General features: G+C 37.4%; 51 protein-coding genes, 1 pseudogene and 1 riboswitch. Of the genes and pseudogenes, 16 read left to right on the top strand and 36 right to left on the bottom strand.

Going from position 1 to position 53,216, the window contains the following annotated elements:
* The 5 genes from CHI06_RS02785 to CHI06_RS02765 form a co-directional block, all read left to right on the top strand.
* A partial coding sequence (locus CHI06_RS02785; protein ID WP_218833084.1) for a sensor histidine kinase occupies nucleotides 1-628 on the top strand: 628 nt, incomplete at its 5' end.
* Between the two features lie 106 nt (nucleotides 629-734).
* A complete protein-coding gene (locus CHI06_RS02780; protein ID WP_095246898.1) occupies nucleotides 735-1,148 on the top strand; it encodes a CoA-binding protein in 414 nt (137 codons plus the stop codon).
* A 278-nt stretch (nucleotides 1,149-1,426) separates the two neighbouring features.
* Complete coding sequence (gene parE / locus CHI06_RS02775) at nucleotides 1,427-3,406, top strand: DNA topoisomerase IV subunit B (RefSeq protein WP_095246897.1); 1,980 nt, start codon at nucleotides 1,427-1,429, stop codon at nucleotides 3,404-3,406.
* Nucleotides 3,403-5,841 carry a DNA topoisomerase IV subunit A gene (parC, locus tag CHI06_RS02770; protein ID WP_095246896.1) on the top strand — a complete coding sequence of 813 codons (2,439 nt, stop codon included), beginning with the start codon at nucleotides 3,403-3,405 and terminating at the stop codon, nucleotides 5,839-5,841. Before parE ends, parC begins: the two co-directional genes overlap by 4 nt.
* 97 nt (nucleotides 5,842-5,938) lie before the next feature.
* Complete coding sequence (locus tag CHI06_RS02765; protein ID WP_095246895.1) at nucleotides 5,939-6,724, top strand: hypothetical protein; 786 nt, start codon at nucleotides 5,939-5,941, stop codon at nucleotides 6,722-6,724.
* Nucleotides 6,725-6,999: 275 nt separating this feature from the next.
* Here CHI06_RS02765 and xerS read toward each other — a convergent pair whose 3' ends face one another.
* Entirely contained in the window at nucleotides 7,000-8,085 is a 1,086-nt protein-coding gene (xerS, locus tag CHI06_RS02760) for a tyrosine recombinase XerS (protein WP_095246894.1), read from the bottom strand.
* 218 nt (nucleotides 8,086-8,303) lie between these two features.
* Between xerS and CHI06_RS02755 the strand changes: the two genes are divergently transcribed.
* The gene (locus CHI06_RS02755) at nucleotides 8,304-8,600 is read left to right on the top strand and encodes a hypothetical protein (protein ID WP_095246893.1); all 297 of its coding nucleotides are present in this window, start codon (nucleotides 8,304-8,306) and stop codon (nucleotides 8,598-8,600) included.
* Between the two features lie 64 nt (nucleotides 8,601-8,664).
* Here the strand turns inward: CHI06_RS02755 and CHI06_RS02750 are convergent, their stop codons facing one another.
* Both CHI06_RS02750 and CHI06_RS02745 read right to left on the bottom strand, forming a co-directional pair.
* A complete protein-coding gene (locus CHI06_RS02750) occupies nucleotides 8,665-9,660 on the bottom strand; it encodes an LLM class flavin-dependent oxidoreductase (protein WP_095246892.1) in 996 nt (331 codons plus the stop codon).
* Nucleotides 9,661-9,680: 20 nt separating this feature from the next.
* Nucleotides 9,681-9,965: a DUF3219 family protein gene (locus CHI06_RS02745; protein WP_095246891.1), complete on the bottom strand. Its 285-nt coding sequence runs from the start codon at nucleotides 9,963-9,965 to the stop codon at nucleotides 9,681-9,683.
* Nucleotides 9,966-10,087: 122 nt separating this feature from the next.
* Between CHI06_RS02745 and CHI06_RS02740 the strand changes: the two genes are divergently transcribed.
* A complete protein-coding gene (locus CHI06_RS02740; RefSeq protein WP_095246890.1) occupies nucleotides 10,088-10,348 on the top strand; it encodes a DUF2533 family protein in 261 nt (86 codons plus the stop codon).
* A gap of 36 nt (nucleotides 10,349-10,384) precedes the next feature.
* On the opposite strand, the gene CHI06_RS02735 is transcribed toward CHI06_RS02740, so the two are convergent.
* The 3 genes from CHI06_RS02735 to CHI06_RS02725 are packed head-to-tail and all read right to left on the bottom strand — an operon-like array spanning nucleotide 10,385 to nucleotide 14,003.
* Nucleotides 10,385-11,473, bottom strand: coding sequence for a Ger(x)C family spore germination protein (locus CHI06_RS02735; protein WP_095246889.1), 1,089 nt, complete (start codon nucleotides 11,471-11,473; stop codon nucleotides 10,385-10,387).
* On the bottom strand, nucleotides 11,466-12,551 hold the full coding sequence (locus tag CHI06_RS02730; protein ID WP_095246888.1) for a GerAB/ArcD/ProY family transporter: 1,086 nt from the start codon (nucleotides 12,549-12,551) through the stop codon (nucleotides 11,466-11,468). Before CHI06_RS02730 ends, CHI06_RS02735 begins: the two co-directional genes overlap by 8 nt.
* Nucleotides 12,552-12,566: 15 nt before the next feature.
* Nucleotides 12,567-14,003, bottom strand: coding sequence for a spore germination protein (locus CHI06_RS02725; protein WP_179292516.1), 1,437 nt, complete (start codon nucleotides 14,001-14,003; stop codon nucleotides 12,567-12,569).
* A gap of 119 nt (nucleotides 14,004-14,122) precedes the next feature.
* Here CHI06_RS02725 and CHI06_RS02720 point away from each other — a divergent pair, with 119 nt between their 5' ends.
* Together CHI06_RS02720 and CHI06_RS02715 are read left to right on the top strand one after the other, a co-directional pair.
* On the top strand, nucleotides 14,123-14,962 hold the full coding sequence (locus CHI06_RS02720; protein WP_095246886.1) for a DUF2935 domain-containing protein: 840 nt from the start codon (nucleotides 14,123-14,125) through the stop codon (nucleotides 14,960-14,962).
* Between the two features lie 75 nt (nucleotides 14,963-15,037).
* Nucleotides 15,038-15,403, top strand: a complete 366-nt coding sequence (locus tag CHI06_RS02715; RefSeq protein ID WP_095246885.1) for a carboxymuconolactone decarboxylase family protein — start codon at nucleotides 15,038-15,040, stop codon at nucleotides 15,401-15,403.
* A gap of 49 nt (nucleotides 15,404-15,452) precedes the next feature.
* Here the strand turns inward: CHI06_RS02715 and CHI06_RS02710 are convergent, their stop codons facing one another.
* The 6 genes from CHI06_RS02710 to CHI06_RS02690 form a co-directional block, all read right to left on the bottom strand.
* A complete protein-coding gene (locus CHI06_RS02710) occupies nucleotides 15,453-16,637 on the bottom strand; it encodes a DHH family phosphoesterase (protein ID WP_095246884.1) in 1,185 nt (394 codons plus the stop codon).
* 120 nt (nucleotides 16,638-16,757) lie between these two features.
* Nucleotides 16,758-17,663, bottom strand: coding sequence for a CBASS cGAMP-activated phospholipase (locus CHI06_RS02705; protein ID WP_095246883.1), 906 nt, complete (start codon nucleotides 17,661-17,663; stop codon nucleotides 16,758-16,760).
* The gene (locus CHI06_RS29605; RefSeq protein WP_179292515.1) at nucleotides 17,663-17,833 is read right to left on the bottom strand and encodes a hypothetical protein; all 171 of its coding nucleotides are present in this window, start codon (nucleotides 17,831-17,833) and stop codon (nucleotides 17,663-17,665) included. Before CHI06_RS29605 ends, CHI06_RS02705 begins: the two co-directional genes overlap by 1 nt.
* A 72-nt stretch (nucleotides 17,834-17,905) precedes the next feature.
* Nucleotides 17,906-19,633 carry an aromatic amino acid hydroxylase gene (locus CHI06_RS02700; protein ID WP_095246882.1) on the bottom strand — a complete coding sequence of 576 codons (1,728 nt, stop codon included), beginning with the start codon at nucleotides 19,631-19,633 and terminating at the stop codon, nucleotides 17,906-17,908.
* Between the two features lie 27 nt (nucleotides 19,634-19,660).
* Nucleotides 19,661-19,957, bottom strand: a complete 297-nt coding sequence (locus CHI06_RS02695) for a 4a-hydroxytetrahydrobiopterin dehydratase (RefSeq protein ID WP_095246881.1) — start codon at nucleotides 19,955-19,957, stop codon at nucleotides 19,661-19,663.
* Nucleotides 19,958-20,123: 166 nt separating this feature from the next.
* Entirely contained in the window at nucleotides 20,124-21,032 is a 909-nt protein-coding gene (locus CHI06_RS02690) for a metallophosphoesterase (protein WP_257009145.1), read from the bottom strand.
* Between the two features lie 369 nt (nucleotides 21,033-21,401).
* On the opposite strand from CHI06_RS02690, the gene CHI06_RS02685 reads away from it, so the two are divergent.
* Entirely contained in the window at nucleotides 21,402-22,553 is a 1,152-nt protein-coding gene (locus tag CHI06_RS02685; RefSeq protein WP_095246879.1) for a glycoside hydrolase family 18 protein, read from the top strand.
* Nucleotides 22,554-22,595: 42 nt separating this feature from the next.
* Here CHI06_RS02685 and trhO read toward each other — a convergent pair whose 3' ends face one another.
* The 4 genes from trhO to CHI06_RS02665 all read right to left on the bottom strand — a co-directional run bounded on the left by trhO (nucleotide 22,596) and on the right by CHI06_RS02665 (nucleotide 25,579).
* Nucleotides 22,596-23,543 (bottom strand): oxygen-dependent tRNA uridine(34) hydroxylase TrhO, encoded by a 948-nt coding sequence (trhO, locus tag CHI06_RS02680; protein ID WP_095246878.1) that lies wholly within the window; start codon nucleotides 23,541-23,543, stop codon nucleotides 22,596-22,598.
* A 146-nt stretch (nucleotides 23,544-23,689) separates the two neighbouring features.
* On the bottom strand, nucleotides 23,690-24,469 hold the full coding sequence (locus CHI06_RS02675) for a DODA-type extradiol aromatic ring-opening family dioxygenase (protein ID WP_095246877.1): 780 nt from the start codon (nucleotides 24,467-24,469) through the stop codon (nucleotides 23,690-23,692).
* A 19-nt stretch (nucleotides 24,470-24,488) separates the two neighbouring features.
* Nucleotides 24,489-24,911, bottom strand: coding sequence for a DoxX family protein (locus CHI06_RS02670; RefSeq protein ID WP_095246876.1), 423 nt, complete (start codon nucleotides 24,909-24,911; stop codon nucleotides 24,489-24,491).
* A 23-nt stretch (nucleotides 24,912-24,934) separates the two neighbouring features.
* On the bottom strand, nucleotides 24,935-25,579 hold the full coding sequence (locus CHI06_RS02665) for an alpha/beta hydrolase (RefSeq protein WP_095246875.1): 645 nt from the start codon (nucleotides 25,577-25,579) through the stop codon (nucleotides 24,935-24,937).
* A gap of 196 nt (nucleotides 25,580-25,775) precedes the next feature.
* On the opposite strand from CHI06_RS02665, the gene CHI06_RS02660 reads away from it, so the two are divergent.
* On the top strand, nucleotides 25,776-26,309 hold the full coding sequence (locus tag CHI06_RS02660; protein WP_095246903.1) for a helix-turn-helix domain-containing protein: 534 nt from the start codon (nucleotides 25,776-25,778) through the stop codon (nucleotides 26,307-26,309).
* 92 nt (nucleotides 26,310-26,401) lie between these two features.
* On the opposite strand, the gene CHI06_RS02655 is transcribed toward CHI06_RS02660, so the two are convergent.
* From CHI06_RS02655 to CHI06_RS02635, 5 genes are all read right to left on the bottom strand, one after another.
* The gene (locus CHI06_RS02655; protein ID WP_095246874.1) at nucleotides 26,402-26,794 is read right to left on the bottom strand and encodes an acyl-CoA thioesterase; all 393 of its coding nucleotides are present in this window, start codon (nucleotides 26,792-26,794) and stop codon (nucleotides 26,402-26,404) included.
* 47 nt (nucleotides 26,795-26,841) lie between these two features.
* Entirely contained in the window at nucleotides 26,842-27,780 is a 939-nt protein-coding gene (locus CHI06_RS02650) for an MBL fold metallo-hydrolase (RefSeq protein ID WP_095246873.1), read from the bottom strand.
* 90 nt (nucleotides 27,781-27,870) lie between these two features.
* Nucleotides 27,871-29,025, bottom strand: coding sequence for a thiolase family protein (locus CHI06_RS02645; RefSeq protein ID WP_095246872.1), 1,155 nt, complete (start codon nucleotides 29,023-29,025; stop codon nucleotides 27,871-27,873).
* A 45-nt stretch (nucleotides 29,026-29,070) separates the two neighbouring features.
* Entirely contained in the window at nucleotides 29,071-29,838 is a 768-nt protein-coding gene (locus tag CHI06_RS02640) for a 3-hydroxyacyl-CoA dehydrogenase (protein WP_095246871.1), read from the bottom strand.
* A 33-nt stretch (nucleotides 29,839-29,871) separates the two neighbouring features.
* On the bottom strand, nucleotides 29,872-31,008 hold the full coding sequence (locus CHI06_RS02635; RefSeq protein WP_095246870.1) for a CaiB/BaiF CoA transferase family protein: 1,137 nt from the start codon (nucleotides 31,006-31,008) through the stop codon (nucleotides 29,872-29,874).
* Nucleotides 31,009-31,236: 228 nt separating this feature from the next.
* Here CHI06_RS02635 and CHI06_RS02630 point away from each other — a divergent pair, with 228 nt between their 5' ends.
* Nucleotides 31,237-31,836, top strand: coding sequence for a TetR/AcrR family transcriptional regulator (locus CHI06_RS02630; RefSeq protein ID WP_095246869.1), 600 nt, complete (start codon nucleotides 31,237-31,239; stop codon nucleotides 31,834-31,836).
* Between the two features lie 39 nt (nucleotides 31,837-31,875).
* Here the strand turns inward: CHI06_RS02630 and CHI06_RS02625 are convergent, their stop codons facing one another.
* Nucleotides 31,876-32,124 carry a hypothetical protein gene (locus CHI06_RS02625; protein ID WP_095246868.1) on the bottom strand — a complete coding sequence of 83 codons (249 nt, stop codon included), beginning with the start codon at nucleotides 32,122-32,124 and terminating at the stop codon, nucleotides 31,876-31,878.
* A 143-nt stretch (nucleotides 32,125-32,267) separates the two neighbouring features.
* Here CHI06_RS02625 and CHI06_RS02620 point away from each other — a divergent pair, with 143 nt between their 5' ends.
* Nucleotides 32,268-33,635 (top strand): aldehyde dehydrogenase, encoded by a 1,368-nt coding sequence (locus tag CHI06_RS02620; RefSeq protein ID WP_095246867.1) that lies wholly within the window; start codon nucleotides 32,268-32,270, stop codon nucleotides 33,633-33,635.
* Between the two features lie 66 nt (nucleotides 33,636-33,701).
* Here the strand turns inward: CHI06_RS02620 and CHI06_RS02615 are convergent, their stop codons facing one another.
* The 3 genes from CHI06_RS02615 to pruA are packed head-to-tail and all read right to left on the bottom strand — an operon-like array spanning nucleotide 33,702 to nucleotide 37,797.
* A complete protein-coding gene (locus CHI06_RS02615; RefSeq protein ID WP_095246902.1) occupies nucleotides 33,702-34,976 on the bottom strand; it encodes a Glu/Leu/Phe/Val family dehydrogenase in 1,275 nt (424 codons plus the stop codon).
* 58 nt (nucleotides 34,977-35,034) lie between these two features.
* A complete protein-coding gene (locus tag CHI06_RS02610) occupies nucleotides 35,035-36,240 on the bottom strand; it encodes an ornithine--oxo-acid transaminase (protein ID WP_095246866.1) in 1,206 nt (401 codons plus the stop codon).
* A 12-nt stretch (nucleotides 36,241-36,252) separates the two neighbouring features.
* Nucleotides 36,253-37,797 (bottom strand): L-glutamate gamma-semialdehyde dehydrogenase, encoded by a 1,545-nt coding sequence (pruA, locus tag CHI06_RS02605; RefSeq protein ID WP_095246865.1) that lies wholly within the window; start codon nucleotides 37,795-37,797, stop codon nucleotides 36,253-36,255.
* Between the two features lie 206 nt (nucleotides 37,798-38,003).
* Here pruA and CHI06_RS02600 point away from each other — a divergent pair, with 206 nt between their 5' ends.
* Together CHI06_RS02600 and CHI06_RS02595 are read left to right on the top strand one after the other, a co-directional pair.
* On the top strand, nucleotides 38,004-39,428 hold the full coding sequence (locus CHI06_RS02600) for a sigma-54 interaction domain-containing protein (RefSeq protein ID WP_306453796.1): 1,425 nt from the start codon (nucleotides 38,004-38,006) through the stop codon (nucleotides 39,426-39,428).
* A gap of 100 nt (nucleotides 39,429-39,528) precedes the next feature.
* Complete coding sequence (locus tag CHI06_RS02595; protein ID WP_095246864.1) at nucleotides 39,529-39,903, top strand: hypothetical protein; 375 nt, start codon at nucleotides 39,529-39,531, stop codon at nucleotides 39,901-39,903.
* Nucleotides 39,904-40,125: 222 nt separating this feature from the next.
* On the opposite strand, the gene CHI06_RS02590 is transcribed toward CHI06_RS02595, so the two are convergent.
* From CHI06_RS02590 to CHI06_RS02550, 9 genes and pseudogenes are all read right to left on the bottom strand, one after another.
* On the bottom strand, nucleotides 40,126-41,517 hold the full coding sequence (locus CHI06_RS02590) for an amino acid permease (RefSeq protein WP_257009146.1): 1,392 nt from the start codon (nucleotides 41,515-41,517) through the stop codon (nucleotides 40,126-40,128).
* Between the two features lie 277 nt (nucleotides 41,518-41,794).
* Nucleotides 41,795-41,930: riboswitch (cyclic di-AMP (ydaO/yuaA leader) on the bottom strand.
* A 737-nt stretch (nucleotides 41,931-42,667) separates the two neighbouring features.
* Nucleotides 42,668-42,934 (bottom strand): DUF1292 domain-containing protein, encoded by a 267-nt coding sequence (locus CHI06_RS02585; protein ID WP_095246862.1) that lies wholly within the window; start codon nucleotides 42,932-42,934, stop codon nucleotides 42,668-42,670.
* Nucleotides 42,935-43,018: 84 nt separating this feature from the next.
* Nucleotides 43,019-43,543 (bottom strand): type 1 glutamine amidotransferase domain-containing protein, encoded by a 525-nt coding sequence (locus tag CHI06_RS02580; protein WP_095246861.1) that lies wholly within the window; start codon nucleotides 43,541-43,543, stop codon nucleotides 43,019-43,021.
* Nucleotides 43,544-43,639: 96 nt separating this feature from the next.
* On the bottom strand, nucleotides 43,640-45,013 hold the full coding sequence (locus CHI06_RS02575) for a nucleoside recognition domain-containing protein (RefSeq protein ID WP_095246860.1): 1,374 nt from the start codon (nucleotides 45,011-45,013) through the stop codon (nucleotides 43,640-43,642).
* On the bottom strand, nucleotides 45,010-45,384 hold the full coding sequence (locus CHI06_RS02570) for a FeoB small GTPase domain-containing protein (protein ID WP_095246900.1): 375 nt from the start codon (nucleotides 45,382-45,384) through the stop codon (nucleotides 45,010-45,012). Before CHI06_RS02570 ends, CHI06_RS02575 begins: the two co-directional genes overlap by 4 nt.
* A 74-nt stretch (nucleotides 45,385-45,458) precedes the next feature.
* Nucleotides 45,459-45,712: pseudogene (locus tag CHI06_RS02565) on the bottom strand (FeoA family protein).
* Between the two features lie 135 nt (nucleotides 45,713-45,847).
* The gene (locus tag CHI06_RS02560) at nucleotides 45,848-46,711 is read right to left on the bottom strand and encodes a DUF3307 domain-containing protein (protein ID WP_095246859.1); all 864 of its coding nucleotides are present in this window, start codon (nucleotides 46,709-46,711) and stop codon (nucleotides 45,848-45,850) included.
* 23 nt (nucleotides 46,712-46,734) lie between these two features.
* On the bottom strand, nucleotides 46,735-47,511 hold the full coding sequence (locus tag CHI06_RS02555) for a hypothetical protein (protein WP_095246858.1): 777 nt from the start codon (nucleotides 47,509-47,511) through the stop codon (nucleotides 46,735-46,737).
* 107 nt (nucleotides 47,512-47,618) lie between these two features.
* A complete protein-coding gene (locus tag CHI06_RS02550) occupies nucleotides 47,619-49,895 on the bottom strand; it encodes an ATP-dependent DNA helicase (protein ID WP_095246857.1) in 2,277 nt (758 codons plus the stop codon).
* A 128-nt stretch (nucleotides 49,896-50,023) separates the two neighbouring features.
* On the opposite strand from CHI06_RS02550, the gene CHI06_RS02545 reads away from it, so the two are divergent.
* Complete coding sequence (locus CHI06_RS02545; RefSeq protein ID WP_095246856.1) at nucleotides 50,024-50,764, top strand: YqcI/YcgG family protein; 741 nt, start codon at nucleotides 50,024-50,026, stop codon at nucleotides 50,762-50,764.
* A gap of 19 nt (nucleotides 50,765-50,783) precedes the next feature.
* Here CHI06_RS02545 and CHI06_RS02540 read toward each other — a convergent pair whose 3' ends face one another.
* Nucleotides 50,784-52,025: a glutamate-5-semialdehyde dehydrogenase gene (locus tag CHI06_RS02540; protein WP_095246855.1), complete on the bottom strand. Its 1,242-nt coding sequence runs from the start codon at nucleotides 52,023-52,025 to the stop codon at nucleotides 50,784-50,786.
* The gene (proB, locus tag CHI06_RS02535; RefSeq protein ID WP_095246854.1) at nucleotides 52,018-53,145 is read right to left on the bottom strand and encodes a glutamate 5-kinase; all 1,128 of its coding nucleotides are present in this window, start codon (nucleotides 53,143-53,145) and stop codon (nucleotides 52,018-52,020) included. Before proB ends, CHI06_RS02540 begins: the two co-directional genes overlap by 8 nt.
* Nucleotides 53,146-53,216 lie beyond the last annotated feature (71 nt).

The following is a 53,216-nucleotide window of genomic DNA, read 5'->3' as shown; positions in this document are numbered from 1 at the left end:
CAGGGCCTTGAGGACAAATCTTACGAACCGCCTTAAGGGTCTGGTACGAAAATACAACAAAATTTACGAAAAGAGCCTATCCAAGGAATATAAAAGAGGTGAGAGTATGTCACGAACCATTAATGATGTTCGAAAATTCTATCAGACTAACAAAGAAAAAAGCTCTTTTTCTGTTTCAGATTCAATTGAAGAAGCGTTGTCCGTTTTTTTCTCCATCCTTAAGAACCAAGATATTCATGTGGATTTCGAATACCGAGGCCTGCAAATGGCCTATGGAGTTCCCAATGAATTCAGTCAAATTGTTTTACATATTTTGACGAACGCAAGAGAATCTTTTGTTAGGAACCATATCCAAAATAGAAAAATGAAAATCCAGATTTATACGAATGAGAATCTTATAGTAGTGGAGATTACTGATAATGCAGGTGATATCGATTCTTCACATATCTCAAGGTTATTCGAACCCAATTTCACTACAAAAGAGCATGGAACTGGTAATGGCCTTTATATAACGAAAATGATTATTGAAAAAATGAATGGTTTCGTAAAGGTAGAAAATACTGAGGATGGAGCAAGATTCAGTCTTTCCATTCCAAAATTTGCTTCCGAAAATAATGCATCAATTTAACAAAAAAGCTTCCGACCACTCGGAAGCTATTATTTTTTGTAAACAATCTAATTATGTTATAGTTAGAGTGGATAGTAAAATTAAGGAAATAAAGGAAGTGTATTTCATGGCAGTCGAAAATCCAGCATTAGAGGAAATAGGAGCAATTTTAAAAAAATCTAAACGTATCGCTGTTGTAGGCTTAAGTGATAAACCAGACAGAACCTCTTATATGGTGTCAGAGGTGATGCAAAAAGCAGGATATGATATTATTCCCGTGAATCCAAGTGTTGATGAAGTACTAGGTGTGAAAGCGGTTGCTTCTTTAAAGGACATTGAAGGACACATTGATATTGTCAATGTTTTCCGCCGATCAGAACAATTGTTTGATGTGGCAAAAGAATTCGATGAAATTGATGCAGATGTTTTTTGGGCACAGCAAGGCTTAGTAAATGAAGAAACATATGAGTTTTTGAAGGAAAAAGGATATACAGTAATTATGGATCTTTGTATAAAAGTGGCACATGCTTTAACAAAATAATCATTTGCTGGAAAAAAGCTGCTAAAAAATTAGCAGTTTTTTTCTTTTCTTGACTTAAAATACTGTTACATAAATATGTTGTTTCACATTAGACATTTGCCAAATCGAAATAAATCGCTAAAATAAAGCTTAGACGCCGTAAACATGTGGTACAATTATAAGCGGCAAACATTCGTTCTAAATTATGGAAACAACTTTTACACGAATGATAAAATTACTCATAAAGATAGCAAGTAGAAAGTGTTTTTTCTTTTGTAGGGAATGAAAGGGGTATTTAAGTGGCAAGTAATCAGAAAGCTTTTGAATATAATGATGATGCCATACAGGTACTAGAGGGACTGGAGGCCGTCAGGAAGCGACCAGGAATGTACATCGGGAGCACTGATACACGCGGATTACACCATCTTGTATATGAGATAGTCGACAACTCTGTCGATGAGGCTCTCGGAGGATTCGGGGACCAAATCATTGTAAAAATTCATAAAGATAATTCAATAAGTGTAATGGACAAAGGACGTGGAATGCCTACGGGTATGCATAAAATGGGGAAACCCACTCCTGAAGTCATTTTAACAATCCTCCATGCTGGGGGTAAATTTGGTCAAGGCGGCTACAAAACCAGCGGTGGTTTACATGGTGTTGGTGCCTCAGTCGTTAATGCATTATCTGAATGGTTAACTGTAACGATTAAAAGAGATGGTTTTGTTTACGAACAACGCTTTGAAAATGGTGGTAAACCGGCAACAACATTAGAGAAAATCGGTAAAACGAATCAAACTGGTACAACGATTCACTTTAAACCGGACCCGACCATCTTTTCAACAACCACCTATAATTTTGAAACATTATGTGAAAGGTTACGAGAATCGGCCTTTCTTCTAAAAGGGTTAAAGATTGAAATCATCGATGACCGAAATGACTTTCATGAGGTTTTTCATTATGAAAATGGAATAGAGGCCTTTGTCGCTTACTTAAATGAAGAAAAAGATGTACTTCATCCGGTGATTAGTTTTGAAGGAAGCCATAATGGAATTGAAGTTGAATTTGCTTTTCAATTTAATGACGGCTATTCAGAGAACATGCTTTCATTTGTAAACAATGTTCGGACGAAAGATGGAGGAACGCACGAAGTAGGTTCACGAACGGCGATGACTCGTATCTTTAATGATTACGCCCGTAAGGTTTCTCTTTTGAAAGAAAAGGAGAAAAATCTCGAGGGTGCAGATATTCGTGAAGGATTATCTGCGATTATTTCTATCCGAGTTCCTGAACAATTATTACAATTTGAGGGTCAGACAAAGGGCAAATTAGGTACGAGTGAAGCTAGATCGTCAGTAGACGCAGTGGTTTCTGAACACCTTACTTATTTCCTTGAAGAAAATCCAGACATTAGCTCTTTGTTGATTAAAAAATCTATTAAAGCCTACCAAGCCCGTGAAGCAGCAAGAAAAGCACGGGAGGATGCTAGAAGCGGTAAAAAACGGAAGCGTTCGGATGCACTATTATCAGGAAAGCTTACACCTGCCCAGTCAAGAAATCCGCAAAGAAATGAGATCTATTTAGTTGAGGGTGACTCTGCTGGCGGCTCTGCAAAACAAGGACGTGACCGACGTTTCCAAGCTGTTCTTCCATTACGTGGTAAGGTCATTAATACTGAAAAAGCAAAGCTGGCCGATATTTTTAAAAATGAAGAAATCAATACGATTATTCATACGGTTGGGGCTGGAGTAGGTTCTGATTTTAATGTAGAAGATGTGAATTATGATAAAGTTATTATCATGACAGATGCCGATACTGACGGTGCGCATATTCAAGTGTTACTGTTAACCTTTTTCTATCGGTATATGAAACCACTTATTGAAGCAGGTAAAGTGTTTATTGCACTGCCTCCTTTGTATAAAGTGAGTAGAGGAACAGGTAAAAAAGAAATCATCGAGTATGCCTGGAACGAGGATGAACTTCAGGGAGCAATTAAAAAAGTTGGCAGAGGCTATATGATCCAGCGCTATAAAGGTCTTGGCGAGATGAATGCCGACCAGCTTTGGGATACAACGATGAATCCAGAAACTCGGACATTGATTCGAGTAAAAATAGATGATGCGGCTAGAGCAGAACGACGAATCACCACTCTAATGGGTGATAAAGTTGACCCTCGCCGTAAATGGATTGAAAGCAATGTGGCGTTTGGATTAGAAGAGGATGATACAATTCTTGATAATGAAAATATTACTGTCGCCCAGGAGGAATCTGAAGAATGAGCACAAATGAGAAATTCCGTGACTTACCTCTAGAAGATGTAATCGGCGACCGTTTTGGAAGATATAGTAAATACATCATTCAAGAACGGGCCTTACCGGATGTAAGGGATGGCTTAAAACCCGTACAACGAAGAATTCTGTATGCGATGCATGTCGAAGGTAATACACAAGAAAAGGGCTTCCGTAAATCAGCAAAAACAGTGGGTAATGTAATTGGTAACTATCACCCACACGGTGATTCATCTGTTTATGAGGCAATGGTCCGGATGAGCCAGGACTGGAAGGTTAGGAATGTCCTAATCCAGATGCATGGAAACAACGGAAGTATGGACGGAGATCCTCCAGCTGCGATGCGTTATACGGAGGCTCGTTTATCTGCCATTGCTGCAGAGTTGCTTCGTGATATTGAAAAGCAAACAGTCGATTTTATCCCTAACTTCGATGATACTTCAAAGGAACCTACCGTATTACCAGCAATGTTTCCAAATTTGTTGGTAAACGGTTCAACAGGGATATCGGCAGGGTACGCAACCGATATTCCACCACATAATCTCAGAGAAGTCATTGACGGCGTCATCATGCGAATGGACCATCCAGATTCAACCGTTGATGAAATAATGACTGTCATTAAAGGACCGGATTTTCCCACTGGCGGTATCATTCAAGGTATTGATGGTATTAAAAAGGCCTATGAAACTGGTAAAGGGAAAATCATTGTTCGCAGTAAAGCGGAAATTGAAGATGTACGCGGCGGCAAGCAGCAGATTGTCGTGACGGAGATTCCGTTTGAAGTCAATAAAGCAAATCTGGTTAAGAGAATCGATGAATTCCGTCTCGACCGAAAAGTCGAGGGAATATCAGAGGTTCGTGATGAAACAGACAGAACGGGTCTCCGAATTGTCATCGAATTAAAGAAAGATGCAGATGCAAATGGTGTCCTGAACTATCTATATAAAAATAGCGATTTGCAAGTCACATATAATTTTAATATGGTTGCTATTGCAAAAAAACGTCCAAAATTATTAGGAATACGTGAAATGCTGGACGCTTATATTGAGCACCAAAAAGAAGTTGTTGTTAGAAGAACAAAATATGAGCTAGACAAAGCAAATGAACGTCAACATATCGTTGAAGGATTAATGAAGGCCCTATCCATCCTTGATGAAGTGATAGCGACGATCCGCGCATCAAAAGATAAACGCGATGCAAAAGATAACTTGATTTCCAAATTCGCATTCACTGAGGCTCAGGCGGAAGCCATCGTTTCTTTACAGCTTTACCGTTTAACCAATACCGATATAACTGCCCTTCAAAATGAAGCTGAAGAGTTGGCTAATAAAATAGCAGAATGGACTGCCATTTTATTAAGTGAAAAAAAACTAATATCGGTTATTAAAAAAGAATTAAAAGACGTACAAAAGCGATTTGCTGATGCTCGTCGTTCTAAAATAGAAGCTGAGATAGAAGAATTGAAAATAAACCTTGAGGTTACTGTACCAAGCGAGGATGTCATCGTAACGGTTACAAAAGAGGGGTATATAAAACGTACAAGCCAGCGTTCTTACGCTGCTTCAAATGGGCAAGACTTGGCGATGAAGGACTCTGACAGGTTATTAGCACAGCTAGATGTGAACACCAAAGATGTAGTCCTGTTGTTTACGAATAAAGGCAATTACTTATACTGTCCTGTCCATGAACTTCCAGATATCCGTTGGAAGGACATAGGACAGCATGTTGCCAATATCATCCCTATTGAACGGAACGAAGATATTATTCACGCTATTACGGTAAAAGATTTTGAGATTGATGCTTATCTCGTGTTTGTCACAAAAAATGGAATGGTCAAGAAAACTGAGCTTAAGCAATATAAGGCACAGCGATATTCGAAACCATTAGTGGGTGTTAATCTTAAGGATGATGATCAAGTCATTGATGTTCACCTAACCGATGGAACAAAAGAATTATTCTTAATATCTAATTTTGGGTATGCACTTTGGTTCCATGAAGAAGAAATTAGTATTGTCGGCGTCCGTGCTGCCGGTGTAAAAGGTATCAATTTGAAGGATGGGGATGTTGTTGTCGGTGGGAAGGTACTTTCACCTGACACGAAAGAATCCATTGTCATCACCACCCAACGTGGTTCTGTGAAGCGAATGAAACTGAAGGAATTTGAAAAAGCAACACGAGCTAAGCGTGGAGTTATTATTTTACGAGAGTTAAAAGCAAATCCTCATCGTGTGGTTGGTTTTGTCGTTGCGAATGACGAAGATACTGTCTTCCTTCAAACCGAAAAAGGTCACACGGAAACAATCGTAACATCTGAAATTCGCTTTAATGATCGTTATTCTAACGGTTCTTTCGTCCTTGATGAAAACGATAATGGGAAAGTAACAACCATTTGGAAGGTAGAAGGTCCAACGAAGGCGAACGAATAAAATAATTATCAAAGACTCCCTAAATATCGGGAGTCTTTTTCATGTTTTTACCAAAACTGGGGCATACTACCTGTATCAGAGTTTGGAGGGGAAAAGAATGAAAAAAGAATTACTACTCGTTGCTGCTGCATTTTTTCTCATGTCTGTTACTGCCATAACCGGTGTTCATGCCTTCGATGAAAAAGCTAAAACAGTTACCATTTCAAAATATGAATCTGACATCACTGGAGATGGAACCAATGAAAGTATTCAGCTAATAGGTGTTCCTTATGAAGATGAAGAAGATTATTTAAAAGAGATTTATATTGATATATCTACTACGGATGAAAAACAGTACAAAATTCCACTAGAAAGCGGATCGAAAGCATCTTTAAAGCTGGTTGATCTCAACCACGATGGAGTGAAGGATATATTTTCGAATGTATTAACAGGGGGAAGCGGAGGCATAACTCTTAATTACTTATATACATTGAAGGATAATATCAGTAAAGAATTGAAGGTTCCTGAACCATTAGAAATGGCAAGTACCTTTGAAAATGGTTATAAGGCGAAAATAACCATTGCGCAAACAGGTAAAACATATGAATTCGATTTAAAGGATCGAAAAAAATATTATAAAAAACTAGGACTTTATTATGAGGGACGTTTAAATGAACCAACTGAACTAACAGTAAATTCATTTCATTCTTTAAAGCCAGTTAAACTAAATACAGGTGAGGTTGTATTAAAAGGAGTACAAAGAATTACAGGGCTTGCAAATGCAGATACCATTGCTTTTGTGGAGTCAACATGGAAATATGGTGATGATAAATGGAATCTCGATACCACGAATGTACAGAGTAATGAAGAAGAGCAAGCAAGGCAGGGGAGCAAAAAATCCTAAATACAGGTAAATACACAAATGACACAGGGAAACCTGTGTTTTTTTGTAACTTTTGGGTGTCATGAAGAGTTTCTAAAAAAAGCTCACGAACTGGCTGCTAGAGCTGGAAATGGCAAAGGTGATTCGTAATTATTTTTTCTAAACCTAAATTTTTATTCCGTCTCATTAACTTAAGTATACTTGGGAAATGAGATATAATCGATATTTGTTACCATAATTATATTATGTAAACTAACAAAATTCGAAAAAGTCAGCAGCCAATACTGCTGACTTGGTTATGATTGTTCTTTTGGCATATCCATTTTATCTACGGCAATTTTTAAATCGTCATTCTTTATATGGGTGTAAATCATCGTAGTTTGAATAGATGAATGCCCTAATTGCCTTCGTAATTTTGGTACATCGTTAATTTCAGCATGATATCTTGTTGCAAATGAATGTCTTAGTTTATGTACGGATAACGACGGTTTACCAAATGCAGTAGCATACTTTTCGATTAATTTCTCAACTGACCGTGCGGAAAGTCTTCGGGATTTTCCTTTTGGTCCCATTGATGCTGCGATAAATAAAGCCTTATTATTCTTATCAACTTTGTACTTAGCTGTTCTGACAGATAGGTATGCTTGCAGATCAGCCATCGCAACCTGACTAAAGAACACGAATTGCTCTTTATTTCCTTTTCTTATTACTCTTACACAGTACTTTTTGTAGTCAATATCATCTAATTCAATACCAATTAACTCAGAAAGACGAAGCCCAGAACCCAAAATTAAGGATACGATGGCCGTATCACGTTCTTTATTTAATTGATGAAAGTTATAGATTTTTTTGTTATCTTTATTTATTTCACCATAATCATTTGCAACAAATAAACGAAACTTTTCGTATTCATCGCCAAGAAGAATTTTGCCTTCCATTTTAGCGGCTTTCGTTTCCATGCTGTCTTTTACTTCATTAAATTCAATTTTCGCCATTACATTACGGTTAATATAAGGCTTTAAATCGGGGGTTTCAGCAATATTCTGCAGATAATTAAACAGGGATTTCAGAGCTGATAACTTGCGATTGATCGTTAATTCTTTATTATTTAATTCGTAATGCAGGAAATTCAAAAAACTTTCAACCTCAATAACTGTCATTTGCTCTAATCGATTTAAAGGAATATCTTTTGCAGCTCCTATAAATAATTGCTCATTAATCATCCAATTAAAAAAGATTTTGTAATCATGGCAGTAATTAAACAAAGAGGCCGTCGAAAGCTTTCTTAATTTATGATTGATATATTCATCGACATACCAAGGCAATTCAGATAAGAGGGACTGAAGCTTTTTGAAATTTTCTTGTTTTGTTTGATTTTCCATAAAATCACCTCACTTCTATATTTTACTAAATTGACTTTATTACGTCAAATTTATATTTTACGTAATAATGTAAAGTGTAAATTCGACTTCACTTTTTATAAAAATTCTAGTCTTATGTCCTCCATATTAGACTCTTCCCTTCAATCTCTGAAATTCCTTCTGTGAAACACATAAATCCTATATAATATATTTATGATGTTTTTAAAGGAGATTTCTTAATGAATAATAAACAATTAGAAGAAAAAATTATTCAGAACTATCAAGGCGAGGAAAAAATGATGATCCTCGTATTTGCTCAATGGTGCATCAATCATGATTTAAATCCTGAAGAATTGTATTTGTGTGCCTACCCAAATCAGTCTTCAAACATTGCTTTAAAAGATGCAATGGAATTAGTTGTACCTAAAGATGAAGCTGGAGAAATTGGCGACGAAACATTACTTGGTGTCTTAGCGTTGTTTGGAAACGATGACCTTGCATTTGTTGTGACAGAAGAAATCGCTAAGATGAAATAAATTTCTTTTTTGAAAAACACAATGACCTCGGGTTGCTCTGAGGTCATTGTGTTTTAAACATTTACTATATCCCAAATTCACCTGCAATTAGTTTATAGGATTGGATTCGGTCTAATGGTGAGTGCGTTATCGTTACAATCATAATTTCATCAGAGTTATATTTTACCTGTATTTCTTGTAAGCTCTCTTTAACCTGTTGAGGATTACCTATAATCATCCCTTGTTTCTTTTCTCCATGAAGATCTATTCTTTCATTTCGAAGATAGTCCTTCGCTTCTAAAATGGAAGGAACTTCTTTCTGCCCCTCTCCCCTTTTTCTTTGCAACCCCCATACCAGTGAGCTTAGTGCTATTTCTTCTGCTTTTTCAGAAGTTTCTGCACAGATCGCTGTAACAGTCACGATTACTTGTGGAGTGTCATTTTGCTTCCTAGGTTTAAAGTTATCTCTATATTGCTTGATTATGGCTGCACCATCTTGATCACTCATAAACTGTCCAAACGCATACGAAAGTCCTTTTTCTGCTGCTAGTAATGCACTTTTCTTACTAGTACCAAGAAGCCATGGAAGTGGTGCCTCTACTGGAACTGGAGAAGCAGACACTTTCGCATGGGGATGTTCAGGTGGAATATCATTGTCTAAAAAATATAATAGCTCTTGCAATAAGTTTGGCATATACCACACCTGTTGTAAAAAGTTATCGGATAAGGCATTTGTTGCTTCTGCAGAACCACCTGGAGCCCGGCCAATGCCTACATCAATTCGGTCAGGGAACAATGTGGCCAGCATATTGTATATCTCAGCCACTTTGTATGGCTTATAATGTGGCAATAAAACGGCTCCTGGGCCTATCCGGATTTTTTTGGTATGCGCCCCAATATAACTTATCATCACTTCAGGTGCAGAACATGCAAGACCAGGTAAATCATGATGTTCCGCGATCCAATACCTCGTGTACCCTAAGTTTTCGCCTGCTTCAGCTAATTTCATAGATTCATGTAGTGCCTCTTGTGGTGACTGATTAGAAGAAATGGGGGCTTGATCCAAAATGCTTAACCTCATTCAAATAACCTCCCTTCTCCCTACTCTTTTACTTCTAGCAAAACTAACTTAAAATCTCCAACCTGCCCTTTATTATATAAATTTGTAAATGAAGTAGAGTATTGTTGAATCCGTCCTCTAAACGATAAATCCCTCTCTGGAACTTTTATATTAAATGTACCTTTGTACAATAGTGTTGTGATATCATGATATTCCTCACTAGTTACTTTAAACTCGACAGATATTTTATGTAAAGCATTCTCTGTTTTTCCTTCATACTTGTAAACGTTAATTGATGTTTCATCTAAAATAATCTCATTTACCAAAAGAAGCATCTCCTTTTATCATATAAAAATGATAGCACTTAAACTAAAGAAATAACAAACTTTCCTCCATACTTTTTAATTATGGTATGATGGTATCAGTTATTTTTTTGAGGAGTGAAATCATGAGTGTACATAAGGACTTAATTAAACATGCGAAAAATCAAAATCAAAGTTTTCAAGAGTTTCAAGCTTTGGATGAACTGCGTGAACAATATATTGAAGAAGCAGTTGAATTATGTAAACAAGGCAAACCTTTTACAACAGATAAAATTAATGAAATCACTAACAGAATGAACAGAATCAATTTACGAATCATTTCACTTAGAAAAAATGTTACTGTTGAGATGGTTCGAGAATATGTAAACACTTTAGAAAAAAAATAATCCACTCTCTTGGTGGATTATTTTTATATTCCCTCCCTACTTCCACTTTCCAGAACTGTTTAAGATAACATTTGCCTTGAGATTAATGTCCATATCTTGGTAGGCTTGATACTGGTCTAAAGCTTTCCATTGATTGTATGTCATTTTATTTCGGACATATCGATTAATTCCAAGTGGATCCACTTGGAGTTTTTGTAATTTTATTATCAGCTTTTTTCCTTCCTGATTAATTTTCTTAGTAATGATATTTTCAATTTTCTTCTGAATTTTCGGATCGGAAACGTCCTCTTTACCTGTATATTCAACAACATCCCCTATTAATTCTATATAAATAGCTGCCTTCTTTCGTGTTACGGGAACTTCAATATGGTGACTCTTTAGTTCGTAATTAAGCATGATTGAGGCTTTACCTTCCTCGCCAACATCGATTTGTTCTACAAAAACACCTTTTTGCATTTCTTCTCGAAAAAGGAAAAGATATCGTGCTTCGGAGGGCTTAAGTATTTCTACAAGTTTATCTTCGTGGAATAAACCAATGCCATTATAGGCAATATTATTTTTCTCAACTTTAAAGACCGGCAGGATTGGATCTATTCCGTCATCATAGTAGTCTCTAAGAAATTGATAAATATTATAATTCGTTCTAAAATTCTCTCTATTCAATTTTGTTAAAAACTGTTCTAGATATGTAGCATTTTGGCCTTCGTTTTTTATCTGCAGCATTATTACATCACTTGCTTCATCTTCGGCTAAAGCCAACTTTAATCTTGTACCGATACTTGCATCACGAACTAAGGAATGTAAATAAGGCAACATCCCCTTTTTAGATAATTCTTGGCCAAACAAGGAAACACGAGCTTGTCCGCTTTCTAATTTTAAATTAGTCTTAAATCTTACCTTTTCCCTCGCCTCTTTACTTGATTTCCCTTCCACAATAATCGTTTTTCGATCATATTTTCCATCCTTTGTAATGATTGGAAAGGTAACCGTTAATTTTAGGGGATTAGATTCATTATCCGTAAGATCATAGCCTACCGCGTTTATCAGCGCTAAATCATCTATTATGCGTTGCTCCGCACATCCTGTAAGTAAAAAAATGAAAATAATGATAATTAACTTATTCATTGGCTGTGTTCCTGTTCATCATTTTGGTAAAGAATACTGTAAGCAATAAAATAATCGGTAATAGAAAGGCAATCGCTGTACATGCATAAGTAATATAAGTTAACCATTGATCAACATCCTTTAAAACCTTGGGTATAAAGGAAACGAAAAAACCTATAATCAGAATCCCAATTACAAGAAAGGTTGATTTAATTTTTTTAAACTGATACTGTAATAGTTCTTTTGAACCCCATAAGTACATGACGGTCGTCATAAGCACCTTTAAGCCAAAAATCGAAAAAGTAAAATTTTCTACCCTTTCAAGGACAGGAAAAGATATATACCCCAACAAGGTTACTACCGGGTACATTTCCCTTAATAACTGCTCAAAACTGAAAAAACCAAAACTGACGAAGGTCACTCCAAAATATATAAGTGATGTAATAGAATTTCCTGCTATAAGAGATTTTAATTGTTTTCTCTCGATCATATGGATAAATAAAATGGACAGTTCATAGCCTAAAAGGGCTGTAAAAATAGACATCCCCCCATTCAACATATCCGTTTCACCTTTAAAAATAAATGGTGTAAGCCGCACAAAGCTAAATTCTGGCAGGTGGAAAGCTAATAAAAAAACAGTCCAAATGGTGAAATAAAATAAAACAACCGTTGCTTTTGCAATTTGATAGAGCTCTTTTTTTAACAACAAGTAAGTTAATATTAAACCCATTGATAGGAAGTAAATAAGGGACACATTTTGGTAAAACAACACTTTAAGGATCATTGAAAACTTAACCATGACAAATACTCCTAAAAGCATCCATATCATAGCAATAAACAAACAAAATGGAAGCGTTAGCCATTTTGGAAAAATGGCTATGATTTCAAACATTGACTTCCCTTTACTTAATTTAAAGACGAGCCAAATTAGAAGAAGATTGAGATTTACAATAAAAGAAATAATGATAAGTCCAATCCAGCCGTTGGTCCCAAAGGCTTCGGCAACAAGTCGGGGTAAAGAAAATAATGTAACACCAGACTGGATTAAATAAATCAATATCGAAGCTTGAAAGGGCGATAACTTTTCTTTCATTGTCATTATCGTTAACCCCTTTCAGCTTTTTTTCTTAAATGGACCCCTTATCAATGTGTATTTAAAGAATTTAGGATACATAGGCGATATCGGTAATAGGTAGGGAGAGTTTAAATTGGTCAGGCAGCTTAGATGGATAATCAAGATCCCCATACCAAAAATAATCCCAAGATTACCCCAAAATCCTGAAAGTATAATAAATCCAAAACGAACAATTCTAATCGATGAACTTAATAAATAACTAGGTACTACAAATGACGCGATGGCAGAAGCCGCCACTACAATAATAAGGATATTACTGGTAATCCCTGCCTGCACAGCTGCCTGCCCGATTACAATACCGCCAACAATACCGATTGTCTGTCCAACTTTTGTAGGGAGCCTAGCACCAGCTTCTCTCAAAAGCTCTAACAGGAATTCTAAAAAAAGTGCTTCAATCACAGGTGGAAACGGAACTTTACTTCGCGACTCCAGCAATGTCGGAAGTAATGCCTGCGGAATCATTTCATAGTGATAAGTTGTAACCGCTACATAAAAGGCCGTAAATATCAGGGTAACTAAAATGGCAATATACCGTGTAACCTTAATAAAAGTACTGACAATCCATCTTTGCCCGAAATCATCCATCGAATCCATAAAATCAAAAAAACTGACTGGTGTACAAAAAGCAAATGGACTGTTATCCATTAACCCTACAACTTTTCCATCAAACATTTTATATGCAATGACGTCTGGTCTCTCTGTTGTATAAAATTGTGGAAATGGTGAATTAGGATGTTCATCAATATATTGAACGAGCATATTCGTATCGACAATTGCATCGTTTTTTATTGAAAGAATTCGTTTTTTAATTTCTTCTATATCTGTCTCTGATGCTACACCTTCGATATAAAGTAAATAAACCGTCCTCTTTGCCTTATTTCCTACGTGTAATTTGATTGTCTTAAGTTGTGAACTCATCACTCTCTTACGAATAAGAGATAAATTTACATCAATCGATTCAACAAATGAATCATGTGCACCTAGAATGACCGTTTCCGTTTCAGATGGAGCAATTGAACGACCCTTTCCCTCTTTAAAAGGAAGATCATATGCTTGTTTTTCTGTGAATAAAATAGCACTTCCAGATAAAATTGCTTCTTCAACACTACTCATATCTGACAATACTTTAAACTCAGAATGGTTCAAAAAGGACTGTAATTTTTCTGGAGTGATATTTCTAATGTTTGATAAAAATTGTTCATAGTGATCCTTATTAATGAGATAGCTAAAGTAATATAATTTTACTGTTAGGTGTGGGAACTCTGTGACACTTAAATCAGAACTAATAGTAAAATTGCTTATAAATTGCTGTAGAATTGATTCTCTAGCCAAATTTGGTTCTATTTGCGCATCAAAAATTTTTTTTTCTTTATGTAGTTTGATATCCTTCAAAAAGCGATTGCGATCTTTTCGCATTCGCATCCGCCCCATCTTTTTCTTTTATTTTTTGCTAACAATGGTAATTTATTCATTTATTAGAAATTATCCTAATAACTTATATAAGGAATAAAGAACTTAAATACAGGAGGTTATCGGTGAAAAACCTAAATCCATTTACTCCTTGGGAAGAGCATTATTTTTGGGTAAATATACTTTTAGATCATTCCATTTTTGTTAGGGATTATTTATCACCAATTGAGGTAAACCTTGTGGAAGAAGCCGTAGCCTATATAGGTAGATTTTCTGAAGTAAGAAACCGACTTGAGCAAATTCCAAAAGCAAGTAATGTAAATTCTCATTCCTTTGTTGAATTTTCAAAGTTTTCTGCTCAGGTTTCCTATGATTATTACCGGTTCGAAGGAAAAATCCTTAACTTACAATTAAATAATAAAATACTTATTAACATTACCCCAACTTATTTTAACGGAACATTAAATGAAAACGGTGAATATCTAAGGATTCTGCATTACTACATGAATGGAACAGATTATCCTCCCCTGCCGCTAGTAGATTTATTAGACCTATGGTTAGAAGATCAGATTGGCCATGCTGCATTATTAAATCGAGCTCTTGATGGCATTGAACTAATACTGAAAGAAAAAGTTGACACACTGAGTAAACTTTTTTCTGCGCATATGTTAAAAAATGACGCGATAAAAGGGTATTTACGGTTTATGCCTCCTCATTTTCCTATTCAAATCGCCTTTGCACGTGAAGTTAGTGGAACAGTGCTTGCATTTAACCAATTAGTGGAACATGTTATTAAGCTATATAAAGGAAAAGAGGTTTTAAATGCGACAACGCTCCGGTTCTTAGAGCACCATTTTCCTGAGTCCTGTTATTTTTTAACGAAACTAAGTGCCTTTGTGCCAGAAATGGAAAGACCCCCTTGCTCTTTAACAGCCTATTTCAAAAACTATCACAACCACTATTAATGTTGGTTAATCCATTCTTTGTTTGCTCATACTAATTTTGGATTCATGAAATTTAGAAATGGAGCTGAACATGAAATGGAATTTGAAGCTAGAAATAGTACTGAAGCAGCCCTACACGAGTATAAAGCGGGCTTAGGTGTCTTTACTCAAAAAATGCCTGAATTTGCTAAGCACTTCAATGCCTTTACAGAAGAATGCTTTAAGGAGGGTGCTTTATCACAGCGTGAAAAACAATTAATTGCATTAGGCATTAGCCTATATACTCAGGATGAATATTGTATCATCTACCATACAAAGGGTTGTCTTGATCAAGGCTGTTCAGAACAAGAAATTCTTGAAGCTGTTGGCGTAACGGCGGCATTTGGCGGCGGAGCAGCTATGAGTCAGGCGGTTACGCTTGTTCAGGAATGCATAGAGGATTTAAATCAACTGAAACAATAATATTCCTTATTAAAACCCGCCATAGAACAATTGTTCTATGGCGGGTTTTTTAGTTCTTATTTTCTCTTACCTCTTTCATAAGGTACTTAACAAAATCATCGTCTTTTACGAGCCAGACTTCAAAATTTCTTTTTAAGTAACTTTCCCCGTCTTCAAAATTTAGAAAGGTTTGCTCTAATCTATTATCATTTCGTTCAATTGCCCACTCTTGGTCATTTACCTGGTAGATAAGATAGATATCTTCCCTTCTGTTTTTATACAGAGTGCCAAAAGAGGAGCCTTTTAGATTATATCGATTTCGTCTTGCATCTTCGGGAACTGGTTCCAAATGAAAGGTTTCAGTCACAAAGTTTTTATAGGCTTCTTCAGTTAATGAGCATCCCGATGCCTTTGCATGCCCGCCTCCTCCATATTGCCCTGCCACAGCGGAAACATCCACATGATCGTGTATAGTTCGAAAACCCATTCGTTTGCCGCCAATATTTAATATCGCTATGTAATCAAGATGAGGATATTCTTTCCCCAGTTCATTCCCTAGCTCTGAGTGATAGGATTCTGCGTAAACCACACCTGCAAAAAGCCCATCTATTTCAGTCTGAACCAGCTCCCTCCTTTTCCTACGAATATAGCGGTCAATTTTATCTTCTTCCATATCTAATATTTTCTTTTCAAACTCGTCAAATTGAAAATGTTCGCTTGTCTGAAGTCGTGTGATCATTTTTTCTTCAAATTCGTCAATTGAGACAAGGAAAAATAAAGCATTCAAACGTTGGGCGTCGTGATTTTCATTTTTTTCCCACTCCCACGTATCATATTGTCTAACCAACTCGACAAATTCAGTTATGACGTCTGACGCCTCAATGTGCTGATGAGAAATTAGATAGTCATACAAAAGTGAGGTTGCTGAAGTTAATTTCCCTTCCTCGTCCTCTACAACTACATGCCCCCATGGATAGTCATTATAATGCAGTGCTGTTTTATGGTGATCAACTAGCTGCACTTTTCCCCCATTTTGGTAAAACTTATCTAGTCTATGTTCATTTTTTTCATTTACTGACAAATCTGTAATCAACAAAAATGTATTCTTATCGTCATTTTCTAGAAACCACTCAACTTCACGATTTAAACCAGAAATGGAATTGTAGCGAACCTTCACATCTTCCCCAAATGCAAGTTTTGCTAATATTCCACACCCAACACCATCTAGATCATTATGAGACAACAGTTTATACATGCTCTTCACCTCATGAAATAGTATGGGTTCAAATCCTTAAAATTATAGGATTGGTAAAAAAATGTCTAGGACAAAACAAAAACTCGCACTTCTCTTAGTGCCTAGTTTTGTTTGTTACCTTCATATAAACGAAAGGATTTCATCTTTCTGCTTTTGAAAAACACTTCTTCCTAATTCACTCAGTTCGTCCATATACTTTACTTCATCAAACGGAACTTCCTCACCTAAATCCTCATTGATACGCAGGTAATGATCCTTAAGCAGCAGCTGACAATGATAAGAAACTGATTCCGAAGATAGATGAAGAGCTAAATCAAGGAGTTTGGGTGTTACTTTCATGGAAGGAAAATGAAATGGAAGCCATTTATTAATTCCCCAGTACTTTTCCTTGTCGTTTGTAAAATCTATGTTCTGCAGTCCTGTGCCAATTGATAGGATGTTGATTTCTTCCATACTTTTATTGAAAAAATGAATGGCCTCTGTCACGCAAACCAATGAAGGGTTATTCGCCCAAAGTCCGCCATCAATGGATAAATATTGATCACCTATTTTGTTTGGAGGAAAATAAACAGGTGCTGAGCAGGATGAAAGGACAGCATCCCAAAGTTTAATCGATAAATCTTCACTTTCAGGATGACCATAGTTTGAGCGGTGAATAAACGGTTTTCCATGAGTAATGTCCACTGCTGGAATAAGAAGTGGTTTGGGAATATCCTCCATTTCCACTTCACCAAATGCTTTTTTTAAAAGGTGTCTTAGTGATCGGTCACTATAGACACTTTTAAAAAGCCCAACCTTTGCCTGTCTAGTAAAAATCTTTTCACCATAGTACTTGTAACTTTCATATACTTCCTTCATGTTTTTATTTAGCGAAACAGAAGCGGCGATTATTGCCCCAGTACTTGTACCAGCCACTACATCAAACAGTTCTCCAACAGGATGACCCACTTCTTCTTCTAATTCTTGTAAAATGGCTATAGCAAAAATACCTCGAATTCCACCGCCATCTATACATAGTAATTTCATTACATTTCACCTAAATTTAACCTTCTTTTTACTACAGTTTGCCCTTCCTTCACTTCGCTTATCACGTGTAATCTTTTATATTTCTTCTTGCTAGCATTTATTGTTTCCTTTGTTTGGGCAATCGCTGAAATCACTGATCCGACAGCTTGAATCCAGCCCCCATCTTCCAAAGAATTACCGCCCATCGATTTACTTATAACAAATATATACAATGGGCGGATTGTTGTTAACCTTTATTAGATTCATGACATAGCTAACAAAAGACCTCTTTCGATTAATACAGGAAACTCGTCGTGTAAGAGCTTTATCTCTTCAAGCTGTGTTTTGAGCAATAACTGTTTTTCCGGCAACAGATTATTTTTCTCCAACAACTCTATTACCTCAATCCTTAATAACCAATCTTCCTTATAATCTGTTGTTAATTTTTCAATCACTTCTGTTAAAACAACTTCAATGTCAGGATCAGCATTATCACGGATATTTCTAACTTTCCCATACAATTGTTCCAACTGAGATAATTCTCTTTTAGCCAGCGATTTCGTCTCTACTTCTTCCAAATCCGCATAAAATTGCTCTGAATCCGCTGCTCCAGCAAAAACAGAAGAAATTTTCTCTCCAATTGCCAAATCGTACGTACCCCAATCGGGTTGGAATAAAGTTTGATGAGCAAATGAAACCGTACAATCTCTTAAAGAGATGAGCAGGAGATTGTCATCTTTTCGAATCCATTGTACTGGAGTCCCCACTAACTTAACTCCACTTTCATATTCAAGGGTACAAACTTTACCAATCTCCATTCCAATTTCTTTAAGCTCTGCATCCGTAAGCTTCTCAAGAGGTTTTATCATGTTTACGATTAGCCCAATTGGAGCACCAAAGCCATCCTGGTGTGTCGTTTTTCCGTGTCCGCTTAATTCAGTATTGTCAAATGCCAATGCTGAGGGACCATCTGTTTGGATGTAAATTGCTTCACCATTTCCATCCTTTAATATATTTCGTAAAGTACCCGTCAGCTGTAGTCCCGAGCTATATTCAATTGTTGCGGTATGATTCGAACGAAGTGCTTTGTCTAAGCCCCGAGTTCCTCCAACTTTAAAGGCCATGGTTTCCGAAAATTCATTCACAGCATGTATTAATTGATCAAAGTTGTCACATACAAAAAGCTGTGGCTGTGGTTTGGTAATATCAAAGCCAGTTTCAATAACCGTTTGCAGGTCAAAAGGAATTTTCTGAACTGAATCTGTTAAACTACTTCTTCCCTCAGATACAGAAGATAACAATCCTGCACCATAAATTTGCGGTTGGTCGACACTTCCAATCAGTCCGTATTCAACCGTCCACCAATATAAACGCGATATCTGTTCGGCTTCTGATAATTCGGTTACCTGTGCTTGTTTTTCTTCAAAATTAGCTTTCGCTGCATCGATTTCTGCTTTTGTTGCTTTTCCACTTTCTAACAAATTCGAATAGGTCCGAACAGCTTCAAATAATTCATGTTCCTCACTTGTAGCAAGCGCTTTAGATCCGATTTGACCAAATAACTTTACATACTCTGAGAATTTATCTTCACAAAGGATCGGTGCATGACCAGCCGCTTCATGGATGATATCGGGTGCCGGTGTATATTGAATGTTTTCTAGTTTACGAATATCAGAGGCAATCGGCAGGATACCATGTGCTTGAAAGTCGAAGAAAATAACGCCTGGTATAAAACCATCAATATTCGCTGCTCCCCAGCCGAAGGGCTTTAACGCTTTATTCATATCCATTACATTGGGGATCTTCTCTACGGAAATCCCTGAAGCCTTTAACCCGCCAACATAGGCTTGATGGGCAGTATCCTTTAAGTAGTTATGGTTTTGTCTCATCACATAACGCCAAACAGCATGATCAATGGGTGTGTATTTTTCATATTGCTGGTCAACCACATATTTTTGTAAATGTCTCGGAATTTTCCTTGTTTTCCCCATATAGAAACCTCTCCCTCTAGAAGAAAATTAACTTTTCGTTTGTAAAAAAAATTCATCATATTTTGCAGCTAATTCAAAATCTAAAGCTGTTAAACCCCTTGCATTCCATGAAGAAATTCTTACTGACACGACCTTATAGTCTATTGAAATAAAAGGGTGATGGTTAACCTGCTCTGATTGATTTGCAACAAGGTTTACAAAATCAATTCCTTTTAAATAGTCTCGGAAACGATACTTTCGCTCTATCCATTTTTCATCTGTTAATCTCCAATCAGCTACAGAGGATAATTTTTCTTGAACCTCAGCAGGTGTTAATTTTTCCATTATCTTCACTCCTTTACATAAATAAAGCGTTTACATTTTTAAAAGTCAAATTTACAGTCATCAATTAATAGTATTCAATTAATACTAAAAAAACACTGACAATCTGTTATCAATTTATTGAACAAGAAAAAATCCAACTGATGTCAGCTGGATTTTTTCTTGTTCATTATGGATTAAACGTTACATCGATTTGAACGATTTCAGAACGTGATCCAATTCGGAGTGGCAGTCCCCAAACACCATAACCCGATGAAACAATCGATTGCAGTTCCCCTTTCTTCAGGTAACCCCAATCATTTTCAAATATCATGTTCGTAAACAAGTTTCCTGGTGCAACCTGGCCTCGATGTGTGTGACCGGAGAGAATCAGGTCCACTCCATTTTTTTCAGCGATATCTAAATCATAAGGCTGGTGTTCTAGCAGAAACACGGGTTTCTTAACATCAACCTGCTTCATTAATGCGGGAAGCTCAGCTCTAACAACATCCTGATATCCTCGGTCTTTTCTGCCCACAAGAACAATCCCTTTAGGAAGGTTCAGCACCTCATCATCTAAAACCTTCATTCCACTGTTATTAAAAACCTTTACTAAATCTACCTCATCACGATCATGATTTCCTAAGGAAGCATACACAGGAGCTTCGATTTGTTTTAGAATATCTGGAATACCTTCTTCAAGAAAAGGTGTAATATCGTCATCGATAATATCCCCTGGAAAGAGGACTAAATCAGGTTGTTGATTATTGATGTACTCCACTAATTTCTTTGCCTGTCCACTTCCGGATAAATCCCCAAAATGCATATCAGAAGCCATGATAATTTTCAAGCTTTGTTTCCCTTCTACCTGCTTCGGTATAATAATCTGATATGATTTCGCTTTAGGACTGTAAGCATTAAACATTCCGAAAAAGAAGGAGCAAACAATCACAATCAGTACGGTGTATCCTGTCCTTTTAACAAACTTTTCTTTCTGGATATTTGTAAATCTTCTTAAAAATACGGCTATATTGGCTAAGGGGAGCAGCATTATTAAAAAGTAAAATAACGACAGCCACGCTGCACCAAGCCAAGTCAAAAATAAACTCTCATCTAACCATCGTGAAAAAACAAAAGAATATGCGAAAATTACCAGTACAACCCAGAATATTATTTTTATACTCTTTCTGTCACCACTAATGTTTTTTAACCAAACCCATATATTGTACCCAATGTAAAAAATCAATAAATTATATAGTAGGATAATTCCTATTCCAATAGCCCACACAGAAGTGAATCTCCTTTACACTAGAAGTCTTACTACCATTAGACAATATTCGAACTTAATTAACAATAAATTTGGTCTCCAGTTTACCATTTATTTGCAAGGCGGATATTACCATCACTTCTTCCTCTCATTTTTTGATACAATTTTAAAGTCAGAGAATAATAGGGAGGAATACAATCTATGAAGAAAAGCAAAATCCTCCTAGCCCTGGTAATCTTACTTACCTTTACAGGGGGAATTTTCACAGGAGTCTTATATTCAAAAAATAATACAGAACTAGCGTCGAAACCGCTTAAAATAGAAAAAGCTCCAGAATCAAATAAAACCCTAGAAGAAAAAGCCATTCCAGAGGAGAGTTTAGAGGAATCTAAAGTGTTATTGGGTTATGTACAGGATTTTCGTGATCCGAATGTGGTTGATTATTCAAAGTTAACACACGCAATCTTCTCGTTTGCTCACCCAACACCTGATGGAGGGATATTGCTAAATGGTGATTCAGCCATCAATAATTTAAGAGCTATGGTTAAGGAAGCTAACAAACACAATACAAAAGTAATCTTAGCGGTAGGAGGCTGGTTTCATATAAATGGCGGGGAATCCTACGAACCATTTAAAGCAGCCATCAGCAATCCTGACTCTAGAACAAAACTAGTAAACGAACTTACAGGTATTGTAGACCGTGAACATCTTGACGGTATCGATATCGATTTCGAACATCCTCGTTCAAAAGCAGACGCCGCAAACTTGGCAGCATTTGCTAAAGAGCTAAGTGATCAGCTTCATCCAAAAGGGAAAGAGCTTTCTATTGCCGTTTATGCAAAAATTCATGCGGTGACAGGCACCGAAATGGGTTTTGTTGTTTATGAGCCTTCAACCTTCCAGCATGTTGATCATGTGAATATTATGGCCTATGACGGTCAGTGGGATGGCGGTTATAATGCTGCCAATTTATCTCCTTATCCGTTTACGGAGAAAATAGTAAACTATTGGGCTAATTTGTTTGATCAAAACAATCTGCCGAAAGAAAAGCTTGTTTTAGGAGTTCCTTTTTATGCTCAGCCTGAAGACCCCGCTATTAAACAAGTTTCATATTCTGCAATTATCAATAAAGACCCAGCAAATGCTGCCAATGATACAGTGAGTATGAACGGAACGACATATCATTATAATGGTGTTGAAACGATTAAAAAGAAAACGAATTTAGCACTTGGTCACGGCTTTGGCGGGATGATGCTGTGGGAAGCTGGACACGACAGCAAGGGAGCTTACAGCTTAACAACAGTGATATTTGATGAACTTTCAAAAACAAGTGATGTTCTCGCAAAGAAATAATAAAAGGCTGCACACTCTTATCTTGAGTTTGCAGCCTTTCTTTTATGCTTGTAGGTTCAGTAATCTTTCATTAACATCTTCTTCCGTTAATCCATGCTGAGCAACATAACGATTTCGTGGATGTGTTCTGCATTCATGTGAACAGCTGCGTAAATGACGGTGTTCATTCTCCTCAGAACAAAGAATCTTTTTGTTACACTCAGGATTTGCACAGTTTACATAACGCTCACAAGGCTCCCCTGTAAAATAATCCTTCCCGACAACCACATGCTCCTTTTGATTTATTGGGACGCTGATACGCTCATCAAACACATAGAGCTGACCATCCCATAATTCTCCTTGAACTTCTGGGTCTTTTCCGTATGTTACAATTCCGCCTTCTAATTGTGATACATCTTCAAAGCCTTCATTTAATAGCCAGCCTGAAAATTTTTCACAACGAATTCCACCAGTACAATAGGTAAGAATTTTTTTGCCTTCAAATTCTTCTTTATTTTCTCGAATCCAATCTGGAAGATCACGGAAATTCAAAATATCCGGGCGGACAGCGCCTCTAAAATGACCTAAATCGTATTCATAGTCATTTCGAGCATCAATCACAACAGTATCTTCTCTTTGCATAGCTTCGAAAAACTCTTTCGGTTTTAAGTGCTTACCTGTTGTAACATGAGGATCAACATCGTCTTCTAGACGTAATGTAACAAGCTCAGGACGAAGACGAACACGCATTTTTTTGAAAGCATGCTCAGTTGCTTCATCAATTTTAAAGATGGTACCTGCAAATAGCGGGTGCTCATCCATCCATTTCATATAAGCGTCCGTTTGCTCAGGTGTACCTGACACCGTACCGTTAATACCTTCTGCAGCAATAATAATCCTTCCCTTTAAACCTAACTCATTACAAAACTCAAGATGCTCTTGCTGCACTTCTTCAGGATTTTCTATCGTGACATATTTATAATATAATAAAACTCTAAATTCTTGATTCATATATACCACCTTATTAACTTTTATACATTACTTATATTAATAACCGAATTATTATATCAATAATCCTACATATATTTCAATTGATAAGAATTATTCTAACTTATAAAAAAATAACACTAACGCTGTGTTAGTGTTATTTTTGGCTATCAACTAAATTGCCATACGCTATGACTTAGGTTCCCATATCGGAAACTACGGTGTAATAGTTTCGCTTTTTTGTTATCATCTGCTGCTCCCATTGCGTAAAAAATTGGAACGAAGTGTTCATTTCCATATGGAGGTACAGCATATTGTGCATTCGGAGCAAGTGAATCATACTTAAACAATGAATCCGTGTCCCACGTGTGAAGATGATGGGCTAACCAATCATCAAACTCTAGTGCCCATTGATCAATTTGCCCATTGTCTGCAAAATTTACTGCTCGCAAATTATGAACTGTTCCCCCGCTGCCAATAATTAAAATATCCTTAGCACGTAATGCACCCAGTGATTTTCCAATTTTATATTGTTCTTCTGGAGTAAGAGCAGGGTTAACAGACATCGCTATGACAGGAACATCTGCATTTGGGTAAAGTAAGCGAAGCACCACCCAAGCACCATGATCCAAGCCGCGTTTGGTCTCTACGTCAAAAGGGATACCATTTTCTTTGAACAAATCAATAATTTCATTAGAAATTTCCTGTGAACCTTTAGCTGGATATTTAATGGTATATAGCGCTGGGTCGAATCCACCGAAATCATAAATGGTGTCATATTGGTCTACTTCGCTTACTTTTTGTGCTCTATACTCCCAATGGGCTGAAAATAAAACTATGGCCTTGGGGCGAGGTAAAGACTGTCCCAGCTGATTTAAAAATTGAGTATACTCATTGTTTTCAATCGCAAGCAATGGTGCACCATGAGCAATAAAGAGTGATGGCATCATTGTATGAACCCCTCCTATATTATAGTGATCGTGCTTCGTTTTTTTGACCTTTGAAAAGAACTTTATCTAAAGCAAACATTTTACTGTCGTTAATCGCAATAAATAATGCCATAACTAGTAGTGCTAAATCTAATTCCCAACCGGCACCTTGACCATTTCCTAAAAAGCCGCCAGCTAATTTCACTTTGACCGTCGCCCCAAGCAACATTAATACAAATAATGCTGATACAATTCTGCTACCTAAACCAACCACTAAAGCAAGTCCTCCAACCATTTCTAACAGGGCAACTCCATAAGCAAGGGCACCTGGCAGGCCGATTGAATCAAACCATCCAACAATATTTTCAATACCGCCTTGGAACTTCACTAACCCATGGACAAAAAACGTAACCCCTAATACTAAACGTAAAATTAATGTACTTACCTCAAATTTTTTCATCATTTTTCTACCTCTCCTTAAATAAATTAGTTTTCTATATTTTGTAATAACCAGTTCGTAAAATCTTGAAGGTTTTTCAAAGAAACACTATGTCCTTCTGGGTAGGTGTTAAATGTAACATTTGCACCTAATTGGCGAAAATATTCGTAATTGGCGACTCCCCATTCGTATGGAAGAACTTGATCCATTTCCCCGTGTGAGATAAATAGTGATACTTCATCCACAGACTTGATTGAATACTCTTCTTTTACGAAAGCAGGAATGTAACCACTTAAAGCAACAATGCCTTTTATTTTACTTCCTAACGTCAATCCAAGCGTCATCGCTAAAATCGCACCTTGGCTAAACCCTAACAAGTATAAATGAGATGTATCAAGTTGATACTGTTCGCAAGCATAGTCAATAAAGCTTGTCAGCTTACTTACACCTTCATCAAACACTTCTCGGTGTGGTTTGCCATAGCCTTGAATCGTGAAGTACGCAAAGCCTGGAGGCTGCGAGAGATTACCACGAATACTGAAAATGTAAAACTGTTCTTCCAACCCATTTACCAAAGACAGCATGTTTTGCTCATTACTGCCGATACCATGCATAACAAACAACGCAGGATATTTTTTTTCTGGGTCGATGTGTTTTGGACGGCGCAACTCATAAATCATTGGTGCATTCATATATATCATCCTTTCTGTGTATATTTATAGTTAATAAAGATTCATATTAAGAAACATATTCACAAAAAAAATTAAATGTTTCTATATATGAACATTTGTTGCTTATAGGATAACAGCGATTCAGGTGGATTGTCAATGATATTTTTGCTAATATATAAATATGTTCTATATTAGGAAACTATAAAGGGTGATTAAACTGGATATCGGCGCAAAAATTCGAGCCATTAGAAATCGAAAAAAAATCACAATTGCTCAAATGTGTGAAGGGACTGGCCTTTCAAAAGGGTTCATCAGTAATGTAGAAAACAATAACACCTCCCCATCCATTAGTACGCTGCAAACCATTGCAGGCTATTTAGAAGTACCTTTACCTTACTTATTATTAGAAAAAAAACAACATTTACGCGTGGTCAGGAAAGACGCAAGGACTATGACTACGCTTAATCAGCTAAAAATTGAAACCATTTCTTCAATGGGTGGTTTGAGCTTAAGAAGTGTAGAGTTTCCACCGGGTGCTTCTATTGGAGACGCCCATGCGCATGAAGGGGAAGAATGTCATTTAGTGCTAGAAGGGAAAGTTTTAGCAGAGCAAGGGGAGGAATCTGTTATCTTAGAAGAAGGTGACTCCTTCAGCTGGAATGCAAGTGTTCCACATACAGTGAAAAATATCGGGGATTGTAAAGCGGTAGTTTTAATAGCTGTTTATTCAAATACCGAGTTTAGGGATTAACCTCGATTTTACTTCTGAGAGTATACAAAAATAATACTGCAGTTAAACAGAGCATTTTATTTCAAAAAAATGCTCTGTTTATAAATTTAAGGTTATTTAAAATACTGCGCGAATTGATCGATAACTTTTATACTTTTCCTTAGTAACGTATCAAACATAACCATAGTAACTTTAGCATCTGTAATATGTTCATCAAATTGATTATAAATATCCTGTTTAAAAACGAAGCTAGTATTCCCTAAAAATTCTGGACGGGTAATAACTTTTAAATGATCTCCTAATGTTGCTTCCTTTAAGTACAAAACCTCCATTTTTAAAACAACCGTTCCAATATCCATTTCTTGAAAGTCATTTAAAGATAAACCGCATTTTTCATACCAATTTACCCGAGCATCCTCCAAAAATTTAACGTATCTACAATTATTTACATGCCCTAATGAATCTATATCTTCTTTTTGTGTTTGAAGTGTAAAAATAGTTTCCATACCTGACCTCCTGACAAAACCTCTGAACCACTATGCAAAGTATAGAATTATAACCCCTGGTAATACCATGTACCATCCTGAATAAATTTTTCACATTGGTTGTTTAAATATAAATACTCCAAGTGAGCAAGTGTTTCCCCGACAGCAAATCGAGTTTCATGGATATTCAAATTTCGAAACAACTGTTGATTAACCTGATAGATGGTTGCTGGCTGCTTAATAGCCTCATACGTCTCCGCTAATCTTTCAAGATGGTGTACCAATAATTCTTCAATTCTTTGATTGGCATTTCTAAATGGCTTGCCATGAGATGGAATACAAAAGTCAACGTCTAAAGATTTAATTTTTTCCAAAGATGTCATAAAGGATTGTAGTGGATTTCGATTACCACGGAACCAGTATGAAATATTTGGTGAAATTCTTGGTAAAATATGATCAGTTGAAAAGAGGACACTATTCTCTTTATTAAACAATGTGATTAACCCATCAGAATGTCCTGGTGTAAAAATAACTTCATATTCGTATTTGCCGAATACGATTTTCATTCCTTCTTCCAGGTAATGTTGAATAGTTGGGTAAGGTTTTACTTGCGGGTTAAAGCTTTTTTCATCAGTCGTTAATACCTGAGATAAATTTTCAGGAAGCCCGCACTTGTTATAGTTGTCATTTACAACATCTATAGAATCTGGTTCCCAATAAGTTAATCCAGCTTCTGCATCAATTTCAGACATCCACAACTCTGCATTTGTAAGCTGTTGGAGGGAACCAGCATACCCAAAATGGTCGGGATGGTAATGCGTTAGAATGATGTCGGAAACATCATGTTTTTCTATAATAGGTCTCCAAATGTCTCTAGATACTTCATTATTTAATCCTGCATCGATGATGGTCCATCCTCTAGTCCCTTCTGCTATAAAGCAATTTACATGATTAAGGCGAAAAGGCAGCGGGATGGTGACTTGTGTTACACCAATTTCATTTAACAAAAAAACTACACCTCCCTCTAATTTTCTATTAATTTGTAAAAGAAATAAGCAGCAAAAAAGACTCTTTTGCTGCTTATTCCCCACCTATTCTCACTCGCTAATTCTTTCAATAATTGTTCCGTTCGCCATACCGCCGCCTTCACAAATTGCCTGCAATCCATAACGGCCGCCTGTTCTTTCTAATTCATGCATCATTGAAATCATCAATTTTGCACCAGTCGCCCCGAGTGGATGTCCCAGGGCAATGGCTCCTCCATTTGGATTTAATTTCTTTGGATCAGCCTTAATCTCTTCTAACCAGCACATTGGTACTGGTGCAAACGCTTCGTTTACTTCGTAGGTGTCCATATCGTCAATTGTTAGACCAGCTTTGGCTAAAACCTGTCTAGTCGCCTCAATTGGACCAGTCAGCATTAATGTTGGATCAGATCCTACTACGGAACGGGCAACAATACGGAATCGCGGTTTAAGACCTAATTCCTCCGCTTTTTCCCTAGACATTAATAAAACAGCTGCAGCACCGTCACTCATTTGGCTGGCGTTTCCTGCATGAATTTTTCCATCTTCTTTAAAGACTGTTTTAAGCGTGGACAACTTTTCTACAGTGGAACCCTTACGAGGTCCTTCATCCTGCTTCACTACCACCGTACTACCATCCTCTAAAGTCACTTCTAAAGGCATAATCTCTCTGTCAAATCTGCCCTCTTCTTGTGCTATTAGTGCACGATTATGGCTTTCAACAGAAAATTCATCTAATTGAGTGCGAGTAAATCCCCATTGATCCGCAATTCTTTCCGCAGATAAGCCTTGGTGAATCATTTCATATTTAGAAGTAAGGGTTTCACTCCAGCCTGATTGCTTACGAGTTGACCCTAGTGGAACACGTGTCATACTTTCTACCCCACCTGCAATGACGATATCCATATCGCCACTGAGAATGGCTTGGGAAGCAAAGTGAATCGCTTGTTGGCCAGATCCGCACTGACGATCTAAAGTAGTTGCTGGTACATGGATTGGAAAGTCTGCCATTAGTGTTGCAGTACGTGCAATATTCATGCCTTGTTCCTCCACCTGGGAAACACAGCCTAAGATTACGTCCTGCACGATTCCTGGAGAAATGCCAGCACGATTTACTAATTCTTTTAATACCTTTGCTGCGAGTTCATCTGGACGAACTGAACTCAATAGCCCTTTTCTTTTTCCAACCGGTGTACGAACTCCTTCAACAATCACAACTTCACGCATTTTATCTTCCTCCAATGTGTTTTATATTTTTTATTTAATGTTGATTTATCTTGGTGCCATACGTATGGCGCCATCTAATCGGATGGTTTCGCCATTAAGCATGACATTTTCGATGATAGACTGAGTTAATTGTGCATATTCAGAAGGACGTCCAAGTCTTGAAGGGAATGGAACCTGGGTTTCCAAGGCGGCTTTAGCCTGTTCAGACAATGAACCAAAAAGTGGTGTTTCAATTAATCCAGGTGCGATGGTCATGACTCTAATTCCAGACTTCGCTAAGTCGCGGGCAATAGGCAATGTCATACCAACTACGCCGCCCTTAGAGGCACTGTAAGCAGCTTGACCAATTTGACCGTCAAAGGCTGCAACAGATGCCGTATTGATGATCACTCCTCTTTCTCCTTCTTGATTCGGCGAATTATTTACCATTTTGGCAGCTGCAAGGCGAATGACGTTAAAAGTGCCAATTAAATTAATTTCAATTACCTTTTTAAAATTATCAAAACTATGTGCTTGATTTCTACCTACTGTTTTTTCAGCAACTGCAATACCCGCACAATTCACCACCGTATTGATGCTGCCAAATTGAGCAATGGCAGCATTGATGGCATTTTGAACATCTTCCTCGCTCGTAACATTTGTTTTGTAGAAAACAGCATTCTCCCCTAATTCTTCTGCTAACCTTGTTCCTCTATCTTCAGAGAGGTCAAGAATAGCGGCTTTTCCGCCGTTCTTCACAATATTTCGGACAGTTGCTTCTCCAAGTCCCGAAGCACCACCCGTTACCAAAGCAATGGAATCTTGTATTCTCATATTCCTATCCCCTTTCTCATGATCATTCTCATTCTAAAAACCTAGGTCATTCAAAATTTCCTTTGTATGTTCCCCAAGTCCAGGCGCATGCCGTCTTGTACGAACAGTTGAATTTGATAGTTTTATAGGATTTCCTATTTGTTTGATTACTCCCACATCTGGATGTGTGATATCTTCAATCATTTGACGATGTTTAATTTGTGGATGATCTGCGAGTTCTTCTGGAGTTAAGACTGGGGAGACACAGGCATCAATACCCTCAAAAAGCTCGAGCCATTCTTCTAATGTTTTTTGATGGATGGCTGCTTGAACTTCCTGCTTCATTAAGCGCTGCTGTTCTTGGGGTTCATCTAGTTTTTCTATCAGTTCTTCCTTACCGATAACCTTACAAAAATTCTTCCAAAACTTATATTCAAGTGCTCCAACGGAAATGTATCGATTGTCTTTTGTTCTATAAATCTCATAACATGCTTTCCCCCCGTTTAAGGTCAGTTCCCCGCGATTTGGCATCTCACCGGAAGTCCAATAGTTTGGCAGAATCGTATGCATCCATGAAAGTGCACCATCAAGCATCGAGATATCTACAAACTGACTGGTGTTAGATTTCTTTGCATCGATGATAGCAAGTAGGATACCAATAGCAGCCATCAACGCTCCCCCTCCAATATCACCAATTTGAACGGATGGGATAAGTGGTTTTTCATTCGGAGCGCCTTGCAAATGTAAAAGTCCTGAGTAACTCAAGAAATTTATATCGTGCCCTGCCTCTTTTGCGTATGGACCAGTTTGGCCATATCCTGTTATCGCACAATAAATCAGTTTTGGATTATGTACCTTTAATTCCTCAAACCCGAGCCCTAGCCGATCCATAACACCTGGACGGAATGATTCAATCAGGACATCTGCAGTTTTAATTAAAGAAATAAAAGCCTCTTTATCCTTTTCGTCTTTAAGGTCAAGGGTAATGCTGCGTTTATTGCGGTTTAGTGAGATAAACATAGCACTTTGATCATCGTTTACCTTTGGTTCGTACCAGCGGGAATAATCCCCACTTTTAGGGTCTTCCACCTTTATCACATCTGCACCGTAATCAGCAAGTAATAATGAGCAATAGGGCCCAGGAAGAAGCCTTGTGAGGTCAAGGACTCGAATACCTTCAAGAGGTAACAAACTATCATCTCCTTAATAACAAAATACCTTGTATGACACCGTTTACATCTCTATTTTAAATAATAGCAATTTTCTTAAAATTTTACAATGAATTTATTTTTTGAACCTATGTTTAAATTCCATTGATTTTTCAGTATAGCTGACCTATATTTAAACAAAGGGAAAAAAAAGATAATAGTTGAAAAAATATATACAGATTACAAGTTTGATAGGTTAGGAGGTTAAATCATGTCTTCTTTTAGAGCGCTGAAAATGGCGAAAAAAAAGCAGGAGATCCTTCGTTCTGCTGCGGCGGTTCTTGTTGAAAAAGGATACCAAGGAACGACGATGGAGGAAATTGCCGCCAAACTTCTCATGACAAAAGGATCAATGTATTATTACTTTAAAAATAAGGATGACCTTCTGTATCAATGTCATTTAATGATTATGGAGATCTGTCTTGATGGAATTGAGAAAGTTATCGATAGTGAACTGACTCCAGTCGAAAAGCTAAGAAACGCAATTAAAGAACATATTCTACTCGCTACTAGTGAGAAATCTATGTTCATGGCTCTATCAAAGCCAAATCATAATTTTTCTGATGAACAACTTAAGGAAGTCCTCGAGTTAAGAAAAAGTTACTCTCAATATTTTGATAGAATTATTCATGAGGGCATTGGTAAACAAGTGTTTAATCATGTAGATGTTAAAATGGTACGTCTAATTATTTTAGGGGCACTTAACTGGATTCAAGAATGGTATGATCAAAATGGTCCTCAAAGTGCAGAAGAAATTTCTGAAGCCTATGCTTCATACTTATTAAAAATGTTAATGAAAGAAAATAAATAAGTTAAAAACCCTCTATGGCATACATGGAGGGTTACTCGCTCAACCTATTTTTTCTTCATTCTCTGGATTTAATAGTACTCTTTTGTTAGATGTAATCGGGGTAAGGTTGGATCTTTTTAATAAATAGTTTAAATGATCCAGTGGCATTGACCCATGTCCTTTACCATCATCAAGTGTAAATTGAATCGTTATCCCATTGTTTGTCGTTACCGTTAATGAATCTGCAGAATTAAAATTCCCTTTTATATTCTGAGATATTTGATATTTCATTCCTGTTTCAATAGACATTTGCTATCTCCTTCGCAAGTATTTAGTTATAGTATTCTCCGATTATTTTTATTCATACAAAAATATTCCATTTAGCCTCATTCAAATCTGGTTATTAAAATAAGATGTGATAGAATATCATTATCTGTGAGGGAGGTGTGAGTATGGAAGGTTTTAGTCATTTACTGAAAGAGCAGCGGGATTTTTATCTATCTGGAAAAACAAAAGATATTTCATTCCGAATAGAAGCATTAACTTCATTAGGAAACATGATTCGCTCGCATGAAACGGAAATAATGGCAGCACTTAAAAAGGATTTGAATAAGAGTGACTTTGACTCTTATATTAGCGAAATGGGAATTTTACTTGAGGAGATTCGCTTTACTCTCAAACATATTAGAGAATGGACTCAGCCTAAAAAAGTTAAAACAGCCCTAACCCAAATGGGATCTAAGGGATATATATATTCTGAGCCTTATGGGGTGGCATTGATCATATCTCCTTGGAATTATCCTTTACAATTAGCCATTGCTCCTCTTATTGGTGCCATTGCAGCGGGAAATTGTGCTGTACTAAAACCCTCTGAACTAACACCAGAAACGTCAAGGCTCATGACAGAGATTATCAATAAAACCTTTCCACAAGAATACGTATCCGTTGTCCAAGGTGACGCCGATACCACTCAGACCTTATTAAAAGAAAAATTCGATTATATATTCTTTACTGGAAGTGTTTCTGTAGGAAGGGTCATTATGGAAGCGGCCGCAAAACACTTAACTCCTGTTACTCTTGAACTAGGAGGAAAAAGTCCTTGCATCGTTCATCATGATGCGAATCTTAAATTAGCAGCAAAACGAATAGCCTGGGGCAAGTTTATCAATGCTGGTCAAACATGTGTAGCCCCTGATTATTTATACGTACACAAAGACATTAATGAAGAATTTATTAAAATATTCAAACAGAGTATTAATGAGCTTTATGAAGATATCGTCAAAAATGGTGAATTTACGAGAATCGTCTCTGAACGTCATTTTAATCGTGTGACCGGCTTACTCTCGAGTGGAGAAATCCTTCATGGCGGCAATTATTCTATCGATACTCTTACAATTGAGCCGACAGTCCTTGGCGGAGTCACTTGGGATGACCCTGTGATGCAGGAGGAAATTTTCGGCCCTGTCCTCCCTGTCCTTGAATACGATAATGAAGCAACCATGATTCATAAAATAAATGAACACCCTAAACCTTTGGCTCTTTATATTTTCTCTGAAAGCAAAGAGTTCCAAGGAACCATTTTAGACTCTATCTCTTTTGGCGGAGGATGTATAAACGATACCGTTATTCACCTTAGTTCACCATATCTTCCTTTTGGTGGTGTCGGTGAAAGTGGAATTGGCGCCTACCATGGCAGAGGAAGCTTCGATGTCTTCTCCCACCATAAAAGTATCTTAAAACAAACGACTACCTTTGATTTACCATTTAGATATCCAAATCGTAAAGATGCACTAAAACAAATTAAACGTTTTATTAAATAATTGCGGATAAAAGCCTTGCAGATTACATTCTGCAAGGCTTTTGTAGAGTATCTTTATAGTTTTATATTAAACCCAACCTCTGAATTGAGATGCTTCTGCTACTTTCTTAATCCCAACCATATATGCAGCTAACCGCATATCAACCTGATGGGTCTGAGCCTGTTGATAAATTGTGTCAAAAGAACTAACCATTACCTTCTCAAGCTTTTCCATGACCTCTTCTTCAGACCAATAGTAACCCTGATTGTTTTGCACCCATTCAAAATAAGAAACCGTAACCCCGCCTGCACTTGCAAGAATATCCGGAACAAGAAGAACTCCACGCTCTGTTAAAATCTTTGTAGCTTCAAGAGTGGTCGGTCCATTTGCTGCTTCAACCACAATGCCCGCTTTAATGTTAGCAGCATTCTCTTCGGTGATTTGGTTCGAAATCGCAGCAGGTACAAGAATATCACATTCTAATTCTAGTAATTCCTGGTTGCTGATTGTGTCCGTAAATAGCTGAGAGAATGTACCGAAACTATCTCTTCTATCAAGTAAATAATTGATATCAAGTCCGTCTGGATCATAAACTCCGCCGTATACATCGGAAACAGCGACCACTTTTGCACCAGCGTCATGCATAAATTTAGCTAGGTAGCTGCCTGCGTTTCCAAATCCCTGGATAACCACTCGAGCTCCCTGAAGCTCTTTTCCAATTTTCTTAACTGCTTCATTAATACAAATGGTAACACCACGGGCAGTTGCGGTTTCACGTCCATGCGAACCGCCTAATACTAGGGGTTTACCAGTAATAAATCCTGGTGAATCAAATTCACGTAAACGACTGTACTCGTCCATCATCCATGCCATGATTTGAGAGTTTGTATAAACATCCGGAGCTGGTATATCTTTTGTTGGTCCTACGATTTGACTGATCGCACGCACATAGCCGCGGCTTAATCTCTCAAGCTCTCTGAAAGACATCTTCCTTGGGTCACAGATGATACCGCCTTTACCGCCACCATAAGGAAGGTTAGTAATCCCACACTTTAAACTCATCCAAATCGATAAGGCTTTTACCTCCGCTTCATCCACATCAGGATGAAAGCGAACGCCGCCCTTTGTTGGTCCAACCGCATCGTTATGCTGTGAACGGTATCCGGTAAAGATTTTAACTGCACCATCATCCATGCGAACTGGAATTCTAACTGTCAATAATCGAATCGGTTCTTTTAATAGTTCATACATTTCACTATTGTAGCCTAGCTTCGTTAATGCTTCCTGTATGACCGTTTGCGTAGAGTAGTATAAGTTTAAAGATTCTTTTTCCTTTTGCTGTTCTTTTGACATTTCATTCATCACAGTCTTAACAGACATGTCCTACACCTCGTAGTTTAGTAATATGGAAATATAATTCTTAAGCTAAAACCTTAGTGATTTTCTCAACGGCCCAATCAATTTCTTCCTTCGTAATAATAAGCGGAGGCGCGAAGCGAATAACGGTATCATGTGTTTCTTTACATAATAAGCCCTCTTCTTTTAATTGCTCGCAGTATGGTCTTGCTTCTTCAGTAAGTTCTACACCTATAAATAAACCTCTGCCTCTAATTTCTTTTATTGCAGGATTATTAATGGTTTTTAATTGTTCTAGGAAATAAGTACCTAATTCAAGAGAACGGTCTGCAAGTTTTTCTTCCTCGATTACTTCTAATGCGGCAAGCGATACAGCACAAGCAAGTGGATTTCCTCCGAAAGTAGAACCATGTGAACCTGGATTAAATACTCCCAAAACATCAGAATTAGCAACAACACAAGAAATCGGGAATACTCCGCCACCAAGTGCTTTTCCTAAAATTAACATATCAGGGTTAACTTCTTCCCATTCGGTCGCGAACATTTTTCCTGTTCGAGCTAAACCAACTTGAATTTCATCTGCTATAAATAATACGCTGTTTTCTTTACATAGGTCAGATGCCGCTTTTAAGAATCCTTCAGGAGGCAAGATAATTCCTGCTTCACCTTGAATCGGTTCGATTAAGAATGCTGCCGTATTTGGAGTGATGGCTGCTTTTAATGCCTCAAGATCTCCATAAGGAATTAACTTAATTCCTGGAAGCATTGGACCAAATCCACGCTTATATTCAGGATCTGATGATAAGGAAACAGCTCCCATTGTCCTTCCATGGAAGTTACCTGTACAAGCAATAATTTCAGCTTGATTCTCAGCTATTCCTTTTACATCATAGCCCCAGCGTCGAGCAGCTTTAATGGCTGTTTCAACTGCTTCAGCACCAGTATTCATTGGAAGTGCCATTTCTTTATTCGTTATTTTACAGATTTTCTCATACCAAGGACCAAGCTGGTCATTATGGAAAGCACGTGACGTTAATGTTACTTTATCGGCTTGGTCTTTTAATGCTTGTATGATTTTAGGATGACGGTGACCTTGGTTTACTGCAGAATAGGCACTTAACATATCCATATAGCGGTTTCCTTCTGGACTTTCAACCCAAACTCCCTCTGCCTTAGATACCACGATTGGCAGCGGATGATAGTTATTTGCACCAAATTTTTGTGTTTGCTCGATGATTTCAGTTGTTTTATTTAAAGTAGTAGTATTCATTTAGTTTCCTCCTTATAGCGTTTCAGATGTTGTTTTAGCTTGCATATGAAGCAGTAAATAATCAGGTCCTCCAGCCTTTGAATCGGTTCCTGACATATTGAATCCGCCAAATGGCTGATAACCTACAATAGCACCTGTACATGTACGGTTAAAATAAAGATTTCCTACATGGAATTCCTCACGAGCACGTTCGATGTGCTCACGGTTATTAGAAATTAAGGCACCTGTTAGACCGTAGTCTGTGTTATTAGCAATTTTCATCATATGATCGAAATCACGAGCTTTCGAGAAACCAACAACTGGTCCAAAAATCTCTTCTTGCATAAGTCGAGAATTTTCATCTAAATCTGCGACTATCGTTGGTTGAATAAAGTAACCCTTGGAGTCATCGCCTTCTCCGCCAGTCATTAATCTGCCTTCTTGTTTACCGACTTCGATATAATTCATGATTTTTTTAAATGATTTTTCATCAATCACTGGACCCATATAATTAGATAGGTCTTCTGGGTTACCAAGTGTAAGTGTCTTTGTGAAGGCAACAGCTTTTTCAAGTACTTCATCATAAACATCTTGATGAACAACCGCTCGGGAGCCTGCTGAACATTTCTGGCCAGAAAATCCAAAAGCCGAGTAAACAATGCTTGCTGATGCTAATTCTAAGTCAGCTTCTTTATCGACAACAACCGTGTCCTTACCGCCCATTTCAGCAATAACGCGTTTAATCCAAATTTGCCCCGGATTAACTTTTGCAGCTCGTTCATTGATTCGGCAGCCTACCTCACGGGAACCAGTGAAGGATACGAAACGAGTTTTTGGATGATCCACTAGATAATCTCCAATTTGAGCTCCGCTTCCAGGTACAAAGTTTAATACTCCATTCGGTAATCCTGCCTCATGCATAAGCTCTACAAATTTTGCAGCTACAATTGGTGTTGAGTTTGCAGGCTTGAGAAGAACCGTGTTTCCAGAAACAATTGCTGCAACAGTTGTTCCAGCCATAATTGCCAATGGGAAGTTAAATGGTGAAATAATGATTCCAACACCTAGTGGAATATAGTGGTATTGATTATATTCTCCATCACGGCTTTGAACAGGAAAACCTTCTTTAATACGCAGCATTTGACGACCGTAATACTCGATAAAATCAATAGCTTCTGCAGTATCGGCATCCGCTTCTTTCCATGGCTTTCCTGCTTCTTTTACAAGATAAGCAGAAAATTCATGTTTACGGCGACGTAACATAGCTGCGGCACGGAATAGGATGTTTGCACGGTGCTCAGGCTTCCACTTTTTCCAAGATTCAAATGCAGTTAATGCCGTTTGCATTGCCTTTTCTGCAAGTTCTTGGTCTGCCATAGAAACACTTCCGATGACTTCTTCTTTATTTGCTGGATTAATAGACTGAATTTTTTTATCAGTTGTAATAGACTCTCCGCCAATTACAACTGGATATTCCTTTCCTAGCTGAGATTGAACGTAGGAAAATGCTTGTTGAATTGCTTGTTTATTAGTTTCATCTGCAAAATTAGTAAATGGTTCATGCGTATACGGTTTCATTCATTTTTCCCCCTTGGTGTTTGTTCAAAATATAAATTTGCAAGTATCGTGCCAAACATAAAATGCTTTATTAATAAGGTTTTTATATTAGTAACCGCAAAAAAATTTTGCGCAAAATTATTATTTATTTAAAAATGCAAAATTATTTTGCACTGTTTTGTATTTTCTGTTTTAATAGAAACATAAACAATAAGGGGAATACTCTCATGGAAAATATGAAAATGACCATCCAATATTTGCAATATCTTAATTCAATGTATAAAAGGATTTTAGACGAAGTGGATGTTGGGGTCCATGCAGTAGATGCTTCAGGGAATACGGTTATCTATAATAATAAAATGGCCCAAATTGAATCGATGGACCTTCTAGATGTGATGAATAAGAATTTATTAGACGTCTTTATGTTTAAAGAAAATCAATCTAGTACACTTGTAAAAGTCCTCCAAGATAGAAAAGAAACAAAGAATGTTAAACAAACTTATTTTAATAACAAAGGCCGTGAAATTACCACCAACAACAATACGATTCCTATTTATGAAAACGAAGAGCTGCTGGGTGCTGTTGAAATCGCCAATGATGTGACAAAGCTTGAACGGTTAATAAAAGGGAATATCACCCGTAAAGGAAGCACTAGATATACTTTTGATAGTATTACAGGAAACAGTACAGCTATTAAGGAAGTCATTGAAGGTGCCAAGCGTGCAGCCCGGACATCTTCTTACGTCTTAATTGTGGGAGAAACTGGAACTGGAAAAGAGCTGTTTGCCCAGAGTATTCATAATGCAAGCAACCGATTTTCGGGCCCTTTCATCTCCCAAAACTGCGCTGCATTGCCTGATAATTTAATTGAAAGTCTTCTATTCGGAACAAAGCGTGGTGCATTCACAGGGGCCATTGACCAGCCAGGATTATTCGAACAGGCAAATGGCGGTACCTTGTTACTTGATGAGATTAATTCACTTAATCTAAATCTTCAGGCTAAATTGCTTCGTGCACTTCAAGAAAAAACCATCCGCCGTGTTGGGGATACAAAGGACACCCCGATTGATGTTCGGGTGATTGCAAATACCAACGAGGACCCAATTGATGCAATTACCAATAATCATCTGCGTAAAGACTTATATTATCGTCTTGGAGTTGTTACTGTCTTCATTCCGCCTTTAAGAGAGCGTAAAGAAGATATTCCACCCCTCGTCCAACATTTTATTAAGAAATACAATGAGCGTTTCCAAATGAATGTAAAGGGCTTATCAGATGAAGTGAAACAATCATTTTTGGAGTATGATTGGCACGGGAATGTTCGAGAGCTTGAACATATTATTGAAGCGGCAATGAATATTATTATGGAGGATGAAGAAATCATTGAATACTCGCATCTCCCCTTTCAATATCGCAGCAAATTGCATGTAAAAGAAAGGAACACTCCTTCTGTCTCCGTGGATATGTTTTTGAAAGAACGGACAGATACGACAGCTTTACTGAAGGATCAAATGGAATACTTTGAAAAGTCCTATATTGAACATGTCTGGAAAAATAATGATTACAACATTTCAAAAACTGCAGATGTACTAGGATTAAGCCGTCAAAGCCTTCAATATCGGATGAAAAAACTAAAAATAAAGCAAGATTAACAAGATTTTCTAAAAATGTCCGAAATTATTCAAAATATTTGCAGGAAATTGTCGATTTATAAAGGAATATATAAGTAGACCATAAAAAGGAGGAAAATTAATGAAGAAAATATTAACCTTACTTTGTACTAGTTTAATTGTTTTATTAATGTTAGTAGGTCCAGGAAATCCTGTACAGGCAGCACAAAATGTTGTGTTTTTAGGTCCAGTACCTGATTTTGAACACCCCCCTGGTTGCGGTTGTGAAGACTTGAAGCCACTTACTGGATCAGAGAGGAATAAAATTGTTTCTGATCTATTAAAAACTGATGTATTTAAAGGTGCACGTAAAGACCTTATGTCACAAGGTATTAAGTGGAATGGTGCAAACACTGTCGAGGTAATTAAAGTTGATGGTGCTCCCGTGTTAGTGGGTATTCCTTTTACAAAAGATGGCAATATCAAATTTTACGCTTTTGCATTTCTAGGCAATTAGAACTATCAGTCAGTCAAAAGAGGGTGACTCAAAAGGTCGTTGAATTACGACTACTTTGAGTCATTTTTTTATGCGAGCACTCATAGCATTCATTAGTGACCGGTTAGTTAATGGTTATATATCAACAAAGAAAATATAACTGAGCCTAAAAAAACAGGCTCTTAGGATCATACCTAAGAGCCTGAATATTCTTCTCGATTTTCAACAAAGACACGTTTCTGATTAATTATATTTTTTGTCAAAGTCAAACTCAACTTCCTCAAGTTTAACCACTTTCGTTTTCTTAATCAGTTTATATCCAAAATATAAACTAAGGAAAAACGGAATACCCAAGTAAGCTGCTACAACACCGCCCCAATCTATCTGGTCGGCAAGAAAGGCTTGGAAATTTTGGGCTACTATGACGATAAGTCCACAAGCAATAGCAAAGATGGGCCCAATCGGAAACCATTTTGCCCTATACGGTAACTTGTCTAATGAATGCCCTTGAGCGATAAGGGCTTTTCGGAACCGATAATGACTGATGGAAATACCCAGCCAAAAGATAAATCCAGTAATACTAATCGCGTTCATTAACCAAATATAGACTTTACCATCACCAAAAAAGGAAGCTAGAAAGGCAAGGGCACCTATAGCACATGTTAGAATGATACCTGCAACCGGAACACCACGATTGTTTAGTTTTCCAAAAATCCGTGGTGCTTGTCCCACTTTCGCCATCGAATACAACATACGTGTTGAAGCATACAAACTAGAATTACCAGCTGATAATAAAGCAGTTAAAATGACAGCATTCATGAGTGAAGCAGCAAAGGCAATCCCAGCCTTTTCAAAAATGAGGGTAAATGGACTTACCATCACACTATCATTTTGTAAATTCGGATTGGTATATGGAATAAGAAGACCAATCACAGCAATCGCCAAAATGTAAAAAATGAGAATTCTCCAGAAAACATTTTTAATCGCCTTTGGTACATTTTTTGCCGGATCCTTACTTTCTCCTGCCGTAACCCCTACAATTTCAGTACCTTGGAATGAAAAACCTGCGGCAATAAAAACAATAAATACACTTAAAATTCCGCCTGAAAAAGGAGCGTTATCCACTGTAAAGTTTTTAAACCCTACTGCTTCTCCTCCCATAATTCCGAAAATCATCAGGACGCCCACAATAATAAATAGTACGATCGCTGATACTTTAATTAAGGATAGCCAATATTCACCTTCCCCATAGCCCTTAACAGATAAATAGTTTAATAGAAATATAAGTGTCAAAAAGGTTGCACTCCATACCCAAGAAGGACTATCCGGAAACCAAAATTTCATAATCATGGTTGAGGCGGCTAATTCAGCAGCAATGGTCATTGCCCAGCTAAACCAGTAGGTCCATCCAACCGCAAAACCAAATGCTGGATCCACAAATTTTGTTCCATAGGTACTAAAGGAACCGCTTACAGGCATAAAAGCAGCCATTTCTCCTAAACTAGTCATGATAAAAAAGACCATTGCACCCACTATAGCATATGCAAGCAAGGCTCCCCCAGGCCCAGCTTGACTGATAGCTGCCCCACTGCTGAGGAACAGTCCAGTACCAATCGCACCTCCGATTGAAATCATTGTTAAATGCCTTGATTTTAACTCGCGTTTTAATGTCTGTTCTTGTGGTTGATTGACAGATTGCTGGAATTGTTTAATTTCACGTTCCTGTAACATTTACCTTCATCCCCCTTTAAGTAATTAATAGAAAACGGTTACAAACAAAAAAATGCTATTACTTTTTTAAAAGTAATATCCCCCTCGTAGAAGAAAAATCTATTAAGGGTACAAAAAAGTGTCTACAAGTCATGTTAAACAGACTTGTAGACACTTTTTTATATCGTGTCACAAGCTCCACCTTCCTTCTCATAAACGCTTACGAGGTTAGCTGTCGGATTCGGACCTACTGAGTAGCCCTACCTTAAAAAGGATTCACCCCTTGATTAATTCCATATGGTTCCCCCGTGCCTAAAAGGTTTCAGCGATTTAGAAATTTGAAACTATTTTCAATATTATAATAGTTGCTATTTTAAGAAAAGTAAAATAATTTATTACAAAAATATAAAAATAACCTGAATTTCCTAAAACACTGTCAATACTTCTAAAAATCGGAAAATTTTGTCAAATTCTTTATTCCACTACATCAAAATCATTATAGTAGATCACTTCACTCAGAAATTTGCACCCTGTTATACTCTTGTAAGTGGCTCTTGCTTCCTCTTGATTTTCGAACTCAAACATTTGAATACTCTTTTCTGAATACACCGTAATGACCCACATTAAATATCCCTCACCTCATTTTTTTATACTGAAACTACGCACTCCTGAAAATTTCCAATAAATCAAATCGTTTTTTTAATTATTGATTTTCACTATTGGCAACATAAAATAGTTTTATATCTTGTTCTTCTTTAATGCAAAAAGTGTGCCAACCAAATTCCCATTAGAAATATCCATTTACCTTATCCTATCGAGGTAATACCGCAAAGATTTTTTGCTCTATGCCAAAATATTTTGCACAATTATGTTAAAAAAGTTTGGTTATGCAAAGTTTTTTGATTACCGTTACATTTGCATGTTTAACAATCTCTAGGTAATACAAAAAAGCACCTCTATCAACAGAGGTACTTTTTTAAGTTACAGACATCTTTATTAGATTTGTAATGATGGTATCCTTCTCTGTCCGTTGTAACATAGACAATTACTGGCAAATGCCAGTATTATTTTCTAACTATTCTTCATCCATAATCTCATCAAAAGCCGCAGAAACTTTATCAAATTCCTCGTCGCTTTCAATTGCGGTTAAGTCTCCATCCGTGTCGACCTTTAGAAAGAAGATATCAATATCGTCTTCCGTTTCCTCTTTTATATCTTCTACAAATCCTACAGCGACATAATTAGTACCTTCTATATTGATGGAAGCTAGTACTTCTACTTCCTGCTCCTGATCTGTTTCATCACTAATGGTAAACACTTCGCCTACTTCAATATTAGCCATTTGAATCCTCCTCTCATATTAAGAATAAGCATTTCATTCAATCAGTATCTCTAAAAAAGCTGGAAATAATGCTAAAATAATAACTTATTTTTGCTCGATTACCTTTATAAACTCACGTAAATAGTCCGGTAGATCTGGCGGTCGTCTGCTTGAAACGAGGTGTCCGTCGACCACAACCGGTTCATCATACCAAGTTGCGCCGGCATTCTCCATATCATCCTTAATTCCAGGTGTACTTGTTACCTTCTTACCCTGCAAAATTTTTGCCGAAATTAACACCCAGCCAGCATGACAGATTTGTCCAATTGGCTTTTTGTTTTCTTCGAAATGCTGAAGCAATGTAAGGACTTCAGGAAAGCGGCGAATCTTATCTGGCGCCCAGCCTCCTGGCACCAAAATGGCATTGTACTCCGCCCCATTAATATCACTATAGCTGTAATCCGATTTAGCCGGTACACCATATTTTCCTATGTATTCTTCCTCGGCCTTCTCACCTGCTAAGTGAACGACGGCTCCCTCTTCTCTTAATCTGAGTATTGGATACCATAGCTCAAGATCTTCAAAATCATGATGAACAAGACTAACAACTTTCTTACCTTCTAAACGCATAATACTTCCCTCCTCCTTCCTGTTATTATGACATAGAAAATCCAAACCAACAAAAAGACACCACTTTTTTCTACTAATCAGTGGTGTCTAGAGTATTTACATCCAGCCAAAGAATCTAACTGTTTGGGTTATGATAAGTGGAACAAGTATTGCAATAACAGTTGGAATTAGGAAGGCTAAGAAAGTCCATTTTTTACTCTTTGTTTCTTTGTAAATGTTTAGAAGCGTTGTTCCGCATGGGTAATGTAGCAGAGAAAATAACATCATGTTTAGCGCTGTCAGCCAAGTCCAGCCGTGGTCTAGAAAGATTTGCTTTAAATCGACCAAGCTATCCACCTCTGTTAAGGAACCTGTTGATAAATACCCCATTAACAGGATGGGAAGGACAATTTCATTCGCTGGCAAGCCTAAAATAAATGCCATCATGATATAGCCATCAAGACCGAGCAACTTTCCAAATGGATCCAAAAACTCAACTGCGTACATCAATATACTTGTATCTCCAATAAATATGTTCGCAAATACCCATGTTAGAATCGCTGCCGGTGCAGCTACTTTCACCGCACGCATTAAAACAGACCATGATTTTGTTAACGACGAGCGAACCACAGTATCAAAAATCTTTGGTTTCCTGTATGGAGGAAGTTCTAACGTGTAGTGGGTCGGTATCCCTTTTAATGCTGTTTTTGAGAGCACCCAGGAGACAAAAAATGTAACAATAATACCAAACATGACAATCCCGACGATCACTCCAGTCGTAACAAGTGATTTAAGTCCACCAGTAAAATTTGCAGCCATAAATAACGAGGCTAATACAATTAACGTTCCCCAGCGACCATTACATGGAACGAAATTATTTGTCAAAATCGCAAGCATTCGCTCTCGAGGCGATTCAATAATTCTTGTAGAAATTACAGCTGCTGCATTACAGCCAAAGCCCATTGCCATCGTTAACGATTGTTTTCCATGTGCACCCACTCTTTTAAACAAACGATCCATATTAAAAGCAACACGTGGCAGGTACCCATAGTTTTCTAAAAGAGCAAACGTTGGAAAAAAGATTGCCATGGGTGGAAGCATGACACTTATCACCCAAGTTGTGCCCCGATATAAACCAAGGACGAGGACCCCATGAACCCACTCTGGTGTATTTAGAAAATTAAAAAATGATGTTAAATATTTCTCCATCGAACCAAAAAACTCTGCAAGCATAGATGATGGAATATTGGCACCCGCAATTGTTAAATAAAATAAAACACCCAACATCGTAAGCATAATCGGAAATCCAAAAATCGGTGAAGTGAAAATTGCATCAAGCTTTTCTGTCCTTGTGTCCCTTTTCGACTTTGTATACTTAATCCCTTCACTACAAAGGCGATGGCTTCTTTCATAGAGCTGCTGAACAATATCATCTCTCAGCTTAGCACTTGAAAGCTGCTGCGCCTCCATGTATAGCTGTTGAATACTCATTCTGCCACCTCCTTCTGTCCAAATCGCTGATTGATCTCATTCAATAATCTTTCATCTCCATCCAGCAATCTTAACGAAACCCAACGGGCAGACAGCTGATTTCCAACAAGCTCAAATACTTTTGGCTCTATTGTCTTTATTTGTTCTTCAATATTCTCAGGATAAGTCATTTGAACAGGTTGACATTCAATTGCTCCCGTCACAATCCGATCAATCGTATCAAGCAGCATTGGAAAACCTTTTTTGTTTCGTGCTGATATTTTAATGACGGGCACACCTAAACGGTTTGTTAGAATTCGTTCATTAATATTAATCCCTTGTTTTTCCGCCACATCAATTAAGTTAATACAAATGATCACATTTTTGGTCATTTCTAAAACCTGTAAGGCTAAGTTAAAGTTCCGCTTTTCCTGTATTCGGGTTACCAGCCAAGGCAATTCGATAACTATTCCCCATTTGCCATCAACACCCCTTCTATTTGTGAACTTTCCTCTTTTCTTAAGGCAATAGTGGTTTGACTGACTCGAAAAGCAATTGGGTCGCCTAAAGGACTTTTTCTAATCACTTCGACAATCGCTCCCGCCACGATCCTAAGTCTAATAATCTTCTTCTCATCACACCGTCAAGATTTAAAGAAGTGATTCGAATTAAATTTCCCTTTTCGCCATTCACGAGTTTTATTATTTTTGGTATACTCATATATCTTTCCCCTTTGTTAAAGTTTTTCCTTCGTGCAACTTTTTCTTAATTATATAAAAATATAGCAGTCTTGTGTCAAAATTTTTAAAAAAAATTAGCTACCTACAATTAGGCAGCTAATTTAAATAATATTTTTCAAGTCAAAACTTCCCTTAAAACTATACCAAGCGTAATTCCTATGAACATCGATGTTAGTGTACCCAATAGAAAATACTCTGCCCAGTTCCGGTCATCCATTTGTTTGAACCGCGCAATGGACTTGGCAGCTACAATAAATCCAATCGCTGGATAAGCACTATAAAAGGTTAAGACTAAAACTAATAATCTCTCAATATATCCAATTAATTTCCCGCGTGAAAGATCATGCTTGCCAAAAATCGTATAATTGTACTCCTCCGCCAACGCTCTATTCCCAGTATGATTCTTTGTATAGTTAGCTTCTTGTCGTTCATTTTTAAACGTATATTTACCTTCAAAGGTTAAAAGCTGATTAGGCAAGGAGCCTAAAAGAATCCTTATCAGGTGGCCACTTACAGTCGTTGCGAAAATAATCACGATAACGGTAAATAAAACCGAGTTTATGATACTCCATTTTTCTCCGCTCAGAAAAAATTCATAAATTGCAGCAAAATCTATCCCTAGAAACAACTTTCCAACAAGCAAAATACATACAAAATGCAGCAGTTGATCAACAATAAAGAAACTAACCCGTTTCATGTTTTCTTCGTTACTATTTTTGATAATATCAAGGAGCTTAATTTTAAGTATATCAATGAAATAATGGATAATAACGATAAAGAGTAATGGGTTAATCAGATGGCTAAAAATACCGTTTTCTTTATAGTTAAAAAGGTAAAAAACAATCAGTACTAGTCCATTCATCAGAAAATGGTGTCCGATATGCTTCTTAATATTATTAATTTTATCCTTTACCATTTCATCGGTTTGCAGATAAAAATCTGCAATGAGATGGGCGAGAATAAGGCATAAAAATAACATGGATTCTCCTCTCAAACGGTTTATTACTTAATCAAATTTATTTTTAAATGATTTCTAATCGATTCCATTAACGCTGCACTTACAGCTTGTGGTTTATCTAGATTATCGCTATAAGATTTTTCCTGTAGAGAGTCAAGGGTGGTAATCAATTTATAAAAAACAGATAGTATTTCTTCACTTTTACCTTTTTTATAATGGCTAGAGATAGTTGGTGCAGTTTTCCCGAGCAGTTTTGCTACTGCTTTTTGCTGCTCCAAAATAAAGTAAAATGTACAAACCTGCTCCTGAATCTGTGTTTGACCCTTCATCATGATTAACTGGACACTTAATAATGAATTTATTAATGTTTCAAACTCTGACCGAAACTGATTATACTGAAAAAATTGATTTTGATAAAATTGATCAAGTTCAAACTTAAATAAAGGTCTTACTTGTTCCTCCTTCAATAAATCATTCGCATACCTTGCCTGCTTTATTAAGGGATGAATCCACTTCTCTATATCTACTTCCTCTAACTCTTTGTCACTATCACCAAAGGACAATCCAAAATAAGGCGGATGGTCACGATATTTCCAAATCCTGCTTATAAAAAATGCTAAAATATAGGCAGTGGAATATCCATAACCAGCAAAGATGATCTCATCGCCCGCTCTGTGCTTCACTTTAACATGACCGATTTTCTCAGACCAAATCGTAACCCAGTTTACCAGCTCATCTAAGTATTTAGTCAATTCATCTCCCATGTCACCAGTCGAAGAGTTACTGACATCGAGAATAAAGATTGAGATAGGATAGTTCATCTTTTGCTCCTTTCACATAAAATTAGAGTATATAATCTAATTTTATAAAAATTAGAGTAAATAGTCAAACTTATGCCTTGTTTGATGAACCTATCTAACATCAGGAATTAAATGACAACAAAACTTCTCCATTCTTGCGGAAGGAGGTCCTGATATTGTCTTTGTAGAAATCGATCATCTACTAAAACAATGGTCCCATGGTCCTCTTCTGAACGAATTAATCTCCCGCCAGCTTGTAACACTTTATTCATACCAGGAAAAACATAGGCATAGTCATAACCGTTTCTTTCCTTCTTGGTAAAATGATCCTTAATAAGATTCCGTTCATAACAAAGCTGCGGAAGACCTACACCTACCACCACCACACCATTTAAGCGGTCACCCTTTAGATCCACTCCTTCTGAAAAGACTCCGCCAAGAACGGCGAATCCAATTAATGTCTCAGGTTGATTGGGCTTGAACTTTTTCAAAAATTCTTCCCTTTCCTCCTCAGACATTCCTGCACCTTGAAGCAAGGTATTAGTCCCTGGATATTGTTTAATAAACTCATCATATACAGCGAGCAAATATTGATAGGAGGGGAAAAAGGTTAAATAATTTCCAGGTCGATTTTGAACTAAGGAATGAATCATGGTTACAATGGCTGGCTTCGTTCTCTCGCGGTCACGATATCTAGTCGACAACGGCTTGATAAAAATATCAGTCTGTTCCTCTTTAAATGGTGAAGGAATCGAAAGTAAATAATCCTCATCTTGACCGCCAAGAATATCCTGATAATAAGAAAGTGGTGCAAGTGTTGCCGAAAAAAACACCTTCGAGCGATAGCCTTTTCCCATTTTCTGAAGCAATTTTGATGGATCAATACAAAATAGCTTTAGTGTTATATCGTTTTTATTTTTTTCTCCAAAGATGACATAATGTTCATCGAGTAAATCAACTATTTTCAAGAATGAATTCACCTGGAAGTACAGTTCCAAAAGGTTAGGAAAGGTTTCTTTTAATAAAACGATTTCGGCCCCTTCTTTAAACTGGTTCAGTAGCAGTATCAATTCTTCGTCTAACTGGTCTAAGGTAAATTCATTCAATTCGCCGCCATTCTTTTTCAAAGAAATAAACCAAGAATTGATTTGTGAAGCACTATCATAAATTCCTTTATTGACGGATTTAAACTCCTTTTTCAATTGGAGAAATAACTCTTTGTTAAGAGACGCAGAGAACATCTCTCTACCACGGTCAACTAGATTATGTGCTTCATCAATTAATAAAAGTGTGGACTTCTTTTGCTCTTCGAACAGGCGCTTCAATGATACACGCGGGTCAAAAATATAATTGTAATCACAAATGACAGCATCAGCTGTATAAGCAAGATCAATAGAGAATTCAAATGGACACACTGTATGTTTACGAGCATAGTTTTCGATTACCTCACGTTTCATACAGTTTTCATTGGCTGCAATATCTAAAATGGCTTCATTTATTCGATCATAATAACCATCAGCAAACTCACAATAATCCTTTTGACATTTTGTTTCATCCTTAAAACAAACTTTGTCTTTGGCTGTAATCGTAACATATTTCAAACAAAGCCCGCAGGACTGCATACGTCCGACTGCCTCTTCTGCAGTAGTCCGAGTTATGGTCTTAGCGGTAAGATAAAATATTCGATTTAAATTTCCTTCTCCCATAGCTTTGACGGCTGGAAACAAGGTGGATATCGTCTTACCAATCCCCGTTGGTGCTTTTACAAACAAACTCTTTTTCTCAGAGATCGTCTTGTAAACACTTCCAGCTAATTTCCTTTGTCCAGAACGGTAGGTGTCAAAGGGAAAAACCAATTGTTTACTGCTTTCATTTCGCTCTTTCCGATGATCATGAAGTAATTTTGCGTAGGGATAATAGGTCTCTACTACTTCCTGAACAAAACCCTCTAGTTCAGCAATGAAAAAGCATTTTTTCAAAAGCCTCTTTTCATCACTTTCAGCCTGTACATATGTAAGCTGTACAAATATTTCCTGTAACTGATGATCTTTGGCATATATATAGGCGTACATTTTAGCTTGTGCCCAGTGGACGGAAAGTCCATCATCTCCGAGATGTTCTAAGTGCTGTGAGGTGGATTTAATTTCATCGATAATTACTTCTCCATTCCGAAACAATAATCCATCGCATCTTCCATCAATTGAAAAAATAAGGTCCTTGACGGGAAAATCTGCTCGAAGATAGACCTCCTTTTGATCAGATTCTTGATATGTAAGTTGAATTTTTTGGTGAATTCTCGTTCCCTCTAACATCGTGGACTGTGACCTGAACCTAGAATCAATGCTTCCACTGCTATATACATGTTCCACGAGTGTTCTAACTGCTAGTTGAATGGTATTTGACAAGAATATCACCTGCTTTACAAATAAGAATATATGTTTGTATAAAGATTATAACAGAAACCCAAACATTTTTGGACATTCACTCAAAAATCTACTCTCACATAATCTAATGTCGAGAGGAGTAAGAAATTATGTATCTATTTACAAAGGAAAACATACACCAAATGGAGCTTGAAGCATGGAAAAAAGATGCGATTAATAGATTCGATGAGAGGATGATGGACAAAGAAAAGCACTTCCCTTGTATTCCAGCAACAATGGGATATCAGTTGAATAGGTTTTGCTTCGGATTTGTACCAAATCCTCAAAATCCGTTAGCCACTAAAGAATTAGCACTCTTGCTAAAGGAATACTCGATCGTTTACAAATCAATTGGTGCTTATACGTCACTTGTCATTTTTTATGAGCCTTCTCCAGAAAGAGCCGGAAATCCCACTGTAGAACAATATGAACAGACGTTTTGGGAACAACTGAATCTGCTCAGTAAAATAGATGAGATGGAATGGCCAAGTCATATCCCTGCTGATTCTATGCATTCAATGTGGGAATTTTGCTTTCACGGAGAACAATACTTTATGTACTGTGCGACCCCTTCACACAGTAATCGGTATAGTCGTCATTTCCCCTATTTCATGCTAGCCATAACACCTAGATGGGTACTAGAAAAATTCACCTCCTCACCCTTACATGCCGAAAAAATAAAAGCAAAGATAAGAGACAGACTAGCCAATTATGATTCCATTTCCATTCATCCTGATTTGAACACGTATGGACAAAAAGATAATTATGAATGGAAACAATATTTCCTTCGGGATGACCAAACAACATTATCAAAATGCCCCTTCCATAAAAAAAATAGAGAACAAGAGTGAACTTGTTCTCTATAGCTAGTTATGAACGAATTTGTCCGGTACCTTGGACAATTGCCTTTGATGTCGTAATTGCCCGCAGCCCCATTGGTCCTCGTGCATGAAGCTTTTGAGTACTAATTCCAATTTCCGCCCCATAACCGAATTGTTCTCCATCTGTAAATCGAGTAGATGCATTGTGATAGACAACAGCCGCATCCACTGCCTGTAAGAATAACCGTACATTTTCATCCTGTTCACTGATGATAGCTTCAGAATGCTTTGTACCATACTCATCAATATGTTGTATGGCTTCCTTCACATCTTTAACCAATTTCACTGCTAAAATTGGCGCTAAAAATTCAGTATTCCAATCCTCTTCCATTGCACTTTTTACAAATGGATAGTGAGTTGTCAGCTCTTCATCACCACGGAGTTCTACTCCCTTTTCGTTAAGAGAATGTAGTATATCGGAAACATACGGCCAACTTTCATGAATAAGCAGGGTTTCAGCGGCATTACAAACAGATACACGGTGCATTTTTGCATTAAACGTAATATCAATCCCCATTTGTTTTTTTGCGGTTTCATCAATGAAAACATGACAATTCCCAACACCTGTTTCAAGTACAGGGACCGTTGCATTTTCAATGACGGATTGAATTAAACCGGCACCTCCACGGGGAATTAGTACGTCAAGATATTGATTTAGTTTAAACATTTGCGCTGCCGTTTCCCTGCTTGTATCCTCGAGCAGCTGAACAGCATCTGCAGGGATTTTACTATCAGCAAGAGCTTCACGCATAACCTTTACAAGTGCCTTATTAGAATGAAGAGCAGAGGTACTTCCCCTTAAAAGAACAGCATTTCCTGCCTTTAAACAAAGGCTCCCCGCATCTACCGTTACATTCGGACGAGCTTCATACACCATCCCAATGACACCAAGCGGAACACGTACAGTATGAATCTGTAAACCATTTGGGCGCTCCCAAGCCTCAATAGTTTCACCGATTGGATCCTTGAGTTTGATCAATTGATGAATTCCTTCAACAATCTGCTCGATCCTCTCTTCTGTAAGCAATAACCGATCTAATAAGGAAGGGGTAAATCCTTTTTCCTCTCCCGCTCGAATATCCTTCGCATTTTCTGTAATAATCAATTCCTTCTCACTCAATAATCGGTCTGCCATCTTCGCTAAGGCTTCATTTTTTTCTTCCGTCGAAAGAATAGAAAGTACCTTAGAGGCTGATTTTAACTTCTTAGCCTTTTCTAATAATTCACTCATACAATACCTCGCTCCTTTGCAGACTAACCCAGTTATTACGATGAATCGCTTCTGCACGTTTATTGATTGAAAAGTTTTTCGTTTTATCACCAGGCAACCCTTTTACCATTTGTAAATTCTTTGCAGAATAATAGATTTGCCCTTTACCTATTAATTCACCTTTCTGATTGTGTACCTCGACAACATCCATTGCATTAAATTCACCAATAACGTTCGTAATACCTACGGGCAGCAGACTTTTTCCATTTGTAACAATGGCTGCTTCTGCCCCTTCATCAATTTCAACAATGCCAGCGGTTTGAGAATGAAAAGCAATCCATTGCTTTTTCATTTGCATTTGGGTTTCGAAGGAGCCGCCAATATAGGTCCCGTCTCCTTTACCCTCTAAAATCTTCGAAAGTTTTTCCTTCCCCTGCCCCTTCCCGACAAAGACGCTGACACCGAAGGAAAGTGCCTTTTTCGATGCCAACAGCTTCGATTTCATTCCACCTGTTCCAACCGAAGAACCACTTTCTCCTGCCTCTTCAAGAAGTTCTTCATAAACCCTTGGGATAAAATCATACTTCTTGGCGTCCTTTACGACTTTTGGATTACCATTATATAGCCCATTTACATCGGTTAAGATGATTAGAGCATTTGCATGTAAAAACCCGCTTACGAGCGCTGACAGCATGTCGTTGTCACCAAAGGTCAATTCCTCAATCGAGACCGAGTCGTTTTCGTTAATAATTGGTAAAACACCCCTTTGGAGGAGTTCAGATATCGTGCTATATAGATTATGAAACCGCTCCAGGCTATAAAAGTCCTCTCTAGTTAGTAGAATTTGAGCGGGTACAATACCAAACTCTTTAAATTGTAAAATATAATGCTGCATTAATAGTCCCTGTCCAACTGCAGCAGCTGCCTGCTTTCCTGCAACACTTTTTGGTCGAGCCGGATACCCAAGCGCTCCAAAACCTGCTGCGATTGCCCCCGATGAGATGAGAATGACATCGTGCCCTTGTTCTTTTAAATGGGCAAGTGCTTCGATGTGATCACGGATTTTTTCTTCAGATATCGTACCTGATGCTGTTGTTAGCGAGCTGCTTCCTATTTTTACAACTACGAGTTGTTTCTTCATCCTACTCTTACCCCTCTTTTAAGAATAGGCTGTGTTAAATTGGGCTGTTGATTTGTGCTCCAGGCGCTTCG

It is taken from the genome of Bacillus sp. 7884-1 (assembly GCF_002272245.1).
Classification (GTDB): Bacteria; Bacillota; Bacilli; order Bacillales; family Cytobacillaceae; genus Neobacillus.
This window is presented reverse-complemented; position numbering and strand designations above follow the sequence as displayed.

Excerpts from the sequence above, each read along its gene's own strand:
- CHI06_RS02780 (WP_095246898.1), top strand. The coding sequence starts at position 735 with ATGGCAGTCGAAAATCCAGCATTAGAGGAAATAGGAGCAATTTTAAAA.
- parC (WP_095246896.1), top strand. The coding sequence starts at position 3,403 with ATGAGCACAAATGAGAAATTCCGTGACTTACCTCTAGAAGATGTAATC.
- CHI06_RS02765 (WP_095246895.1), top strand. The coding sequence starts at position 5,939 with ATGAAAAAAGAATTACTACTCGTTGCTGCTGCATTTTTTCTCATGTCT.
- xerS (WP_095246894.1), bottom strand. The coding sequence starts at position 8,085 with ATGGAAAATCAAACAAAACAAGAAAATTTCAAAAAGCTTCAGTCCCTC.
- CHI06_RS02755 (WP_095246893.1), top strand. The coding sequence starts at position 8,304 with ATGAATAATAAACAATTAGAAGAAAAAATTATTCAGAACTATCAAGGC.
- CHI06_RS02750 (WP_095246892.1), bottom strand. The coding sequence starts at position 9,660 with ATGAGGTTAAGCATTTTGGATCAAGCCCCCATTTCTTCTAATCAGTCA.
- CHI06_RS02740 (WP_095246890.1), top strand. The coding sequence starts at position 10,088 with ATGAGTGTACATAAGGACTTAATTAAACATGCGAAAAATCAAAATCAA.
- CHI06_RS02735 (WP_095246889.1), bottom strand. The coding sequence starts at position 11,473 with ATGAATAAGTTAATTATCATTATTTTCATTTTTTTACTTACAGGATGT.
- CHI06_RS02730 (WP_095246888.1), bottom strand. The coding sequence starts at position 12,551 with ATGACAATGAAAGAAAAGTTATCGCCCTTTCAAGCTTCGATATTGATT.
- CHI06_RS02725 (WP_179292516.1), bottom strand. The coding sequence starts at position 14,003 with ATGCGAAAAGATCGCAATCGCTTTTTGAAGGATATCAAACTACATAAA.
- CHI06_RS02715 (WP_095246885.1), top strand. The coding sequence starts at position 15,038 with ATGGAATTTGAAGCTAGAAATAGTACTGAAGCAGCCCTACACGAGTAT.
- CHI06_RS02710 (WP_095246884.1), bottom strand. The coding sequence starts at position 16,637 with ATGTATAAACTGTTGTCTCATAATGATCTAGATGGTGTTGGGTGTGGA.
- CHI06_RS02705 (WP_095246883.1), bottom strand. The coding sequence starts at position 17,663 with ATGAAATTACTATGTATAGATGGCGGTGGAATTCGAGGTATTTTTGCT.
- CHI06_RS02700 (WP_095246882.1), bottom strand. The coding sequence starts at position 19,633 with ATGGGGAAAACAAGGAAAATTCCGAGACATTTACAAAAATATGTGGTT.
- CHI06_RS02695 (WP_095246881.1), bottom strand. The coding sequence starts at position 19,957 with ATGGAAAAATTAACACCTGCTGAGGTTCAAGAAAAATTATCCTCTGTA.
- CHI06_RS02685 (WP_095246879.1), top strand. The coding sequence starts at position 21,402 with ATGAAGAAAAGCAAAATCCTCCTAGCCCTGGTAATCTTACTTACCTTT.
- trhO (WP_095246878.1), bottom strand. The coding sequence starts at position 23,543 with ATGAATCAAGAATTTAGAGTTTTATTATATTATAAATATGTCACGATA.
- CHI06_RS02675 (WP_095246877.1), bottom strand. The coding sequence starts at position 24,469 with ATGATGCCATCACTCTTTATTGCTCATGGTGCACCATTGCTTGCGATT.
- CHI06_RS02670 (WP_095246876.1), bottom strand. The coding sequence starts at position 24,911 with ATGATGAAAAAATTTGAGGTAAGTACATTAATTTTACGTTTAGTATTA.
- CHI06_RS02665 (WP_095246875.1), bottom strand. The coding sequence starts at position 25,579 with ATGAATGCACCAATGATTTATGAGTTGCGCCGTCCAAAACACATCGAC.
- CHI06_RS02655 (WP_095246874.1), bottom strand. The coding sequence starts at position 26,794 with ATGGAAACTATTTTTACACTTCAAACACAAAAAGAAGATATAGATTCA.
- CHI06_RS02645 (WP_095246872.1), bottom strand. The coding sequence starts at position 29,025 with ATGCGTGAAGTTGTGATTGTTGAAGGAGTTCGTACACCGGTTGGAAAA.
- CHI06_RS02640 (WP_095246871.1), bottom strand. The coding sequence starts at position 29,838 with ATGAGAATACAAGATTCCATTGCTTTGGTAACGGGTGGTGCTTCGGGA.
- CHI06_RS02630 (WP_095246869.1), top strand. The coding sequence starts at position 31,237 with ATGTCTTCTTTTAGAGCGCTGAAAATGGCGAAAAAAAAGCAGGAGATC.
- CHI06_RS02625 (WP_095246868.1), bottom strand. The coding sequence starts at position 32,124 with ATGTCTATTGAAACAGGAATGAAATATCAAATATCTCAGAATATAAAA.
- CHI06_RS02620 (WP_095246867.1), top strand. The coding sequence starts at position 32,268 with ATGGAAGGTTTTAGTCATTTACTGAAAGAGCAGCGGGATTTTTATCTA.
- CHI06_RS02615 (WP_095246902.1), bottom strand. The coding sequence starts at position 34,976 with ATGAATGAAATGTCAAAAGAACAGCAAAAGGAAAAAGAATCTTTAAAC.
- CHI06_RS02610 (WP_095246866.1), bottom strand. The coding sequence starts at position 36,240 with ATGAATACTACTACTTTAAATAAAACAACTGAAATCATCGAGCAAACA.
- pruA (WP_095246865.1), bottom strand. The coding sequence starts at position 37,797 with ATGAAACCGTATACGCATGAACCATTTACTAATTTTGCAGATGAAACT.
- CHI06_RS02600 (WP_306453796.1), top strand. The coding sequence starts at position 38,004 with ATGGAAAATATGAAAATGACCATCCAATATTTGCAATATCTTAATTCA.
- CHI06_RS02595 (WP_095246864.1), top strand. The coding sequence starts at position 39,529 with ATGAAGAAAATATTAACCTTACTTTGTACTAGTTTAATTGTTTTATTA.
- CHI06_RS02590 (WP_257009146.1), bottom strand. The coding sequence starts at position 41,517 with ATGATTTCAATCGGAGGTGCGATTGGTACTGGACTGTTCCTCAGCAGT.
- CHI06_RS02585 (WP_095246862.1), bottom strand. The coding sequence starts at position 42,934 with ATGGCTAATATTGAAGTAGGCGAAGTGTTTACCATTAGTGATGAAACA.
- CHI06_RS02580 (WP_095246861.1), bottom strand. The coding sequence starts at position 43,543 with ATGCGTTTAGAAGGTAAGAAAGTTGTTAGTCTTGTTCATCATGATTTT.
- CHI06_RS02575 (WP_095246860.1), bottom strand. The coding sequence starts at position 45,013 with ATGAGTATTCAACAGCTATACATGGAGGCGCAGCAGCTTTCAAGTGCT.
- CHI06_RS02570 (WP_095246900.1), bottom strand. The coding sequence starts at position 45,384 with ATGACCAAAAATGTGATCATTTGTATTAACTTAATTGATGTGGCGGAA.
- CHI06_RS02560 (WP_095246859.1), bottom strand. The coding sequence starts at position 46,711 with ATGTTATTTTTATGCCTTATTCTCGCCCATCTCATTGCAGATTTTTAT.
- CHI06_RS02555 (WP_095246858.1), bottom strand. The coding sequence starts at position 47,511 with ATGAACTATCCTATCTCAATCTTTATTCTCGATGTCAGTAACTCTTCG.
- CHI06_RS02545 (WP_095246856.1), top strand. The coding sequence starts at position 50,024 with ATGTATCTATTTACAAAGGAAAACATACACCAAATGGAGCTTGAAGCA.
- CHI06_RS02540 (WP_095246855.1), bottom strand. The coding sequence starts at position 52,025 with ATGAGTGAATTATTAGAAAAGGCTAAGAAGTTAAAATCAGCCTCTAAG.
- proB (WP_095246854.1), bottom strand. The coding sequence starts at position 53,145 with ATGAAGAAACAACTCGTAGTTGTAAAAATAGGAAGCAGCTCGCTAACA.